We start from the raw sequence: 54,649 nt of genomic DNA on the forward strand, positions 1-54,649 counted from the left end.
CCTGCTCACCGACAGCCCGACCAGCCACGCCGCCTGAGCTTTTTTGACGAAGCCGAGCGGCGGGCCGGTCGAACCATCAGTGCAGGCCGGTCAGTGTGTGCTGCCGCTCAGTGTACGCTCACCGGCATCAGGTCGTTCTGCACGGCGGCGGCAAAGGCAAGATCGCGCTGCGGTGCGAATCCGAGCTGGGTACCGTTGGCGGCATAGATACCCCAGGCCAGACCTTCCGGCGTCTGCACCGGCCGAATATAGGCCAGGTCAGGTGCGCCGAGATTGGCAAAGGTTTCTTCCGTCATGGGCGGCTGCGGCCGCAGGCCGGCATTGCCGTCGGGATTGCGGTCGTGATTGCTGGGGATAGCCATTTTTACTCCTTCCGGCCCTGTCAGCGGCCGTTACCGGACTTGCCGCCGACACCCAGGGTGTCGCTGCGGCCGCCGTCCGTACTGTTAATAGCAATATTGCGAACCTGAGGTTCCGGTTTCGGCCGGTGCAAATCGATATGCAGCAGGCCGTGGCCGAGTTCGGCGCGGATGACCTCTATGCCGTCTGCCAGAACGAAGCTGCGCTGGAACTGTCGCGCGGCAATGCCGCGATGCAGATACACGCGCTCTTTTTCATCGGTCTGTTTGCCGCGGATGACAAGCTGGTTGTCTTCGACGGTGATGCCGAGATTATCCGGCCCAAATCCGGCCACAGCCAGGGTAATGCGCAGATCGTTCTCGCCGGTCTGTTCGATATTGTAAGGGGGGTAGCCTTCCGAGCCTGTCTTGGTGGCACGTTCGATCATCCGCTCGACATGGTCGAAACCGAGCAGAAGCGGGCTGGAAAAAATCGAGACGCGGTTCATCGAGCACTCCTTATAAAAAGCGAGTTGCGCCCGGACCCTCAGAGGCATCCGGACACCGAAGATGTGGGGTGCGATGGCTTGCGGATCAAGGCCTGTCTGGGCAGGATGTTGCCGCGAAAACCGGAGGTTTATTGTGGCGGAAACTGGGCAAAAAATTGAAACCGTCGGCGTGATCGGCGCAGGCGCCATGGGGCGGGGCATCGCCCAGGTCGGTATGACCGGCGGCATGACCGTCCTGCTGTTCGACGCCATGGCCGGCGCCGCGGCCAAAGCCCGCGATGCCATCTTCGCCCAGCTCGACCAGATGGTTGCCAAGAACCGTCTCGAAAGCGCCGCTGCCGAGGCCGCCAAGGCCCGGCTCAGCGTGGCGGAGTCTCTCGACGCTTTCAAAGCGGCCGATCTGGTGGTCGAAGCCATCGTCGAAAACCTGGCAATCAAACAGGATGTGTTCCGTCAGCTTGAAGCCATCGTGCGGCCGGATTGCCTGCTGGCCTCCAATACGTCGTCGTTGCGGATCGCCAGTATTGCCGCCGCCTGCAGGCAGCGCGACCGGATCGCCGGACTGCATTTCTTCAATCCGGTGCCGCTGATGAAACTGGTGGAAGTGATCCGGGCACCGGGCACCAGCGATGCCACGATCGCCACCCTGGTCACGGTGGGCGAGCGGATGGGGCGGCTGCCGGTGGTGGTACAGGACAGTCCGGGCTTCCTGGTCAACCTGGGCGGCCGGGCCTATACGCAGGAAGCCCTGCGCATCGTGTCGGAAGGCGTGGCCACTCCGGCGCAGGTGGATGCGGTGATGCGCGATAACTGGGGCTTCAAGATGGGCCCCTTCGAACTGATGGACCTGACCGGCATCGACGTCAATTTCCCGGTCAGCCAGATCATCCACGAAGGCTATTTCTACGACCGCCGTCTCGCCACCGCGCCACTGCACCAGCTGCTGAAGGAAAGCGGACAGTTCGGTCGCAAGACCAGGCAGGGCTTTTTTGCCTATGACGAGGCCGGCAAGGGTGTCGTGCCGCCGGCCGATGCGACGACCGCGGCGGCTCCGGCCGGGCGCGTCGTGCTGGCCGATGCCGACGACGAGGCGCTGGGCGAGTTGCTGCGCAGCCTCGGCCTGGAGGTCAGCGGTTTCGACGACGGCGACAGCGCCATCCTCTGCGCGCCCCTGGGCGAGGATTGTTCGACTTATGCGGCACGGCTGAAGCTGGATCACCGGCGGCTGTTCGCCCTCGATATCGCCGGCAAGCTGGACAAGCGCCTGACCCTGATGCGCGCGCCGGGTGCCCGCCGCGACCTGTTCGATGCCGTGGTGGCCCGCCTGCATGCCGCCGGCCGTGCCGTGGTGACAATCCATGACAGCCCGGGTTTCATCGGCCAGCGTATCGCCGCCATGGTGGCCAATCTGGGTTGCGAGATGGCGCAGATCCGTGTGGCCAGCCCGGCCGATATCGACAAGGCGATGACGCTCGGCCTGAATTATCCGTTCGGGCCGCTGGCCCTGGCCGATGCGATGGGCCTGGAAACCGTGCACACGGTGCTGACCCAGCTGCAGGACATTACCGGCGATGACCGCTACCGGCCCAGCCTGTGGCTGCGCCGCCGTGCCCTGCTGGGCCTTTCGGCTCTGACGGAAGATTAGCCGTCAGCTGCGCGCGGTGAGCCGGACAAACGACACCGGCCGGTCAAAGCCCTTCAGCACGGCGCTTTCCCGGCTGAGTGTGCGATCCTGCAACAGCTCGGCCACCGCCGGATCGGCGGCCAGCTGTTCGGACAGGATGACCTCGCCGCGATGGCTGAGCCCCTGCAGGCGGGCAGCCATGTTCACGGTGCTGCCGAAATAGTCGAGCCGCTCGTTCAGCGTGACGGCGATGCAGCGGCCGCCATGCAGTCCCATTTTCAGGCCGATGGCCGCATCGGCAATCCGGCCGTCTGCGGCGGCTTCCTGGCGATAGTCGGCATTGAAGGCGGCAATACGGTCGTGAATGCGCAGCGCCGCCCGCACCGCCTGCTCGGGTGTGGCGAAGGCCGCCATCACCGCATCGCCGATGGTTTTGATCAGGGCACCGTCATGCTCGCGAATGATTTCGGCCAGGACGCCGAAATGCCGTCGCACCAGGCGATAGGCTGCGGCATCGCCAAGCTGCTCGTAGAGCGCGGTCGAGCCTTCCAGATCGGTGAACATCAGGGTGATGCTGTCGATGCCGACATCCTCGCCGGCGCGCAGTACCTGATCCGGCAGCAGGTCGCGGAAGGCCTGCAGGGTCGTAACCTCATGTGCGGTCAGTGCCTCGCTGCGCCAGGCCCGTGACTCGATCACGAAGGTCAGCAGACGGCTGCTGTGGTTGCGGAGCACGATGCCGCCGATGGTATCGCCCGCTTCCGCCCGGATCGTGAAGTCCGGCGCGACGGCATCCTCAGCGATCATCGTCGGAAAGGCGCCGCCGTCACAGGTAGTAACGCATTCGCCGCCGGGCTCCAGTGTCCGCAGGCGGTATTCGCCGGCTGGCAATGTTGCGGTCACCCGCCGTTGCTCGCCAGGTGCCAGGATTTGCTGCACCAGGATGTGGCGCGAAACATGCGGCCCGCCCATGCAGAATTCACCGTCGCCGATGGCGCGGATCGCGGCGGCCGGCCGGAAGCTGATTTCGATATTGCGGGTGAAGCTGCCGTCATAGGCGATATTGCAGGACGGGCAATGCGCCTGCTTGGGCAAATCCTCCAGCGTCGTTGCCGTGGCCTTGGCGCCGCCGCAGCGCGGGCAGAGCAGGTTCCAGGACAGGCTGAGCAGGCCGAGCCGGGTGGCTTCGAGGCAGAGTTCGGCCACATGCCGTACCGGCACCTGCCAGTCGCGGGCCAGCTTGCGCGGCCGCATGCGGATCAGGTCGACCTCCTGCGCAGCCGCGATATGACCGGCCAGCCGGTCGGCGAGATCGTGATGATAGGCGCCGCCAGCGATTTGTCTGGTCAGGCCGGCCAGGCGTGCCTCCTGTTCCGGGGTCAGGTCCGGCGGCGTATAGGCAAACGGCATCGCGGCTTCGCCGGCAGCAAAGCTGGCGGCCTGGCGCACCATGCCCTCAAGGCCCTGGCCGATCTTGTCCAGCAGGCCGGTTGCGAAAAGCAGATGCCCGACAAGGCCGCGCGGCGTGCCGTTCAGCCGATAGGTGACCCGGCTGCCGCCTTCCGGCCTGGCTTCCAGCCTGAGCATCGGCCCCAGGCTTGCCAGCGGGCCGCGGCGGAATATCCGCAACTGACGGAATTCGCGCTCGACCACCCACTCGAATGGCGGGTCATCCCATTCGACCGCAACGCCCTTGTAACTGGCGGTGGCGCGGCGCTGCACCGAACCATCCGGCTGGGTGATCTCCTCGACAGCGTAGCGCGGCGTCCCGGCGGCTTCATTGAAGCGGGCGGTGTCGGACAGATAGGGCCAGAGCGCCGCCGGCGATGCCGGCAGGTCCCAGGTCCAGACACGTTCGTGCTGCTTCTGCATGCGGCAGAAGCTAGCACGATAGGGTTTTTGACAAGAGGCTCCGGCGGGGCGCCGGTCACATGGGCCGGGTGGCCGGATCCGGTTCAGGTTCGGTCATGCTGCTGCTGGCCGGCGATGGGCCATCGGCAGGGGCTGTCATAGTGGCCGGTTCGCTATAGCCCGAATTGTAACTGTCATAAGGCGCGGTGGCGATTTGCGGCACCGGGCGGCGGCCCGGCGGCGTCATCGGCATGCGCGGATCGGCCAGCGTGCGCGGCGGACCGGGCAGCTGGCGGCCTTCCAGCGAGTAGGGATCGGGTTCGGCGTAGCAGTCCACACTGCCGAGCGTCTTGAAGCAGAACACTTCCTGACGGTCGGTCGGCTTGTAGTTGCTGACGCAATAGGCACCCTCGGTAACGATGTTCTCGAGGTTGCAGGTCATTTCCAGCCGGCGTTCGACACGCGCCTTGAACACCTCATAGCCGACGCCGACCATGGTGCTCTGGGTAAACGGCGTCAGGTCGCCGCGCTGGTCCGAGCAGGCCGATAGCAGGCCGGCCAGCAGGGCCGGCAGCAGCAAGATGCGGATCGTCTGACGCATGGGCTTCTCTCCTGCGTGTGGCATCCATACGGATGCCTGTCTGCCATTCTGGCAACGCCATTATCGCGCCCAGTCCATTGAATATCCAGTTAAGCGATATGGTTAAAACGCGTTAGCCATACCGGATAACCGCAGCTTAACGGACCGGCTGGGGCAGGCGGAGGCGGAAGGTGGTACCCAGTGGCCCGGTGCGGACCAGTTCCAGGTCACCGCCATGGGCGCGGATCAGCTCCCGGGCGATGGCAAGTCCAAGGCCGGTGCCGCCGCTGCGTCCGCCGCGGAAGGGCTCGAACAGATGCGCCCGTGCCGCCTCACTCAGGCCGGTGCCGCTGTCAGCCACCTCGATGACGATGTCGTTTGCATCCATGGCCGCGGCGATGCGCAGATCGCCGCCCTCCGGCATGGCCTGGGCCGCATTGCGCATCAGGTTGTTGAGCACACGGTAAAGATGCTCGGCATCGGCAAACAGCGGCAGGTCTTCCGGCACGGCATTATGCCAGCGGATGCCGGTGCCGTCGGGCAGTCCGAGCGCGGCGGCCACATCGTCCACGAAATCGTGCAGGGCGATCTGGCACGGCTCGGGGGCGCGCTCCTCCGCCTTGCCGTAACGCAGCGTCTGCGCGCAGAGCGCGATGGCACGATCGATCGAGCCGACCAGCCGCGGCGCCACCTGGCGCACGGTGGGATCGTCGGATGCGGCCAGGCGGTCCGAGACCAACTGGGCCGAGGCCAGCATGTTGCGCAGGTCATGGCTGATCTTGCTGACGGCGATGCCGAGCTGTGCCAGCCGCATGCGCTGCGTCAGGGCCTGGCGCAGGTCCTGCTGCATCATCTGCAATTCGCGCTCGGCCAGGCCGAGTTCATCGCGGCGCTGCGTCGGGCGGATGATCTGGCGCGCATCCTCCGGCGCGGCATGGAAACCGACGATACTGCCGATCAGGCGACGGATCGGCCGCACCAGCAGCCATTGCAGGCTCAGATAGACCAGGCTGCCGGTGAAGACGGAAATCAGCATCGCCACCCAGAAGACCCGCCAGGAGAAATCGCGCAGGGCATCGGTCATCGGCGCGGTCGGCAGCACCACTTCGATGCGGGTATGCGGATCGCGCGGCGAGGGGCCGAGCACGCGGACATACTCGCTGGCCGGCTTGGTCAGCACCATCACGGCATTGACGATGCCTTCCCACCATTGCTGAGTGGCAAGGTCGACCGGCTTGCCCAGCATCGGCAGTTCCTGACGGTCGCTGAGGATCAGAGCATTCGATTCCTTGCGCCGCATCGCCACCAGCTTGCCGCCGACATTGCGCAGCAGCTCGTCTTCCAGTTCGGCGCTGACCATACCGTTCGGCGCCGCCAGCAACGCCAGTGCCGCCTGGTCGGCAAGTTCGATGCGCGCTTCCAGATAACTGATGCGGAAGCGGCTCATCGCCGGCAGGTAGATCAGCACGGCCGACAGCATGGTGAAGCCGACGGTAAGGACCAGCAGACGGCCGGACAGGCTGGCGACCGCGGGCGGGCGAGGCAGCCGTGACTGGTTGGTCGAGGGGACAGGGTCGGCAGTCATGACGCAGTATTATAGCGTCTCAGTCGAAACGGGCGAGGAACTGCACGATTCGCCGGCTCAGCGGACTAAACAGTTTCGGACGGTAGAAATCGGTGGCGGCCTGCGCCGCGGTGCTGCCGCGCGCCGGGAAGGGGGCAATCATCGTCTGCATGGCGCCGATCCCGAGTCCCTTGCCGATCGCCAGGGCCCAGGGCTGCAGGATCTCGGCAGCCTGCGGACCAACGGCGGCGGCCCCCAGAACGCGGCCGAACGGGGTGGTGATCACCTTCAGCAGACCCTCGCTGCGGCCTTCGGCCACCGCCCGCTCGTTCAGCGCAAACGGACGGCGCAGGATGCGAATGCTGCCGTGGTGGCGCCGGGCTTCGGATTCGCTCAGGCCCGCACAGGCGAGCTCGGGATCGCAGGCCACGAGGCTGGCGGCGGTATCGCGCCCGGCCCGCACCGGCAGGCGCAGCAGGATATTTTTCAGCGCCACGCCGGCATGATGCAGCGCGATGGCGGTGGTGGCCTGCGGATCGATGGCGGCACCAAGGGCGAAAACGCGTCGGTTGGTGGTGCGCAGCCGGCGATCGACGTCGATACCACGTGGGCCGGAGGCGATGCCGGCAGCCGTGAGGTTGAGAGCTGCCGAATCGGGTTCCCAGCCGGTGGCGAGCAGCAGATGCGAGCCGGCGATCCGCGTGCTGCTGCCATCGGTATGGCGCAGGGTGAGTACGATGCCGGGTACCGAATTCTCGGCCTGCGCAATCTCGGTCTGCTCATGCAGGGTGACGCCATCGGCGCGCAATGCATCGATCACCAGATCGCTCAGTTCCGGATCGTGACGGGACAGGCAACGCTGGCGCTCGATCAGCGTGACCTTGACGCCCATGCGGCGAAAGGCCTGGGCAAAGGCAACGCCGGTTCCGCCGCCGCCGACAATCAGCAGATGCAGTGGCCGTTCGGTCAGGTCGAAGGTGGATTGCGGCGTCAGGCAGGAAATATCATCCAGCCCGGGGATAGCCGGCATGGCGGGCCGCGCACCGCTGGCGATGACGATCCGCCGGGCGACGACAATCGTGTTTCCGACGGCAAGCGTATCGGGTGCAGTGAAGCGGGCCTCGCCCTGCAAGACTGTCATGCCGAAAGCGGCCAGCCGCTCGAACGAGTCATTCGGCGCCTGGGCGGCTATCATGGACTTGGTACGCCGCATGACCGCGGCAAAGTCGATATCCGGTTCTTCATACCGGATGCCGAACGCGGCGGCATCCCGCCAGTTCGTGGCATGGGCGGCGGCGGCGGCCAGGGCCTGCAACGGCAGATCTGCATGCAGCCGCTGTCCGCCCGGGCGACCACGTTCGATCAACACGGTTTTCGCACCCAGCAGGGCGCTGCCGGTTGCAACGGTGATGCCACCGGCACCGGCGCCGATTACGGCGATATCGCAGTCGATCCGCTCATTCATGAATGCAGCAAAGACAGTGATGTGCCCGGAGTCAAGCAATCGACTCGGGGCAGGTCCGATGCCGGCCGCCCCGTTTTTGCCGCAATGGCGCGGCAAAGAGAGCAATTAACGCCTGTTTAGGCTATAGGTTGGGCGACATGCTGCGCATCCGGGGTGCAAGCCTGTTGCTCTGCCTTTCATCTTCTGGCCATGCCCACCATGACGATACGACCGATTGCACTTCTGTTTCGCCTTGCCGTGCTGCTGTGTTTGACATTTGCAGCGATTCCGTCAGCGCCGGCGCAACCTGCAGGTCCTGCCCAGGCCGGCGCTCTCACACCCACAGACTGGAACGCGGCGCTGCTGGCGATTACCCGGCAGCTGCGCGATCCGCGCATGGATGATGATGGTTTTGCCTCGCTGCGTGCCGATCTCGACCGGCTGCGCGTGAATGCCAGTGCCGAGCGCGACCAGTTCAAGCAGGCGGTGGCGACGACGCAAACGCAGCTCGATGCTTTAGGTCCGGCCCCGGCATCCGGGCAGCCGCGTGAAGCACCGGCAGTGACGGAGTCGCGGCGCCAGCTTGCCGTGCGTCTGCAGTCGGTGCAGGACAGCGTGAAGCAGGCCGAGTTGGCGCTGACGCGCATCGTCGCCCTGCAGGATGAAGTGGCCGACGAAGCGCGGCGTCAGTTTACCCGACAGCTGCTTTATCGCGGCACCTCGCCGTTCAATCCGGATTTCTGGCGCAATGGCATCGAGGATATCAAGGCAGTCTCCGCCCCGGTAATGGCCGCGCCGGCACAATGGTGGCAGGCGGATGACGGTCGCCGATCAGGCAGCACGACGCTGCTGCAGATCATCATGGTTGCGGTTCTGTCGGCCGCGCTGCTGATCCCGATGCAGCGTTGGCTGCGGCAGCATTACGGCATACGCCCCGAGAGCGGGGAGCCTTCGGCTGTGCGGCGCACGATTGCGGCCTTCACCGTGCTGATCGGCCATACGGCGATGCCGCTGGTTGTGCTCTGGGCCACTTATGCCGTGCTGGTCGGCAACGACTGGGCCACCGGCCTGGTCGGCCGCATGATGTACATGCTGATGCAGGCGGTCAGCATAGCCCTGCTGGCGCATGGTCTGGCGCAGGCGACATTGGCTCCGCATCATGCGGCCTGGTCGCTGATCCCGCTGCCCGAGCCGCAGCGCAGCAAGCTGCAGCGCCGCGTCACGGCCTTTTCGATCGGCATGGTGCTGATTGCGATACTTGTGGGGCCGTCGCGCGTTCCCGATTTCGGCACCGCCGGCCGCGACATGGTCATCGCTGCCGTGGCGCTGTTTCTCGTGGCTTCCAATCTGGCCTTTTCAGATCCGCGGCTGTGGCGGCCGCTGAGCGAAGACATGCGGCCGTTGCGCCTGTTCGCCGGCCTGATCTTCGGGCTCAGTGTGATCGCGCTCGGCGCGGTGCTGCTCGGGTATTACGGCTTTGCCGCTTTTCTGGCCTATGGCCTGCTCGGCAGCGCCCTGGCCCTGGGCGCCTATGCCCTGGTGCGCAGTGCAGTGCGCGACGGACTGGCCCATCTGGCAGACAATCCGGAAAGCCGCTTCCGCAGCTGGCGCCAGACGCTGGGCCTCAGCGGCCCGATGAGCACGACCAGCCAGCTGCTGCTCGGGCTGCTGGCCGACATTGTGCTGTTCGCGTTGCTGCTGATCGGTCTCGCCCTTGCCTGGGGTGTCAGCCGGGCGACGCTGATCGGCTATATGCTCGAACTCTTCTATGGTGTCACCATTGGTCCGGTCACGATCTCGCTGGGCAATATCCTGGCGGCCCTGGTGGTTCTGGTGATCGGCATCGGCCTGACCCGCTTCCTGAGCGGCGGCCTGAACAACCGGCTGGAACAGCAAAGCGGGATTGATCCCGGCGTGCGCAATTCCATGGTCACCGGGCTGACTTATGTCGGCTACCTGATCGCGCTGGTGACCGGTGTTGGCGTGATTGGCCTTGATCTGTCCAATCTGGCGATCATCGCGGGTGCGCTGTCGGTCGGCATCGGTTTCGGCCTGCAGAATATCGTCAATAATTTCGTCTCGGGCCTGATCCTGCTGATCGAACGGCCGGTGAAGGTTGGCGACTGGGTGGTGATCGGCGACCGCGAAGGTTACGTACGGCGTATCAATGTGCGCTCGACCGAAATCGAAACCTTTCCGCGCGCCTCGGTGATCATTCCGAATTCTGAGCTGATCTCCAGCCCAGTGATGAACTGGACGCATCGCAACCGGCTGGGCCGTGTCGATGTCGCGGTCAGCCTGTCCTATGCGGCCGATCTGGAGAAAGCGCGCGATGTGCTGCTGGATTGCCTGAAAGGCCATCCGGATATCCTCAGCATGCCGGAGCCGCAGGTGATCTTCCGCGATTTCGGCGCCGGCACGCTGCTATTCGCGCTGCGCGGCCATATCGCGGATGTGGAAAAACGGCACATGATCGAGAGTGATCTGCGTTTTGCCATCCATAAATGCCTGAAGGAAAGTGGTGTCGGCCTGCCTTATGGTGCGCCGGCCATGCTGCACCTGGCCGATATCGATCGGCTGGAAAAAGCTTTGGGCGGCCTGCACTCTTCAGAGCCGGGCCGCCCAAAGTCTCCGCAGACGGAAGTCTAGTTAGTTCGGGCGTCCGGTCGGACGCGGCAGATCGAACAGCAGAATTTCGGCGCCATCGACGGCGGTGATCTCGATCTTGCCGTCACCCACCAGCGCTGCGCCGGCGCGGGTGGCGACCTGCTGGCCATCCACCGTCACCGAACCATCGGCCACCACCAGATAGCCCATGCGGTCGGGCTTCTGTTCATAGGTGGCGCTCTGGCCCTTTTCGATCAGGGCGCCGAACAGCGTGGCATCCTGATGGATCAGCAGCGTGCCGGGGTTGGCCGATAGCACCGGCTCCTCGCCCGAAGCCAGCGGCACCAGCTTGTTGGCGCGATCGGCCTTGGGGAATTGCGCCTGGTCCCAGCGCGGCTTCAGCTTGGCCTGGCGCGGCTGGATCCAGATCTGGAACAGATGCGTCAGCTCGTCTTCGGCATTGTATTCCGAATGCATGATGCCGGTGCCGGCAGACATCACCTGCACATCGCCGGCCGGGGTCCGGCCCTTGTTGCCCAGGCTGTCTTCGTGGCTGATGGCGCCCCTGGTGACATAGGTGATGATTTCCATGTCGCGGTGGCCATGCATCGGGAAGCCCGAATGCGGCGCGATTTCGTCATCGTTCCACACCCGCAGCGGCCCGAAGCCGTAGCCCATCGGAGCCTCGACACCGGAGAAGTTGAAATGGAACCGGCTGTTCAGCCAGTCGACATTCATGCGACCGAGATCATCAAAAGGAACAACATGAATCATGGAAACCTCCATCGGCGACGGCTGATATTATCCCAGCCGTCGCCGCAGTGCGTAAGGTTAAGCCTTCAGCTTGGCGGCGATGCCCGCCACATGCTTGCCCTGGAAGCGGGCGGTCTTGAGTTCCACCTCGGTCGGCGAACGGCTGCCGTCCGGGCCGGCGATGGTACCGGCGCCGAGCGGCGAGCCGCCCTTCACCGCGCTGACGTCCATGGTTTCCGGGATGGCATAGGGCAGGCCGACGATCACCAGGCCATGATGCAGCAGAGTGGTGTGGAAGCTGCTCGCGGTGGTTTCGTTGCCGCCACCGGTGCCGGTGGAGACGAACACGCTGCCGACCTTGCCGACCAGCGCGCCCTTGACCCACAGGCCGCCGGTCTGGTCGAGGAAGCTGCGCATCTGCCCGGTCATGTTGCCGAAACGGGTGCCGGTGCCGAAGATGATGGCGTCATAATCGGCCAGCTCGGCCGGGTCGGCGATCGGAGCGGCCTGATCCCACTTGCCGCCGGCCTTCTTGAAGGCCTCTTCCGGCATGGTCTCGGGCACGCGCTTGATCGTCACCTGGGTGCCGGGAACCTCCCGGGCGCCGGCGGCGACCGCCTCGGCCATTTTCTCAACATGGCCGTACATTGAATGATACAGCACGAGAATCTTGGTCATTGTCGTTTCTCCAGTTGGGGCGGGTTGGTGTTGAGGCGAAAGTAAGCTTTTCCTGAATTGAAACAATGTCGTATTTGGAATATGATTGTTTCCTGTGAGAAACAATATGGATCATCTTGCCGATCTCGCCATCTTCGCCCGGGTGGTGGAACTGGAAAGTTTCAGCGGAGCGGCCGAGGTTCTGGGCCTGTCGAAATCCGCCGTCTCCAAGCAGGTGTCGCGGCTGGAACAGCGGCTTGGCGCCCAACTGCTGCAGCGGACGACTCGAAAACTGTCGCTGACCGAGACCGGCCGCATCGTGCTGGACCATGCCCAGCGCGTGCTGCTGGAAGCCGAAGCGGCCGAAGCCGCCGTACAGAATCTGCAGGCGCTGCCGCGCGGCCTGCTGCGCGTGAACCTGCCGATGAGTTTCGGCCTGAACTACGTGGCGCCGTTGCTGCCCGAGCTGCTGGCACTCTGCCCGGAACTGAAGGTCGATCTCACCTTCAACGATCGCACCATCGACCTGCTGGAAGAGGAGGTCGATGTCGCCATCCGCATCGGTGCCAATCTGGCTGATTCCACGCTGACGGCGCGGCGTCTGGCGCCGGTGCGGCCGATCACCTGCGCCTCCGAATCCTACCTGCGCAAGGCCGGCGTGCCACTGAAACCCGATGACCTGCGTCAGCATGAATGCCTGCTCTACAAATACCTGCCCGAACCCGATACCTGGCATTACGAGGGGCCGGGCGGACCCTATGCGGTGAAGGTCTCGGGCCGTCTGCTGGCCAATAACGGCGATGCGCTGCGCGATGCCGCGGTTGCCGGTCATGGCATCGTGCGCTCGCCCAGCTTCATCGCCGGGCCCGATATCGCCGCCGGGCGACTCGTGCCGCTGCTCGAATCCTTTGAGCCGGCGCCGCTGGGGATTTACGCGGTCTATCCGGCGCAGCGCTACCTGACCCCGAAGGTACGGGCTTTCATCGACTTCTATGCCAACCGTTTCGGCCCGGAACCGCCCTGGGAGTGTGTTCTGGCAGACACAGCCCGGCGGGCAGATATGAAATCCTCGTGAAACCGGGTTTACGCTCCGAAGCGGCTATGCTAATCGATTTCCGCGACCAAACAGGACTTTGTGTCATGACCCGCCAGTGGCGACATCGACGAGCCCGTATGAGCGCACCGCAAACGCAAATGATGCGAAAGCGGTGCGTAACGGCCGTTTGTGCGCGCTGAAGCTGGGTCATTGTCGCCATCTGATCCCCGACTGACATCTGCTTCCGACATGAGCACGAACCGGCCAACCGGACGGAAGGCTAAGGCCACCCGTCCGCCTCTGGTGTCCGAAATCGTTGCTGGAAGCAAAGTCATGTACCCCATTCTGCCCGAGCGGCCGGCTGACGCCGCCCAGATCGATACCCTGCTGGATCTCACCTTCGGGTCGGACCGCACGCGCAAGACCGTCTACCGGCTGCGCGAAGGCGTGGCGCATCTTAAGCCGTTGGCCTTCGTGGTGCGCGACGAGGATGGCGGGGTACTCGGCTCGATCCGCTACTGGCCGGTCGCCATCGGCGACGCCGGTACGCCGGCGATCATGCTGGGCCCGGTGGCGGTGCATCCCGACTACCAGGGCCAGGGCCTCGGCCGCGCGCTGATCCGGCACAGCCTGTATACGGCGACGCGGCTCGGCCACGGCCTGTGCATCCTGGTCGGCGACAGGCCCTATTACGAACCCTTCGGCTTCGTCGGCGCTGCCGATCGCGGGCTGGAGATGCCGGGCTGGGTCGAGCGCGAACGGTTCCAGGTGATGGAGCTGGCCGCCAACGCGCTGCAGGGCGTGGCCGGCATGGTCGGCAAGCCGCCGAAGGGCCGCAAGAAGGCGGCGGCCTGAGATGGCACGCACCGTCTTGCCCAATGGCAATGGCGGTCGCGTTCTTCTGCTCGACAGTATCGCTGAAATTCTCCCCGAAGATGCCGGCTGGCTGGTGGTATCGGGCAGCCATGGCGGCATCAGCGCGGCGCAGTTCGCCATAGCCGTGCCGTTGTGCGGCTGTTTCTTCAATGACGCCGGACTCGGCAAGGATAATGCCGGCATAGCCGGCCTCGTGCTGCTGTCCTATCCGGCGGCGACCTACAGTCATGCTTCAGCGCGTATCGGCGATGCGGCCGATGCCTGGGCGGCGGGCATGCTCACCCATATTAACACGGCTGGGCGGCTGGCGGGTTTGCGGGAAGGGGTATCGGTTCAGGAAGCCGTTGCGATATTGCGCTAGCGGCTTTCGCGCCGCCACATCAGCAGCATGGCCAGCAGCAGCGCGGTCAGCACCGCCAGCGGCAGCACCAGCGGCGTTAGCGTCAGCCCGGTCACCACATAATCATTCTGGCGATACAGGCCGATCCAGTTGCGGCCGGCCTGCTCGCGGACGGCGCTGCGGGTCGGCTTTTCGACCATGCGGATATCGGGCACGCCGTCGCGCAGCCAGTGGGTGCTGCCGCGGCTGGCATCGGCCAGCGGTTTGAGGATCGCCGGGGTGGCGCGCGGATCGGCGAATTCGCGCGGGTTGACCGCGCCCATGGTAGCCACCGTCTCGCGCTCGCCGTCGCGCACGCGGTAGATGCCTGGCATCTCGACCGGCAGCCGCCCGCCGGCCACGCCGTTGCCGCGCTCTTCCAGCGTCAGTTTGGTTTCGCTGCCATCGGGGCGGATCACCGTCACCGGCTCGCGGCTTTCCGTCAGGCTGCGGCGTTCCACTTCCAGTCTGCCGCCCTTGGCGTCGGCGCGCAGGGCCTCTTCTTCGAGATCGGGTTCCTTCATCAGCCAGTGCGCCAGTCGGCGCAACACCTCGGCCTGCGGACCGCCATTTTCGAAACCGCGCGACCAGAGCCAGATATGGTCGGAATAGAACTGCGCCACCCGACCCTTCTCGACGCGATCGAGCACCAGCAGCGGTTCGCGGTTCGGGCTTTCCATCACTGTGTTACCGCGCGTGACATCCACATTGATGACGCGGAACCAGCGGCTCCAATTCGGCTGGCCGTTCTCCCCCACCGAACCCGGCAGCCCGGCCGTCACCGGATGGCGTTTGCCGACCGCGCTGAGCTGTGGGGTGAAAGGCTCGGTCCGCACCGTGCCGGTCGGCCGTGCCGGGAAAATGTCTGACAGCGGCGTGCGATACAGGCTGAGCGGCGTGGCATAGGCCGGGCCCGACACTTCCAGGAAGGCGCCGCCGCGCGCCACGTAGTTGGCGATATTCTCGAAATACGAAGTTGGCAGGATGCCGCGCCGCCGGTAGCGGTCGAAGATGATCAGGTCGAACTCGTTCAGCTTGAGTTCGAACAGTTCGCGGATCGGGAAAGCGATCAGCGACAGTTCGCGGATCGGTGTGCCGTCCTGCTTGTCCGGCGGCCGGAGAATGGTGAAGTGAACCAGATCGACATTGGGGTCGGCTTTGAGAAGGTTGCGCCAGACGCGCTCGCCGGCATGGGCCTCGCCGGTGACCAGCAGCACGCGCAGGCGGTCGCGCACACCATTGACCGACAGCGCCACGCGATTGTTCAGCGGCGTCAGTTCGTCGAGGATCGGTGCCACCTCGAATTCCAGCAGGCTGCGTCCGGCACGCGGCAATCTGAACGGCACCGTGACGTCGCGGCCGATCGGCACCGACAGGGTCTGCTCGCCGCGATCCTGCTGGCGGAACCGCAGCTGCGCCATCTCATTGGGCGCCGCGCCGGTATCGTCGATCCGCAAGGTGACGTTGAGATCCTGGTTGATCATGCCGAAGGTCGGCGCATTGCGCACCACCAGGCGGCGGTCGCGTTCGTCGGGCCGTCCGGTCAGCAGCACATGCACCGGCGCACCGGTGACATCCTGCGCGGCGGCGATCTCAGCCGGCATGTCATGCACCTGGCCGTCGGTGACCAGGATGCTGCCGGCCAGGCGATGGCGCGGCAGGTCACTGAGTGCCAGCGTCAGGGCTGAGAACAGCCGGGTGCCTTCGTCGCGGTCGGCGGTCTCGGCCGCCGGCTTGCCGGCGCGCACGACACGAACCTCAAGATTTTCGGTGGCGCCCAGCTTTTCGCGCAGTGTGGCCTCAGCCTGTTCGACCTGGCGCTGGCGGTCGGCAATGCCCTGGCTCGGGCTTTCATCCAGCACCACCACGGCGATATCGGGCAGCGTGCTGCGCTCTTCCTTGCGGGCAACCGGATTGGCCAGTGTGCCGAGAGCCAGAATCGCCACCAGTGCCCGCAGCAGCGTGCCGCGCGCATGGCGCCACAGGCCCAGGATAGTGAGTGCCAGCGCAACCGCGCCGCAGGCCAGCAGCAGCGGCCAGGGGACCAGCGGAGCGAAATCGAGGGTGAGGGCGCTGTTCATGCCGGGCTGTTTTTCAGTTGCCCAGACGCTCGAGCAGCGCGGGGATATGCACCTGATCGGCCTTGTAGTTGCCGGTCAGCGTGTACATCAGCAGGTTGACACCGAAGCGATAGGCATATTCACGCTGGCGCGGCAGGTTGGGCACAGTCACGGCCAGCGGCCGGCCATTGGCATCGATGGCCCAGGCGGCGGCGAAATCGTGGCTGCCGATGACGATGGAGGTGACGCCATCCTTGTCGCCGCCCGGGCTGCGCTCCACCCACAGCGTGCCGCCGCTGTAGCGGCCGGGAAAATCCTGCACCAGGTAAAACGCCTTGGTCAGGACATGATCGTCGGAGACCGGCATCAGCGGCGGAATGTCGAGCCGGGCCAGCAGCTGGCGCAGCTTGTCGGTATTCGGACTCGCCGCCGTGCCGCTCAGTCCCATGGCCTGGTCGCGGGTATCGAACAGGATCATGCCGCCGGTTTTCATGAACTGGTCGATGCGGCGCAGCGCGGCATCGGAAAGCTGCGGCTGCAGCGGCGTGATCGGCCAGTAGAGAAACGGCACCAGCGAAATGTCGTCGGCTTCCAGATTGACGCCGAGCGGTTCGGCGGCTTCGATCGAGGTGCGGCGGAACAGCACCTCGGTCAGGCCGTACAGCCCGGCGCGACTCATCTGGTCGATATCGGCCTGGCCGGTGACGACATAGGCCAGCCGCAGATCGAGCGACGCCTTCAGGGCGAACTCATCGCTGGCCGACAGGGTATTGGTGTTGCGGCGCGTCTGCGCTTCCACAATGCCGGATAGCAGCAGCACGGCGATGGCAAGGATTGCCGCGGCCGGCCGCCGCCAGAACGACATCCGGCCCGGTAGCAGGCCGCGCAGACCCAGTCCGATCAGCCAGTCGGCCAGGAACAGCAGCAGGGCGGCACCGAGCAGCCATGGCAGCAGATGCAGCTCGCGCGCCTCTCCATCGAGGCGGGCCTGGGTTACGTCGGCCGGCCAGTTTGTCACCGGGACAAGCCTGGTGTCGGCATTGGCGGTATTGAGCGCCTGCCGGCTGTCGAGGCGGCCATACCAGCCCGGTGGATGGCGCGGATTGGGTTTGGTCGTGGCAATGGCGCGCGGCGGCAGCGGCTGCACGGCGGGGCCGGGCTCGACCGAGCGGCCGAAACCATCCAGCACATTCAACGGCGGCAGTGGTGTGTCGGCTGCTTCACCGGTGGCGGTAATACCCTGCGAGAGATCGATCACCTTGCGCAGCATGTCTACATAGAACCCGCTCAGTGCAAGATCGGACCATAGCGTGTTGGCGGTGGTATGCACGAGAATCAGCCAGCCCTTGCCGCGCTGGGTGGCAGTCACCAGCGGCGTGCCGTCTTCCAGGCGCAGCCAGGTCTTGTCGCCGAGCTGCGCTTCCGGCTCGGCCAGAACCTGTCGATTGACGGTAATCTCATCGGCGCCGCCGAGGCCATAGAAGGGGCTGGTTTCCGGGGTGGCGCCGAGCCGCTGCGGCTGCGCCCAGGACAGTGCGCCACCGAGCTGGCGCGAGCCCTGACGCAGCTTCACGGGCAGCAGGCCGTCGGTGGCTTCCGCCATGCGCGGGCCGGCAAAGCGCAGCAGCACGCCGCCCTGATCGATCCATTGTTCGAGCTGGCGCGTCTCGCTTGCCACCACCTGGGCCACATCGGCCAGGACAATCACGGCGATTTCACGTTGCAGCAACTCGCCCACCGGCGCAGAGCGCAGTTCGGCATAGGGCGCCAGCGCACGCTCGAGATAGAACAGATCGCCGAGCAGCGGCTGGCGGGTTTCCACGGCGCCGCCGGTGACCATGCCGACCGGGCGGCGGCGCCAGCGTTCGTCCAGCAGTTGCACGCTGCCGGCACTCGGCTGCTCCTCGATTTCAAGGCGTGAAAGCTGGTTGCGCAGTTCGCTTGGCAGATCGAGCTTCAGCGTGGCGGTTTCCGACCGGGCGGCGAAACGCAGGCTGTCGCGCGCCAGCACGCGGCCCTGGTCGGTCACCGCGCGCAGGGTGATGCTCTGCTCGGCGGCGACATTGCCGCTGCGGCGTGCGGTGACGTTGTCGCCCTGAGCCGTGGTGGCCGGCGGCAGCAGGGCCAGGGTGGCCTCGTCCGGTGCGGAGATGACGGTAAGCGGTCCGAGCCGCAGCAGCCATTCGGCCAGCGTGTAGGCGGCTTCGCCGGTTTCATCGTCGCGCAATCCGTCGCTGAGCCAGATCACGTCGGCACTTTCGGGCAGGCGGGCCTGCAGCAGGGCCTGCACCAGCGCGGCACGGTCGCTGGCCCATGCCTTGGGCTGCAGGGCCGCGACCAGCGGCCGCAGATCGGCGGCGGGCATCAGCTGGCTCGGCTGCATTGCCTCGCCGCTGGCCGGTGCGGCCGTGGTGACCAGCAGGGCCGGGCGGCCATCGCGTTCGGCGCCTTCCAGGATGGCGTCGGCGCGGACGATCTTCTCGCGCCAGCGCGGCGCCGCGGTCCAGCCATCGTCGATCACCAGCACCAGCGCCTGGCTGTCGCGCTGCACCGCCTGCGGATTGAGGATCGGTTCCGCCAGCGCCAGGATCGCCAGCGCGGCAATCAGCAGACGCAGCAGCAGCAGCCAGAGCGGCGTATGGGCCGGGGTTTCTTCCTTCTGCCGCAGCAGAAGCAGCAGGCGCAGCGGCGGGAAGGTGACCAGCCTGGGCTGCGGCGGGGTGATGCGCAGCAGCCACCACAGCACCGGCAGGCCGACCAGCGCGGCAAGCGCCCAGGGCGTGGCAAAAGCGAGTGCGCCGAGTGACAGCATGCTCAACGCCCTATCGGCAGGGCGCGCTCGCCCTGCAGCGCCTGGTACAACGCCAGCAGTGCAGTTTGCGGCGGCCGGTCGGTGCGATGCTTGATATGGCGCCAGCCGAGCCGGCGGCAGACCTCGGCCAGCTCATGCTGGTGGGCGGCAAAGCTGGCGCGCCAGTCCTCGGCCATGGTTTCTGCACGCGGGGCCAGCAGGGGGCTTTCGCCTTCCAGCCCGAGGAAGCGGGTGCGGCCCTTGTAGGGGAAATCCTCCTCGGCGGGATCGACCAGACGCAGCACCGTGCCCTTCACGCCCATATCAGCGTACTGGCGCAGGCGGCTGGCGATCTCGGGCACCGGGTAGAGGAAATCGCCCAGCAGCACGACATGGGCATAGCGCGGCAGCACCTGCATCGGCGGCAGGCTGGCTTCCGCCGTGTCGAAACGGGACCGGATCAGCCGTTCGGCAATGCGCTCGATGACCAGGCGGCCTGAACTCGGACGCTGCGGATGGCCGAGCAGGCCGACGCGTTCGCCGCCGCGCAGCAGCAGGCTGGCGAGTGCGAGCAGCAGCAGATCGCCGCGCTCGTCCTTCTGCTCCATGCCGAGATTGGATTTCCAGCGCATCGATGGCGAAGGGTCGCGCCACAGCCAAACGCTTTCGGCGGCTTCCCATTCGTTTTCGCGGATGAAGGCGGTTTGGCGCTTGGCGGTCTGGCGCCAGTCGATGCGGGTCAGCGCATCGCCCGGGCTGTAGCGGCGGAACTGCCAGAAGGCATCGCCCGGGCCGACGCGGCGGCGGCCATGCACGCCCTGCTCAACGGTGGCGGCGACCCGTTCCGCGGCCACCAGAAGCGGCGGCAGGAATGCGGCGAAGTGTTCGGCGCGCTGGCGCCGGGCGTTAGCGGTTGTTCCAGCCGCCGCAGCCGCTGTCATCGCAAGGGCGCGGTCAACTTTGCGATGACGTCGGAAACGGTGACGCCTTCGGCGCGGGCAGCGAAGGTCAACGCCATACGGTGGCGCAGGATCGGTCCGGCCAGAGCCAGTACGTCCTCAATCGAAGGGGCGAGACGCCCCTGGAGCAGCGCGCGGGCGCGCACGCCCAGCATGAGGGCCTGGCTGGCGCGCGGGCCGGGGCCCCAGGCCACCAGATCGGCGAGACCCGGCACATCGCTTTCCTCGGGCCGGCCGGCGCGGACGAGGTTGAGAATGGCTTCCACCACGCTCTCGCCGACCGGAATCCGGCGAACCAGGCGCTGGGCGGCCATGAGATCGGCGGCGCTCAGAACCGTCGGGATCGTTTCTTCCGCCGCGCCGGTGGTGGCGAACAGCATGCGGCGTTCAGCCTCGCGGTCGGGGTAGCGCACGTCGATCTGCAACAGGAAACGGTCGAGCTGGGCTTCGGGCAGCGGATAAGTGCCCTCCTGCTCCAGGGGGTTCTGCGTGGCCAGCACATGGAACGGCGCCGGCAGGTCGTGACGCTGGCCGGCGACCGAAACCTGACGCTCCTGCATCGCCTGCAGCAATGCCGATTGCGTGCGCGGGCTGGCGCGGTTGATTTCGTCGGCCATCAGCAACTGGCAGAAGACCGGTCCGGGAATGAAGCGGAAGGAGCGCCGTCCGGTATCGCTTTCCTCCAGCACCTCGGAGCCAACGATGTCGGCCGGCATGAGGTCGGGGGTGAACTGGACGCGACGGGCATCGAGACCCAGAACCCTGGCCAGGGTTTCGACCAGTTTGGTCTTGGCGAGGCCCGGCACGCCGACCAGCAGGGCATGCCCGCCCGCCAGCAGGGTGATGAGGGTTTCCTCAACCACCTCGGTCTGACCGAAGATCACCCGGCCGACCGCATCGCGGGCGGTAACGAGACGGCCGCCGACCCGTTCGATCTCAGGCAAGATATGTTCGGCGGTATCGCTCAAATTGTGCATGGGAATGAGTATATAGTAGAAGCGAAACGAAAGCCCAGATGCCTTATATGTCCGCCACCGTCTCCAAAGGCCCCAGTCTCAAGGATGTGATCGCCCGGTTCGGCGGCGAGGACGGTTTGCGCAAAAAACCGCCGGTCCACCTCTGGAACCCGCCGTTTTGCGGGCAGATCGACATGCGGATCGCCCGAAACGGGAGCTGGCACTATTTGGGGTCGCCGATTCCGCGACCTGCCATGGTCAAGCTGTTTGCCAGTATCCTGCGCCGCGAGCCCGATGACAGTTACGTTCTGGTGACGCCGGTGGAGAAATGCGCCATCCGAGTCGACGATGCACCTTTCCTGGCGGTGGAAGCCACGGCTGCAGGCGAGGGCGATGAGCGCCAGATCGTTTTTCGCACCAATGTCGATGATGCCGTACCGCTGGATGCCGAGCATCCGCTGCGGGTCGCCATCAACCCTGGCACCGGCGAGCCGTCGCCTTATGTGCTGGTGCGCGACCGGCTGGAAGCGCTGATCGCCCGGCCGGTCTATTACCAGCTGGTGGAGATGGCGGAAGAACGCATGGTCGATGGCAGGGCGATGCTGGGCGTGCAGAGCGCCGGCCAGTTCTTTGCATTGGGGGAAGTGCCGTGAACGCCGCTGCGCCATTGATCGTCGACAGTACGCCGGCGGTGGAGCGGCTGCGCACGCATCTGCAGCCGGTACCGACCTTCGATGCCATTCCACGCGACTTCAAGCTGGCCGCCAAGGGCGACTTCCAGCTCAATCCGGGTTTCGCGCCGCTGCGCAACGGTCCACTCAACCCGGCCGCCGTGCTGGTGCCGGTGGTCGCCTACGAGGGCGGCGAACGCGTGATCCTCACCAAGCGCACGGCGCATCTGTCGAATCACGCCGGGCAGATCAGTTTCCCCGGCGGTCGCGTCGATGCCGAGGATCCGGATGTGATCGCCACGGCCTTGCGCGAAACCGAAGAAGAGATCGGGCTGGACCGCAGCCATATCAGCGTGCTGGGTGCGCTGGATGCCTATGTCACGGGCACCGGCTTTTCTGTGGTGCCGGTGGTCGGCCTGGTGCGGCCGGGTTTTTCGCTCAGTCTGGCGCAGCATGAGGTGGCCGAGGTCTTTGAGGTCCCGTTCGGGTTCCTGATGGATTCGCGCAATCACCAGCGGCACAAAGGCGTATTCAACGGGGTGGAGCGCCAGTGGTGGGCCATGCCCTATCAGGATTATTACATCTGGGGGGCCACCGCCGGGATGCTGCGCAACCTGCACGACCTGCTGCATGGCCAGACGGCCGGCGCGGCCGTCGCTGCGGATATCAAGGCGGAGCGCGCATGAGTCGCCTGATTGTTCATCTGCTGCCGCTGCTTCTGCCATTCGCGCTCTATGGTCTGTACATCTGGCATGTGAAGCGCAGCGGCAAGGACGGGCCGGAGGTTACGCCCTGGTTCTGGCTGGCGGCCATCGGCCTGGTGCTGATGATCCTCAGTTTCTTGGTCTACGGGGTCTTTTTCGAACCCCCTCCGGGCGATTATGCACCGGCGCGGTTCGAGGATGGCCGGATCGTGCCGGGCCGGATCGGCCAGTGAGCTGCCACGATGACCCTGCCCGATAGGATACCGCCAGTCGACTGGATGACGGCGGCGCCGACCCGCAGCCTGCTGGCCGCGCTCGGTGCCGGCGGTGCGCCGGTACGGTTTGTCGGTGGCTGTGTACGCGATGCCATCCTCGGCCTGCGGCCGGCGGATATCGATATTGCCACTCCGGAGACACCTGAGACGGTAATCCGGCGGCTGGAAAAGGCAAAGCTGAAGGTGGTGCCGACCGGGATCGAGCATGGCACCGTTACCGCCGTGGTGCCCCCGGCCACCTTCCAGGTCACGACGCTGCGCCGCGATGTCGCCACCGACGGTCGCCGTGCCACGGTCGCTTTCGGCACCGACTGGGCCGAAGATGCCGCCCGGCGCGACTTCACCATCAATGCGCTATATGCCGATGCGGACGGGCGGCTCTACGATTACACCGATGGTCGCGCGGACCTGGCGGCTGGCCGGGTGCGGTTTATCGGCGATCCGGCCACCCGCGTGGTCGAGGATTACCTGCGGGTGCTGCGGTTTTTCCGCTTTCATGCCCGCTTTGGCAAAGGCGCGCCCGATGCGGCTGCGCTGGCGGCCTGCGCAGCCGCGGCGGATCGGCTCGATCGTCTGTCGGGCGAGCGTATCCGCGACGAGGTCCTGAAAATTCTGGCCCTGCCCAATGCAGCGGATGCGCTGGTGCTGATGCAGCAGAGTGGCGTGCTGGCCGCCGTCTTGCCGGCGGCTCGGTTCGATGCCGGCGCCTTTGCCCGGCTGGTGACACTGCAGGAAGCGGTCGCCGCCGGTGGCGGCAGCGATCCGGATGTCTGGCCGCGCCTCACCCTGCTGCTGGATCAGGCCGGCATCCCGGCGGAGGTGATTGCCGAGCGTCTGCGGCTGTCCAATGCCCAGCGCCTGCGCCTGGAAGGGCTGCTCGCGTTGCCGGTGATCGATTCCGGAATACTGCAGGACGAATCGGCCTTCCGTCTGGCGCTCTATCGCCTGAGTGCCGAGCGTTTCCGCAACGGAATCCTGATCGCGGCGAGCCGGCAGGCGGTCGATCACGACCTTGCGGTGGCCCGCGCCATCGCGACGGCGACCTGGCAGCGGCCGGTCTTTCCGCTGCGCGGCGCCGATGTCATTGCGGCCGGCTTCTCGCCGGGGCCGACTGTGAGCGCACTGCTCGGCGAACTGGAATCCTGGTGGGTGGAAGCGGGTTTCGCGCCTGATCGGGAGGCTTGCCTGCAGCGCTTGCGCGACCGGGTACAGCTGACCCCCGACGATTAGGGGTTAATTCTTAAATTATTGAAATTTTTTGGATTTTTCCGCTGCGCCTGCCCGAGCGGCAGGATGGGACTGTAGTCAGCGCGGAATTACTACAGGCCCAGAAAGAGCTCGAGCTCCACGTCGGCGCCGTAAACCCGGTCGCCGATGTGGAGCTCGAGACCACATACTAAAACTCGTACTTTACTTCTTCTTGGCGGCCTTCTTCTTGGCAGCCTTCTTCTTGGCCTTCGGGGCCTTCTTAGCCTTCACAGCCTTCTTCGCCACCTTCTTCTTAGCGGCCTTTTTCTTCGCAGCCATGAGTTTCTCCTCCATGGATTAGAGTGCGGTTTTCACCGCAACGAAGTTTTCGGGAAATGTTTCCCGAACACGTATATCTGTAGCACAACGCAACAGTATTAACCACTAAATCTTGCGCGCGCTTAAAAAATGGTTAAGCGCATATCCAACTCGACATCGGAATCAGGCACGACGCACGAACGAAAAAGCATCGCTCAAGTAAAACGCGCGCGATGACTTGCGAGAATTACGACATGCAAAAAAGCCGCATGGAATCTGGCATTTTTTAATCATGGCCATTTCACGCTCGGCGGCATCGACATCAAAATCGCTTCGGTGTTGCCGCCGGTTTTCAGACCGAATGTGGTGCCGCGATCATAGAGCAAATTGAACTCCACATAGCGTCCGCGCCGCACCAGTTGATGCTCTCGATCGGCCTCCGACCATGGCTCATTGAGGTGTTTGCGGGCGATTTTTGGGTATGATTCGAGGAACGATTCGCCGACCGCTTTTGTGAATCCGAAATCGTGTTCCCAATCGCCGCTGTCCAACTGGTCGTAGAAGATGCCGCCGACGCCCCGTGCCTCGTTGCGATGCGCAAGGTGGAAATACTCGTCGCACCATTTCTTGAATCGCGGGTAGTAGGTCGGGTCGAAACGGTCGCAGGTATCCTTGAGGCCGGCATGGAAGGCGGCAGTGTCGGCTTCGTCAGGCCGCATCGGCGTCAGGTCGGCACCGCCGCCGAACCAGGCCTTGCTGGTCACCAGGAAGCGGGTGTTCATATGCACCGCCGGCACCTTGGGTGACTGCAGATGAGCCACCAGCGAGATGCCCGAGGCCCAGAAGCGGCCGTCCGTCGCCGCCCCCGGAATCTGTTTGCGAAACTCCTCGCTGAATTCGCCATGGACGGTCGAAATATTCACCCCGACCTTTTCGAAGACGCGGCCTCGCATCACGCTCATCACGCCGCCGCCGCCGCCGGGCCGCTCCCAGGGCGTGCGCTCAAAGCGACCGGCCGGCTGATCGCTCAACTGGCCGGTCAGGTCGTCTTCGAGCTGTTCGAAGGCGGCGCAGATCCGGTCGCGCAAAGTCTCGAACCAGACCCGGGCCCGTTGCTGACGGTCTGCGATCAGGGTGTCGGTCATTCTTCGTTACTCCATGTTGCCGGCGGCGGAACGCGGAAAGGCATCGCATTGTCGCAGGGCTTCGCCAAGTACGATGGCGGCGGCGGTGGCGACATTGATTGAACGCAGGCCGGGCCGGATCGGGATCAGCAGCCCGGCATCGGCGGCGGCATGGACGTAATCCGGCACGCCCTTCGTTTCGCGGCCGAACAGAAGGATGTCGTCAGCCGCGAAACGGAACTCCGTATAGGGAATGGCCGCCCTCGTGGTCATCAGCACCAGACGCCCGGCCAAATGTCCTGTCCGGCGGTCCTCCTGGAAATGCTGCCAGCTGGCATGCCGGTGAATCTCAGCATGCTCAAGATAGTCCATGGCGCTGCGCTTCACGGCCTGCACGGAAAATGGAAAGCCGCAGGGCTCGATCACATGCACGGGGGTGTCCAGGCAGGCGCCGAGACGCAAAATCGTGCCCAGGTTCGGCGGGATGTCGGGTTCGAAAAGGGCGAGCCGCATGATGTTGCAAAGGGGGTTCTGAATCGGGTCCGGAGACAAGGATGGGAGGGGGTGGATTTTTCGCGGTTTCCCGTGGCGATTCCAACGGCAAGACCCCTGCGGCAACCTGTCGCATGCGTCCGGCTAAGTGCTGGACTTCGCCAACATATAGTGAGAAATATCGCGTCACGTTTCCAAGTCTTATTATCTTCGAGGGATCTATGGCAGGGACAGCGACCCAACCGGCCGGTACGACCGAGCCGACCCGGCGCGACTTTATCGTCGTCGCCGCCGGTGCCTTCGCCGCCGTGGGAGCGGCAGCGGCGGTTTGGCCGTTCATTCATCAGATGAACCCGTCGGCCGACGTGCTGGCGCTGTCGAGCACCGAAGTCGATCTGAGCCAGATCGCGGCGGGCCAGAGCGTCACCATCCTGTGGCGCGGCAAGCCGGTCTTCGTGCGCCATCGCACCGCTGCCGAGATCGCGCAGGCCGAGAAGGACGACACGGCGGCGCTGCCGGATCCGGCCAAGGACGCCGATCGCGTGAAGAAGCCGGAATGGCTGGTCATGATGGGCGTGTGTACCCATCTGGGCTGCGTGCCGCTCGGCCAGCAGGGTGACTTCGGCGGCTGGTTCTGCCCCTGCCACGGTTCGCACTACGATACCTCGGGCCGCATCCGCAAAGGCCCCGCGCCGGCGAATCTTCCGATTCCGGAATACGCCTTCCTCAACGATACCCGCATCCGCATCGGCTAAGGACCCCAACCGATGGCTAACAATAGCTCTGGCTTCATGGCCAATCCGCTCGTCAAGTGGATCGAGTACCGCCTGCCGGTTTTCTCGACGCTCGACCATATGGTCGGCTCGCAGTATCCGACGCCGAAGAATCTGAACTACTGGTGGAATTTCGGCTCCCTCGCCGGCCTCTGCCTGGTGATCCAGATCATCACCGGCATCGTACTGGTCATGCATTACACGCCGCATACGACGATGGCGTTCGACTCGGTCGAGCACATCATGCGCGACGTCAACTACGGCTGGCTGCTGCGCTACATGCACGCCAACGGCGCCTCGATGTTCTTCATCGTGGTTTACATCCATATCTTCCGCGGCCTGTATTTCGGTTCCTACAAGGCGCCGCGCGAAATCCTGTGGTTCCTCGGCCTGATCATCTTCCTACTGATGATGGCAACGGCGTTCATGGGCTATGTGCTTCCCTGGGGCCAGATGAGCTTCTGGGGCGCCACCGTGATCACCAACCTGTTCTCGGCCATTCCGGTGGTCGGCGAGCCGATCGTGACCTGGCTGTGGGGTGGTTTCGCCGTCGATAACCCGACGCTGAATCGCTTTTTCTCGTTGCACTATCTGCTGCCCTTCGTGATCGTCGGCATCGTGATTCTGCATATCCTGGCGCTGCACCAGCATGGGTCCAACAACCCGCTGGGCATCGACACCAAGGGTCCGCAGGATCGCATCCCGTTCCATCCGTATTACACGATCAAGGATGCAGTGGGCGTCGGTGCCTTCCTGATCCTGTTCTCCTTCTTCCTGTTCTACGCGCCGAATTTCCTGGGCCATCCGGATAACTATATTCCGGCCAATCCGCTGGTGACTCCGGCGCATATCGTGCCCGAATGGTACTTCCTGCCGTTCTACGCGATCCTGCGCTCGGTGCCCGACAAGCTGGGCGGCGTGTTGCTGATGTTCGGCGCCATCCTGATTCTGTTCCTGCTGCCCTGGCTGGACACCAGCAAGGTGCGCTCGGCCAAGTTCCGGCCGATCTACAAGCAGCTGTTCTGGGTCTTCGCGCTGGCCTGCGTCGGCCTGACCTATGCCGGCGGCTTGCCGCCGGAGGGCATGGCGCTGGTGATCGGTCGCGTCTGCACTGTGTATTACTTCGCGCACTTCCTCATCCTGATGCCGCTGGTCGGCTGGTTCGAGAAGCCGCTGAAGCTGCCTGCCTCGATCAGCGAGGCTGTGCTCAAGACCGAGCCCGGCGCTGCCGGCAGCAAGGCGTAAGGGGGATCGGACCAATGAAGACGACGATGATGCGTACGATCCTTGCCGCAATGGCGATTGGCTTTGCCGCTCCGGCCTTGGCCGCGGGCGACACGGCGACGCCGCCGGCGCAGAAGTGGAGCTTCAACGGCCCCTTCGGCACCTACGACCGCGCCGAACTGCAGCGTGGCTATCAGGTGTACAAGGAAGTCTGTGCCGCCTGCCACGCCATGAAGTATGTGGCCTTCCGCAACCTGCGGGATGTCGGTTTTTCCGAAGCAGAAGTGAAGGCTCTGGCGGCCACTTTTGAGGTGAACGACGGTCCGAACGATCAGGGCGAGATGTTCAAGCGTCCCGGCCTGCCTTCGGACAAGTTCCCGTCGCCCTTCCCGAACGAGAAGGCGGCACGGGCGTCCAATGGCGGTGCCTATCCGCTCGATCTGTCGCTGATCGCCAAGGCCCGCGCGCATGGTCCGGATTACATCAGGGCACTGCTGACCGGTTACAAGGATGCCCCCGCCGGTTTCACCCTCGGGGAAGGCCTGAACTACAACGAGTATTTCGCGGGGCATCAGATTGCGATGCCGCAGCCGCTGAATGCCGACCAGGTGACCTATGCGGATGGCACCAAGGCCAGCGTCGAGCAGATGGCGCATGATGTTTCCTCCTTCCTGATGTGGGCCGCCGAGCCCAAGCTGGAAGACCGCAAGCGCATGGGCTTCAAGGTGATGATTTTCCTGGTCGTGCTGACCGGGCTGTTCTTTGCCGCCAAGAAGCGCATCTGGGCCAAGCTGCACTAGGCCGCGGTCGAACGATCACGGAAAGGCCGCCGTTTTCCGGCGGCCTTTTTTGTTGCGCCCCGACAGGGGGTTTGCTTAAGTCGCGCGCGGCATCCGGCCCGCATCCTGAGGAATTCCGTCCATGGCAAAAGCGAAGAAAAAAGCCGCGAAAAAGCCTGTGAAGGCCCCGGTAAAGCCGACCGTGAAACAGGCGGCCAGGCCAGCCGCCAAGGCATCCAAGGGCAAGGCGACCAAAGGCAAAGTGCGCCGGATTGTCGAGCATGAAGGTGCGAGTGCCGCCGCAATGGGTGTGGCGCGGGCCGCCGCCCGCTCGGTGCGCGGCGTGGCAAAGGCCGCTGGTATCCCGAAGCCGCATATTGCCAGGGCCGGCGACCCGGTGCGCATCGGCGTGCTGGGCGGCAGCGGCATTTACGGCATGGCCGGACTGAAGAATACCAAATGGCGCAAAGTCTCGACCCCTTGGGGTGATCCCTCCGACGAGCTGCTGTTCGGCAGTCTGGACGGCGCCGAACTGGTTTTCCTGCCGCGTCATGGCCGCGGCCATGTGCATTCGCCGTCGGAAGTGAACTATCGCGCCAATATCGATGCGCTCAAGCGTGTCGGTTGCCATGACGTCATCTCGGTTTCGGCCTGCGGCTCGTTCAAGGAGCATCTGGCACCGGGAACCTTCGTGATCGTCGACCAGTTCATCGATCGCACCTTCATGCGACAGAAGAGTTTTTTCGGCACCGGCCTGGTCGCCCATGTCTCGGCTGCGCATCCGGTCTGCCATCGTCTCGGCGACGCGCTCGAAGCCGCCGCAAAAGATGCCGGTATCACCGTGCAGCGTGGCGGCACCTACCTGTGCATGGAAGGCCCGCAGTTCTCGACCCAGGCCGAAAGCTTCCTCTACAAGAGCTGGGGCTGCGATGTGATCGGCATGACCAATGCGCCCGAAGCCAAGCTCGCCCGCGAAGCCGAGCTCTGCTACGCCTCGGTCGCCATGGTCACCGACTATGACTGCTGGCACCCCGATCACGATCATGTCGATGTCGCGGCGGTGATCCGCGTGCTGCTCGACAATGCCGAGAAGGGCCAGACTCTGGTGGCCAGGGCCGTACCGCATCTGCGGCATCGGCCGGCGCATTGCCCGCAGGGTTGCGACCGTGTGCTGGATTCGGCACTGATCACGGCGCCGGAAAAACGCGACCCGGCGGTTATCAGGAAACTCGATGCGGTCGCTGGCCGCGTCTTCAAGGCTTAAAGAAGGACGCCATGCAGGGCATCAAGGAAAAGATCCGCGCCATTCCCGACTATCCGAAGCCGGGAATCATGTTCCGCGACATCACCACGCTGCTGCAGGATGCGCGCGGCTTCCGCAAAACGGTCGACGAGATGGTGCAGCCGCTGGCCGGCACCCGCATCGACAAGGTGGTCGGCATCGAGGCGCGTGGCTTCATTCTTGGCGGCGCCATCGCGCATCAGCTTTCCATCGGCTTCGTGCCGGTGCGCAAGCGCGGCAAGCTGCCCTGGAAAACCATGTCGCAGGAATACCAGCTCGAATACGGCACCGATGCGATGGAAATCCATGTCGATGCCATCCAGCCGAACGAAAACGTGCTGATCGTCGACGATCTGATCGCCACTGGCGGTACAGCGGAAGCCGCGATCAAGCTGATCCGCGCCCATAAGGGCAATGTGGTCGGCTGCTCCTTTATTGTCGACCTGCCTGAACTGGGCGGCCGCAAGCGGCTCGAAACGCTTGGCGTGCAGGTGCTGTCGCTCTGCGAGTTTGACGGGCACTGAGCCGGGGGGCAGGCCGTGGCACATCGGATTACCGGTCTCGATCACACCGTTCTGGCCGTCACCGATCTGGAGGCGGCGCGGATCAACTGGCAGAAGCTCGGTTTCACGCTGACGCCGCGCGGCCGGCATATCGGCTGGGCGACCGGCAATTACTGCATCATGTTTTCATGCACCTATCATGAGCTGCTCGGGGTTGCCGAGCCGGGCGGCTATACCGCCGGGCTGGAAGAGGCGCTGCAGGTCAGGGGCGAGGGCGTGCACAAGGTGGCGCTCGGCATCGACGATGCCGCCGCGGCGGTCGCCGAGCTCAGGGCCTCGGGCCTGAATCCGTCGGCACCGCAGGATCTGAAGCGCGAGCTGCAACTGCCCGAAGGCACAGTGTTGCCGGCTTTCAGCCTGGTGCATCTTCCGCCAGAGGCGACACCGCAGCTCTCCATGTTCCTGTGTCAGCATCTGACGCCTGAACTGCTGCGCCGGCCGGGCTGGCTGGTGCACCCCAACGGCGCCGAGCAGATCAGCAGTGTGATCGTCGTGACCGACAACCCGCCTGTTCTGGAGCTGCCTTACGAAACTCTGGTCGGCGCCGGCAATGCCGTGCGCACTGATCGCATGGTGGCCGTGCGCACTGGCAGCGAGACGATTCTGTTCGTCACGCCCGATGACCTTGATACGCTGTTCCCCGATATCGATCATCCGGCGCGGCCGACACCCTATGTCGCCGGCCTGCGTTTCCGCGTGCATAACACCGAGGCTGCCGCCGCTTATTTCAAGGCCGCCGGTATCGAACATGCGCGCAGCCTGGACGGCACCGTGCTGGTGCCAGCCTCGGCCGCCAATGGCTGCTTCCTGGAATTCAGCAGCCGGGCTTAAACCGCGGGGTCAGAGCAGGGCTTCGAAGAAGGCCAGGGTGCGGCGCCGTGCTGTCACGGCGGCGGCGGCATTGTATGTCGCGCGCTGGTCGCAGTTGAAACCGTGATCGGCATCGTAGACATGCGTGGTGATGCTCGGGTGCAGCGCTTTCATCTCGTCGGCGAGCGCGGTCGGGATCATCTTGTCCAGTGCGCCGAAATGCAGCAGGCAGGGCGCCTTCGGCGCCTCGTCCTTCAACTCGCCCCAGGGTCCGCCGTAATAGCCCACCGAGGCCGCGAGGCCGGGCAGGGAAGTGGCCATCTTCCAGGTTACCCCGCCGCCGTAGCAATAGCCCACGGTGCCGACGCGGCCGGCCCCGGAGGCGAGGGCGAAGGCGACAGTGACGTCCTTCATCACCGTGTCCCAGGCCATCCTGCCGCGGATATCGCGGCCGGCGGCCACATCTTCGGCGCTGTAGCCGAGGTCGACATTGGCCTGGACGCGATCGAACAGCGCCGGCGCAACGGCGTAATAGCCATCGGCGGCATAGCCGTCGGTTACCGCCCTGATATGGCCGTTGACGCCGAAAATCTCCTGGATCACCACCACGCCGCCTTTCGGCGTGCCTTTCGGCTCGGCGGTGTAGGCAGCGAGGCGATGTCCGTCGGCGGCGGTCAGGCTGGTCATGGCACCCATGGCAGGCTCCTTACGGGCTCGGTGGCTTGCGGAAACGCATGATGCCGATGCTGGTGTAGCGCATCACGAGTTCGTCTTTCTGGTTGAAGGCCTCGATCAGGAAGCGGCCCGAGCCGATGCCCGGCCGGCTGCGCGACGGCGTCTTGTCGATGCAGGTCATGCGGCCGTGAAGGGTGTCGCCGGGCCGTACCGGCTTCAGCCAGGCGAGGTCGTCGAAACCCGGCGAGCCAAGGCTGGCATCGAGTTCCACGGCGGAATCGACGATCATGCGCATCACCGTGGAGGCCGTATGCCAGCCGGAGGCAATCAGGCCGCCGAAAGCGGATTTCTTCGCCGCTTCCGGATCGATATGGAACGGCTGCGGATCGAACTGGCGGGCGAAAGCAATAATCGCCTGTTCGGTGAAGGTGTGGCTGCCGATGTCCCGGGCGGCGCCGATCTCGATATCCTCGAAATACTGCATCGTCGCTTCCTCAGGCCGTGGCCTGAACCGGTCGGCGGGCATACATGCCCTTGGCCTGCATGGTCAGCACGGTTTCGCCCTTCTGGTTCTTCATCTCATAGCGTGAAGTGATCACGCCGCGGTCGGGCTTGGATTGCGACGGCTTCACGTCGATCACTTCGCCCTTCAGATGCAGGGTATCGCCAGGGAAGACCGGCTTGACCCAGCGCAGCTGGTCGACGCCGGGCGAGCCCATGCTGGCATATTTGCCGATCATGTTGTCGACCAGCATGCGCATCATCAGGCCGGCGGTGTGCCAGCCGGATGCGCAAAGACCGCCAAACAGCGACTGCCTGGCGGCCTCCTTGTCGAGATGGAAAGGCTGCGGATCATAATCTCGCGCAAAGGCGATGATTTCGTCTTCGCTTACCGTGCGGGGCGGGAAGTCCATCACCTGCCCGACGGCGAAATCCTCCAGATATTTCATCGCAGCCCCAGATTTGATTCTGGTCTATGTATTGAACCGGAAATGCATCACATCGCCATCCTGCACGATGTAATCCTTGCCTTCCAGTCGCAATTTTCCGGCATCGCGGGCACCGGCTTCGCCTTTTCCGGCGACATAATCATTGTATGCGATGGTTTCGGCCCGGATGAAGCCCTTCTCGAAATCGGTATGGATCACGCCGGCGGCTTCCGGGGCCCTGGCGCCCTTGCGCACGGTCCAGGCACGGGCTTCCTTCGGCCCGACCGTGAAGAAGGTGAGCAGGCCGAGCAGGCCGTAGCCGGCGCGGATCACGCGGGTGAGGCCGGTTTCCTTCAGGCCGAGATCGGCCAGGAAGGCGGTCTTCTCCTCGTCGCTGTCCAGCTGCGCCACTTCGGATTCGATCGCTGCGGATATTACCACCATGGCGGCACCCTCGGCGGCGGCCTTGGCCTTCACCCGCTCGGAGAAGGCATTGCCTTCCGCAGCGGAAGCTTCCTCGACATTGCAGACATAGAGGACCGGCTTCGAGGTAATCAGCATCAGCTCGGCATAGAGTTTTTTCTCGTCGTCGGTCGGCACCACGGTCCGTGCCGGCCTGCCCTCGCGTAGCGCCGCCAGCACCTTTTCCATCACGGCAAGGCGGGCTTTCTCTTCCTCGTTGCCCTGCTTGGCGCGCTTGGCAGTCTGGTCCACCCGGCGCTCCAGGCTTTCGAGGTCCGACAGCATCAGTTCGGTCTCGACCGTCTCGGCATCGGCAATCGGATCGACCTTGCCCTCGACATGGGTGATGTCGCCATCTTCGAAACAGCGCAGCACATGGCAGATCGCATCCACTTCGCGGATATGGGCGAGGAACTGATTGCCCAGTCCCTCGCCCTTGGAGGCGCCGCGCACCAGGCCCGCGATATCGACGAAGGTGAGCTGCGTCGGGATGATCTTCTGCGAACCGGCGATTCCGGCCAGCACATCCAGCCGCTCATCCGGTACGCCGACCAGGCCGGTATTCGGCTCGATGGTGCAGAAGGGATAATTGGCTGCCTGCGCGGCGGCGGTCTGCGTCAGCGCATTGAACAGCGTCGACTTGCCGACATTGGGCAGGCCGACAATGCCGCATTTGAAACCCATGTTACGCGTCCTTTGAGTCTGTCTTGTTGGTCTTTACCGGAGCGGGCTTGTCCGGCCTGGGCTTCTCAACCTTGGGAGGCTGCAGCAGCAGCGCCACCTTGGTCATGAAGCCGGCGTCGTCATTACGGGCCAGATAGCCGGCCTCGCGGGCCATGGCATCCAGCAGCGGATCGAGCCACAGATGCTCGTCCATATGGAAATTCTGCAGCACATAGCCCAGCACGCGATCCTTGCCGGGATGACCGATGCCGATGCGCAGCCGCCGATAGTCCGGGCCGATGCTGGCATCGATCGAGCGCAGGCCGTTATGGCCGGCATGGCCACCGCCGGTCTTGATGCGAATCTTGCCAGCCGCCAAATCCAGCTCGTCATGCATCACCACCACCTGGGCCGGCGGCAGCTTGTAGAAATGCGCCGCCTCGCCGACCGACTTGCCCGACAGGTTCATGTAGGTGAGCGGCTTGAGCAGCAGAGTCTTGATGCCGTCCAGTACGCCCTCGGCGACCTCGCCGTGGAAGCGCTTCTTGAACGGCTGGAAATTATGGCGGTCGGCGATGGCATCGGCAGCCATGAAGCCGACATTGTGGCGCTGCCGCTTGTGTTCGCTGCCCGGGTTGCCCAGTCCGACGAGAAGCAGCATGACGGTTCAGCGTCCGGCAGAGGAAGAGAGAAGCAGCTGACGGCGCACCAGCGATGCGCCGTCAGCCGGGTAAGCGTTACTTCTTCGCCGCCGGCTTGGCAGCCGGCTTGGCCGCCGCAGCAGCCGGAGCCGCCTTGGCACCCGCGGCCGGAGCCGCAGCGCCCGCCGCCGGAGCGGCAGCAGCCTCGGCCTTCGGCGCGGTTTCATCTTCCTTGGTCGGCGCCGCGATGGTCGCCACCGTGAAGTCGCGATCCTGGATCACCGCCTTGATGCCATTGGGCAGATCGAAGGCAGAAATATGGATCGAGTGGCCGATATCCATGCCGGCCAGGCTGATCGAGATGCTTTCCGGAATGGTGTCCGGCTGCACGAAGAACTCGACCTCGTGGCGCACGATATTCAGCACGCCGCCCTTCTTCAGGCCCGGGCACTGATCCTGCTCGAGGAAATGCACGGGGATGAAGATGCGGACCTTCGAGTCCTTGCCGATGCGCTGGAAGTCGACGTGGATCGGCCGGTCGGTGACCGGGTCGAGCTGCACGTCGCGCGCCAGGACGCGCTCGGTCTTGCTGCCGACGGCAATGGTGAACAGGCGCGAGAAGAAGCTGCCCTTGTGCATCTCCTTCAGCAGCTCGCGGCTTTCAACCGAAATCAGTTCCGGGGTCTGCTTTTCGCCATAGATGACCCCCGGCACGCGACCCTTCAGTCGCGTTGCACGGGCGGTCCCCTTGCCGGCCCTCGACCTCGCCTCGGCGGCGATGGTGGTTACGTCACGCATGATGCGCTCCTTGCTTAGATACGGCCCCGACACCATGTCAGGTCCGTTTCCGGCGCCGGCCTCCAGGGGTGCCGCGCGCCGAAACTCTGAAACTTAATCGAACAGGCTGGAGACCGAAGTCTCCTCGCTGATGCGCCGCATCGCCTCGCCGATCAGCGGGGCGATCGACACCTGGCGGATATTGCGCGCCAGGCGAACCGCTTCGGTCGCCAGGATCGAGTCGGTGATGACCAGGCCTTCGAGCTGGCTGGCGGTGACGCGCGCAACCGCCCCGCCCGACAGCACGCCATGGGTCACATAGGCATAAACGGATTTGGCGCCGTGCTTTTTCAGCGCCTCGGCGGCGTTGCATAGCGTGCCGGCCGAATCGACGATGTCGTCGACCAGGATGCAACGGCGGCCTTCGACGTCGCCGATGATGTTCATCACCTCCGACACGCCGGCCTTTTCACGGCGCTTGTCGACGATGGCGAGGTCGGCATCCAGGCGCTTGGCGATGTTGCGCGCGCGCACCACGCCGCCGACGTCGGGCGACACCACCATCAGGTCATCGCCCTGCAGCTGCTGCTTGATATCGGCAGTCAGCACCGGGCCGCCCATCAGATTGTCGGTCGGGATGTCGAAGAAGCCCTGGATCTGGCCGGCATGCAGGTCCAGCGTCAGCACGCGGTTGGCACCGGCGGCGGTGATCAGGTTGGCGACCAGTTTGGCCGAGATCGGCGTGCGCGGACCGGGTTTGCGATCCTGGCGGGCATAACCGAAATAGGGCAGCACGGCGGTGATGCGGCGGGCCGACGAGCGCTTGAGCGCATCGATGCAGACCAGCAGCTCCATCAGATGGTCGTTGGCCGGATAGGAAGTCGACTGGATCACGAACACATCTTCGCCGCGGACGTTTTCGTGAATTTCGACGAAAACCTCCATATCGGAGAAGCGACGCACGCTGGCCTTGGCAAGCGGGACCGACAGGTAGGCCGCAATGGCTTCCGCCAGCGGACGATTGGAGTTACCCGCCAAAACCTTCATGGACTGAGCTCTGTGGATGCGCCGGAAAGGGGAGAAAAACCGCGCGGACTATAGCCGCCGGGCCGCCCCCTGTAAACCGCGAAAAATCTAATAATTTCAGGATTTTGCGGGTGGAACCAGCGGTCTGGAGCGCCGTCGGGTCTCGATGATCTCGCTCAGGCCCTGCCAGCCGCCCTGGGCAATGATATGGGCGGTGTTGCCCCAGGCTTGGGAAAGCTGCCCGCGCGGGATGCGATTTGCCTGTTTGACCTCGCCCAGACGGCCACCATCGGCACCCAGGAGGACCCACTCGATGGTGACCCGCTCGGAATCCGGGCTGTCCTGCCAGACCTTTACGGCGCAGCCGATCACGTAATCGGCGCCGGAGGGGTCGGGCAGCGGCGTTTTGCCGTTCAGAATGAGCAATTCGCGCATGGCCTGGCGCAGGGAGCGGTTGCCGTCGCCGGGGGCGCCTTCGCATTCCTTGACCGCCAGCGTGGCCGGTTTAGCCGAAATCTGTGCCGCCTCGATGGCGGAGGCGCTCAACCGCTGGGCGATGGCTTCGGCCATGGTTGTCGCGGCCTGCTTCAGGGCTGTGGCATCGCCAGCCGCCAGTCGCGCGGGCGGAATGCCAAGCATCCGGCTTTCGCCTGCCTGCACCGTCCCATCCGGCAGGCGTTCGTCCCAGCGCCAGGCGGCGTCGTTGCCGCGCGATTCCAGTGTCACGGCCAGCACGGCGGTCAGCCGGTTGCGGCCGGTGGCGCTGGCCGGCACGTCCTTGTCGTTCAGCGCCTTGGCCAGCGCTTCGGCCAGGGCGGCATCCGGTCCGGCCGGCAGACCGCCGACCGGCGGGACGAGCAGGCTGGCCTCGCCGATCGGGCGGATCAGCGCATCGGTGGCCTTGGCGCGGCTGTCGGCCTGGAAGGGCTGCGGCAGCGGCTGGCAGGCGGCCACGATGGCTGCTGCCACGACCAGAAGGGAAAGACGCTTAACCGAAAACACAGCTCACCATCAGGCAAAGAATTGCAAAGACCAGAAGCAGAAACAGATGCGGCATCAATCTAAAGCGGCAGGGCGATGGCCGAGACCTGGCGTCCGTAATCGGCCTCTCCGGCCAGCGTCATGCGGCGATAGCTGAAAAACCGGTCCGGGTCGCCACAAGTGTCGAGGTCGAGATTCTGAGCCGCGATGCCGGCGCGCTGCAAGCGCTGTATCAGATAGCCCGGCAAATCGAATTGCCAATGGCCGTCGCGTTTGCCGGGGACGAAAAAGCCGGCATTGCCGGCATCGGCAGCCAGGAATTCATCGCGGAACGGCGCGCTGACCTCGTAGGAAACCTGCCCGATGCAGGGACCGATGGCGGCAACGATGCGACTGCGATCGGCGCCCAGCGCCTGCATCGCCTCTATCGTCGCATCGGTGACGCCGGCCAGGGCGCCGCGCCAGCCGGCATGGCAGGCACCGATCACGCCGGCATCGGCATCGGCAAACAGCACCGGGGCGCAGTCGGCCGAGAGAATGCCCAATGCGAGGCCGTGCCGGCGCGTCACCAGCCCGTCGGCTTTGGGGCGCTGGGCAATATCGTAGTCATCGCCAACAGTCACGACATCGCGGCCATGCACCTGATACAGCGAGACCAGGCCATGCGGAGCACCAAGCGCATCCGCCACGCGGCGCCGGTTTTCCTGCACCGCCTGCGGATCGTCCGACGAACCAGGGCCACAATTGAGCTGCGCATACAGCCCGGTCGAGACGCCACCGCGACGGGTAAAGAAACCATGCGGCAGGCCGGCAAGGCCGGAAGCTGTAACAGGCGCGATCGAATGGGCGACTAGAACGGTCATGCAAAGCCTGCAGGTTGCGGCGACTCCGGCGGCGTCAGTGCCAGAACCTTGAACAGGGTGCCCATGGCTTCCGGAGCGGTCAACCGCCGCAGGGCCTGATCGACATCGCCGGCCTGTGCGCCATTGCCCTGCTGAAGCTTGGCGGCGCGTGCCTTGATGCCGAGCGCATTGAGGAAGGCACCCTGGCCGACCGGGCCCGATATGGTGACGCCGGCACGTTTCGCGGCCAATGCAAATGAGCCGAAATCGACATGGGCGGTGAGATCGGCGAGGCCGGGATTCTCCAGCGGATCGGCGTAGGTGTGGCGATAGACGGCCTGTAAGGTTTCGCCCACCCCGGCACTCGCATAGCCGTAATCGATGAACAGCGCGGCGCCGCCCTGGTGTTTCAGCCGGGCGGCGACCTCGACAGCGACAGCGCGCACCGGCGGGCTCGATTCCACGATGGAGCCCGGCGGCGAGTCGCGTAGCACCGGCGGCAGCAGATCGTCGAAGGGCAGGGCGCGCGGATCGAGCAGGAAGCGCAGGCCGTTCGTTGCCTCATCGAGTCCGACACAGCGTTCGTGCCAGGCGCCATCGTCGCCGCGCTGGAACTGGCGCACCGGCAGGGCGTCGAGGAATTCGTTGGCCAGCAACAGCAGCGGCGCATCCTTCGGGATCGCCGCGATCTGCTCATGCCAGATCGCACCTTCGCCCTCCAGCGCCGCAGCCTGCAGTCCGCGCAGCCGCGCCGAGGCTTCGACCAGCACCGGCGTCAGCGCGGCGCGGAAGGCGGGCAGGGCGCGGGCGGCGCGCAGTGCATCGCGCATCAGTGTGCCGCGGCCGGGGCCAAGCTCGACCAGGTAGCATTGGGCCGGCGCGCCCATACGCTGCCAGTAATCCGCCGCCCACAGGCCGAGCAGCTCACCGAACATCTGGCTGATTTCCGGCGCGGTGATGAAGTCGCCATGCAGGCCGATGGCTTCCTGGCTGCGGTAATAACCATGTTCGGGATGCAGCAGGCAGTCGGCCATATAGGCCGTGACGGTGATCGGGCCTTCCGCCGCGATGCGCCGGCGCAGGATATCCAGCAGCGGTGCGGCCTTTACGCCGCCGGTTGCCGCCGCGACCACCACACCACTCCAATGCCGAAGAGCACCATCGGCAGCGACAGCCACTGCCCCATCGTGGTGCCGCCGATCAGATAGCCGATCTGCGCATCCGGCTCGCGGAACAGCTCACCCACGATGCGGGCTATGCCGTAGCCGATCAGAAACACGCCCGAGATTGTGCCCGGCTTATCCATGACCCGGCTGTTCCAGCGCAGCAGGTTGAGCAGCAGGAACAGCAGCAAGCCCTCCATCGCCGCCTGATAGAGCTGGCTGGGATGGCGCGGAACCGGCCCGCCGGTCGGGAAGGCCATGGCCCAGGCGACATCGGGCGCGACACGGCCCCACAATTCGCCATTGATGAAATTTGCGATGCGGCCGAAGAATAGCCCGATCGGCGTGACGCAGGCGATCACATCGGTGAAGGCGAGGAAGCGGATACCGCTGAGCCGGCAATAGGCCAGCATGGCCAGGATTACGCCGAGCATGCCGCCATGGAAGGACATGCCGCCCTGCCAGACAGCCAGGATATCCACCGGATGCTGCAGGTAAGAATCGAGATTGTAGAACAGCACATAGCCGAGGCGGCCGCCGAGCACGACGCCCAGCGTGGCCCAGAGCAGGAAGCCGTCGACCTGTGTGGAGGTCACCAGGCTGTCCGGGCGGACGGCAATCCGCATCGCCATGCGCCAGCCGGCGACGAGGCCGACGATATAGGCCAGGGCATACCAGCGTATGGCAAATGGCCCGACGGCAAAGATCACCGGATCGATGATCGGGAAAGCCAGCGCCGGCAGCGTGGTGAACAGCATCATACTTCCGCCGCGTCGTCGGCTACGCCCTCAGCACCCTGGTCTTCAGAGCGGGGGCGCAGGGTGGGGAAGGCGATCACTTCGCGGATGGTCGGCGAATTGGTCAGCAGCATCGCCAGGCGGTCGATGCCAATGCCGAGGCCGCCCATCGGCATCATGCCGGCAGACTGGGCTTTCAGGAAATCTTCGTCGATGCGATGCGCCTCATCGTCGCCGCCGTCGCGCTGGCTTTGCTGATCCTCGAAACGGGCCCGCTGTTCCTGCGGATCGGCCAGCTCGGAAAACGCATTGGCGATTTCCCAGGTGTTGCAGAAGGTTTCAAAGCGTTCGGCAATCGCCGGATTGGCATGGTTGGCCTTGGCCAGCGGCGAGATCGCCTTGGGCAGAGCTACCACATGGGTCGGCTGGATCAGGTTGGGCTCGACGAAATGCTCGAAGCAGGCTTCCACCACCTTGCCCCAGCTGGCGCCGGGGGCGATGGCGACGCCAACCTGCTTCGCGGCATCGCGGGCCTGCGCATCGTCCAGGCCCTCCAGCTTCACCTTGCCGTGTTCCTCGATCAGGCCGAGCATGGTGGCGCGGCGGAACGGTGGCGTGAAATCGATCTCGTGCTCGCCGAACTTCACCCTGGTGCCGCCGGTGGCGGTGATCGCCGCCTGGGCAATGGTGCGTTCGGCGATATCCATCATGTCCTCATAATCGGCATAGGCCTGATAGAGTTCCATGGTGGTGAATTCAGGATTGTGGCGCGGCGAGATGCCTTCGTTGCGGAAACAGCGGTTGATCTCGAACACCTTCTCGCTCAGGCCGCCGATTACCAGCCGCTTGAGATGCAGTTCGGGCGCGATGCGCATGTAGAGCGGGATATCCAGCGCATTGTGGTGCGTGATGAAGGGGCGGGCGATGGCGCCGCCGGGAATGCTGTGCAGCATCGGCGTCTCGACCTCGAGGAAGCCTTCGCCGCTGAGGAAGTTGCGCACCGACTGGATCACGCGGAAGCGCGTGCGCAGGGTCTGGCGACTCTCATCATTGCCGATCAGGTCGTATTCGCGATGGCGGTAGCGCTGCTCCACATTCTTTAGGCCGTGCCACTTTTCCGGCGGCGGCTCCAGTGCCTTGGCCAGCACGACGATCTCGGTGGTATCCACCGTGATCTCGCCGCGCTTGGTGCGGCGGACGGTGCCGCGCACGCCGATGATGTCGCCCAGATCGAGCGCTTTCATCACCGTGGCGAAACGGCCCTGCACGTCTTCCTTGCCGGTATAAATCTGCAGCTTCACGGTGTCATCGACCAGATCGATGAACATGCCGCTGTTGCGGATCGCCATCACGCGGCCGGCGACAGCCACAGTCAGCTCGGTGCGCTCGTCGGGCTGCAGATGCGCGAAAGCCTCATGCACCGCCGTATTCTTGTGCGATTTGGGAAATTTCGGCGCCAGATAAGGATCGAGCCCGAGCTGGCGCAGGTGCTGCAGCTTGGCTTCGCGGTTGGCGCGTTCGCCGGAGGCATCCGGCGCAGCTTGGACAGGGGGCTGATTGGTCACGGCACTTCGCTTGGCAGAACGGAAATATGGGGCCGGACCCTAGCACCCGACCCCCGGCTTTCCAACCGCTCGGGCACAATCCGCACGGGGACCGCACTAACCTGTGGACAGGCCGGAGTCGCGGCGGAATAGCTGTGGAAAAGGCTGTTCCGGCCTGTCTGCAGCGCTTGCGGGCAGCCTGTGGCACGGCCATATCGGATAAGGATTTCCCGCTTGGAGTCGCGCCATGCAGACCGATAACCGCCTGCTCGACGATCTCAGCCGCATCGCCACCGGTGCCCTCGGTGCCCTGCAGGGTGTGAAGGGCGAGGTGGAACAGGCCTTCCGCCAGCGGCTGGAACGGGCGCTGACCGATATGGAACTGGTCAGCCGCGAGGAATTCGAGGCCGTCAAAGCGATGGCCGAAGCGGCGCGGGAAGAGAATATCCGGCTTGCCGAACGGCTCGCCGCGCTCGAATCCAAGCAGAACGCCGGATTCGCCGATCCGGCCTAACCCAAGCCCGGATCAGGCGAATTTCATGAATTTTTCCTAAATCTGTTCTTGCACCCCACATGCCCCCCGCATACTCTAAATCTATGGTGCGTCCTGTTTCGCGACACCTATATATATGGTCAGCCGAGGCGTTGGGGGCATTCTCGGCCAAGGCCGATGCTGTCGCCTCATGGGGCCAAATTCCCAGCCAGATGAGCCATTCCAGGTTACCCAGCCGAGAACCGGCCTGCCGCAAGGGGGAGCGTTAACGCATGCGGACTCTGATCGAAAGCGAGACCACTGGGCGTCTCAACCCGCTCGACCTTGTGGAACAGATTGTCGGTGAGCATGAATGGCCGTTCGACCGCCAGGGTCAGGACGAACTCACCGTTGGCGTTTCCGGTCGTTACTGCGAACATCAGATGTGGTTTTCCTGGCGCGAGGAGCTGGGCGCGTTGAGCTTCACCTGCGCCTTCGACATGAAGGTGCCGTCCAATCGCCGCCGTGACCTGCATTCCCTGCTGGCCTATGTGAACGAGAAGGCGCTGATCGGCCATTTCGACTACTGGATCGAGGAGGGCATGGTGGTGTTCCGCCAGGCCCTGCTGCTGCGCGGCGGCCTGGGCGCCACCACCGAGCAGATCGAGGATCTGATGGAAATCGGCCTGTCGGAATGCGAACGCTTCTATCCGGCCTTCCAGTTCCTGGTCTGGGGCGGGCGCACGCCGGAAGATGCGGTGGCGGCCGCAATGTTCGAATGCATGGGCGAAGCCTGAACGGCATTGCCTGATCCGGCCGGCTTGCCGTCGGCCGAATGATCTGCCCGAAGGCGGGGAAGCGTTAAGACGCTTCCCCGCCTTCGTCGTTTCTGCCAGAAAAAGCCATCATTCCCTGCATGTTCGGATCGGAGGCATCGCATGAACGGCATTCTGTTGGTTGGCTGCGGCAAAATGGGTGGTGCGATGCTCGTCGGCTGGCTGCAACGCGGTGTGGCGGCGGCAGATGTCGTGGTGGTCGAACCCAATCCGGTGCCCGGTCTGCCTGCCGGCGTGCGGCAGGTGACCGATGCGACGGCTGTGCCCGCTGATTTCAAGCCCGCGCTCGTGCTGCTGGCGGTGAAGCCGCAGGTGATGGACACGGTGGCGCCGGCTTACGCGGCCTATGCCGGATCGGGTGCGTGTTTCCTGTCGGTGGCGGCGGGCAAGACGATCGCCACTCTGAACGGTTCGCTCGGCGGCTCCGCAGCGGTGGTGCGCAGCATTCCCAACACGCCGGCAGCGGTGGGTGAGGGGATCACCATTGCCTGCGCCAATCCGGCGGTCAGCGCCACGCAGCGCAAGTTCTGCGAAAGCCTGCTCTCGGCTGTCGGTGAGGTCGGCTGGGTCGAGGATGAAGGCCTGATCGATGCGGTGACGGCAGTTTCCGGCTCGGGTCCGGCCTATGTCTTCTGGCTGACCGAATGCATGGCCGCAGCCGGTGCGGCGGCCGGGCTGCCCGCCGATCTGGCGGCGCGACTGGCGCGGGCCACGGTGATCGGGTCGGGTGCCCTGATGAAGCAGAGTGTCGATAGTCCGGAGCAGTTGCGCAAGAATGTCACCAGTCCCAATGGCACCACGCAGGCCGCCCTCGATGTGCTGATGGCCGGCGACGGCCTCGGTCCGCTGATGCAGCGCGCCATTGCGGCAGCGACCAAACGTTCGCGCGAGCTGGCCGGCTGATCCTTCGGCCTTGCCATGGCCTGATCGCGCTCCCAGATTAGGGAATACCGATCGAGGAGGCTGCGATGGCCCAGGATGACAAACAGGGCAAGAAGCGGACGACCAGGCCGAAGGCGGCCCGCAAGCCTGCGGCCGGGGGCCCGGCCGCTGCCGATCCCGTGGATGCCATGCTGACCCTGGTTGCAGAGCAGGGCTGGCGCGCCACCACCTTGGGCCGGATCGCCGAGGCCAGCGGTCTGCCGCTGAGCGAGCTTTACGGCCGGTATCGCTCAAAAACCGACCTGCTGGCGGCCTACGCGCATCACATCGATGCTGCCATGCTGGCGGCTCTGGGGCGGCCGGTTGCCGCGCCGGGGGATGCCGCCGGGATCAAGGACCGGCTGTTCGAGGCCGTCATGGCCCGTTTCGATGCCCTGGCGCCGCACAAGGCCGCCATTCGGGTTCTGCTGCGCGAATTGCCCGCCGATCCCCTGGCCCTGGCCTGTTTTCTTCAGCGTGGTCTGGCACCGGGCCTGGACTGGATGCTGGCGACCGCTGAGCTGGATGCAGGCGGGTTCCCGGGGATGATGCGGCGGAAGCTGCTCGGCGGAATATATCTCGACACCCTGCGCGTTTGGCTCAAGGATGACAGCGCCGACCTGGCCGCGACGATGGCCCATCTCGACAAGCGGCTGGAGCAGGGCCTGCGCTGGCTGACTGCCCGCGGACCGATCTCGCATATGCGAGAAAGAGCTGCAAATCGCTCGTAAGTGATTGTTAAATATTATTGTGCACTGCACAAAATTTCATTGACGCCGCGGTCCGACCCCGATACCTTGCCCGGCGTCATTACCCCCTACCAAATCAGACGCCCGGGAGCCAAAAATGAGCAAGACCACCGAGAATCCGTTTGCCAGTTTCGACCTCAGCAAGATGTTCGCCGACCTGAAGCTGCCCGGCATCGATCCGGCCTCGCTGGCGGCGACCCAGCAGAAGAATATCGAGGCGCTGACCGCGGCCAATAAGCGCGCCTATGAAGGCTACCAGGCGCTGGCCAAGCGTCAGGGCGAGATCTTCAAGGAGAATATGGAAGAGTTCGCCAGCATGCTGAAAGGCGTGACCCCGAGCAGCGCCAGCGACATCAACCCGGCCAAGCAGGCAGAACTGATGCGTCAGGCGGCCGAGAAGGCGCTCGCCAATCTGCGCGAGCTGTCCGAAATGATGACCCAGACCAATACCGAGGCCTTCGCGGTGATCAATCAGCGCCTGAAGGAAAACATGGAAGAGCTGAAGAAGCACATTCCGACCGCGAAGTAAGACTGCGGATGCGGTAACGGCAACTGGCAGACGATTTGCCAGATGGCAGACGGGCGGAGTAAAAACTCCGCCCGTTTCTTTTTGTCCGCCTGACTACAGCCAGGTACTCGTCGATGAGGAGGCCCCAATGGCCGAGATTGCATTCGATGATTTTCACAAGGTCGATATTCGCGTCGGTACGGTGATCCGCGCCGAGCCGTTTCCCGAAGCGCGCAAGCCGGCGATCAAACTCTGGGTCGATTTCGGCTCGCCCCTGGGGGTGAAGAAATCCTCAGCGCAGATCACCCGCCACTACACGCCCGAAGCTCTGATCGGCCGGCAGGTTATCGCCGTGGTCAATTTTCCGCCGCGGCAGATCGGGTCGTTCATGTCGGAAATTCTTGTACTCGGCCTGCCTGATTCGGATGGCCAGGTCGTATTGCTCGGTCCGGACCTGGTGGTTCCCAATGGCGGCCGAATGTATTGACCGAACCTTGGCCTCAGCCGACAATCCGGCCAGGAACCAGCCCAATGATAAAAAAAATGCGTTTCATATTTTTCATGCCCCTCATTCTGACTGTTGCAGTCGCTGCCGGCAGCGGCAGCGCGGCAGCGCAGGACCATGATTGCGTCGTGCGGCAATTCGTGCTGACCGGTCTGGTCAGCAATCTTGAGCCGCAGGGTGTGGTCGAAGGCAATTATCCGGTCGGGACCGAGCGGGCCTATGGCTTCGCCCGGCTCGATTGCACGCAGGTGCGTGCCGGCGAAACCTTCTGGTTTCACTGGGTGCGTAACGATCAGGAGGTCGGCCGTTCCAAGGCGCGCGTCGATGTCAGTCGCAACTGGCGCATTTGGTCGCAGTCACGCATCTTTCCGGGCGAGTGGGTGTTGCAGCTGAAGGACAGCGATGGTCGCCTGCAGGCCGAGCGCCGCTTCAGCGTCGCCGAGCCACCGCCGAAGCCGACCCAGAACTGACGCCGGTCGCCCGATCGGCAAACTGCTCCCTGATCGTCAGATCGGCAATCTGATCGTGACCATCAGGCCGCCCATCGGGGATTCACCCAGGGCGATCTCGCCGCCATGGGCCAATACGGCATCGCGGGCGATGGTCAGGCCGAGGCCGACATTGCCGCTGCCATGCCGGGCCTGGTCGAGGCGGTAGAAGGGCCGGAAAACCTTGTGGCGTTCCTTTTCAGGCAGCCCGGGGCCATCGTCTTCAATGCGGATTTCCACGCGATTGGCATGCCGGATCACGCTAAGGCGGACATGCCGCCCGAACCGCAGGGCATTCTCGATCAAATTCGCCATGGCGCGCTTGAAGCTCAGGCGGCGCAGCGGCAGCGTGAAACTGGAGCCGATCTCGATCTGCAACTCGCGCCCGCGCCGTCGCACATCATCGGCCAGTTCGTTCAGCAGATTGGCAAGGTCGGTCGGCTCGGCCGGCTGCTCGCTCTGGCCGCGGGCGAAGGCCAGATAGGCGCCGACCATTTTCTCCATTTCGTCGATGTCGCGTTTCAGTTCATCCAGTTCCGGATCCTGCGGCATCAGCGACAGTTGCAGCTTCATGCGGGTGAGCGGTGTGCGCAGATCGTGGCTGACGCCGGCCAGCATGTCGGTGCGTTCGCGGATATGGCGCCGGATGCGGTCGCGCATGGCCAGGAAGGCGCGCGCCGCAGCGCGCACTTCCTCGGCGCCGGTGGGGCGGAAATCGGCAATCTCGCGGCCCTTGCCGAAGGCATCCGCGGCCTCGGCGAGCCTGCGGATCGGCTTGATCTGGTTGCGCAGGAACAGCACGGCAATGCCCATCAGCACGATCGAGGCTGCCCCCATCCAGGCCATGAAGGCGTAGGTGCTGGTGGAGAAGATGCGATTCTCCGGCGCCACCACCGTCATCAGCGCATCGGGCAGCTTTACATAGATCACGACCGTGCGGTCATTACGCTGGGTGTCGATCATATAGGGTTGCCACACGCGCTCGCTCAGCGCCTGAATCAGCATGCGGTCGAGGATCGAATAGCGCCGCGGCGTCGGGATATTGGCTGGAAAATCGGCGCTGGGTTCGAAACTGATATCAATCTCCAGCGACTGGCCCATTCGGTGCACCAATTCGGCCAATACGGATGGATCGCGGTTATCTTCCCGGGTCGAGATCACCACGGCGATTTCGCCTGCCAGACCGAGGCCGAGGCGGCGCGTCACCGCATCCCAGTGGCGCTCATAAAAGACGTAAGTCAGCAGCGCCTGCAGCACCACCACGGGAGCGACAAGCAGCAGCAGCCAGCGGCCAAACAGGCTACGCGGCAGCAGGCGCTTGATCATCATCATGACGCTGCCGCTGTCATGGCCGGTTATTCGGTCCAGAGCACATAGCCTTCGCCCCACACGGTCTGCAGGAAGCGCGGATTGCGCGGATCGGTCTCGATCTTGCGGCGCAGGCGGGTGATCTGCACATCGACGGCGCGGCTTTCGCCGGCGCTGGCCGGATCGGCAAGCGCGGCGCGTGGAACAGTCTGGCCCGGGCTGCGCGCCAACACGCGCAGCAATTGCGCCTCGCCGGTGGTCAGCGGCACCATCTCTTCGCCGCGCTTCAGTTCGCCACGTACGGCATCGAAGCTGAAATCGCCGAAACGCGTGGTGACGGTCGGTGCCACGGGCGCAGGGCGTGCGGCGCGCCTGAGGATGGCATTGATGCGCAGCGTCAGTTCGCGCGGTTCGAAGGGCTTCGGCAGATAGTCATCGGCGCCAGTCTCCAGGCCCTGGATGCGGTCTTCGGCTTCGCCGCGTGCGGTCAGCAGGATCACCGGCACGGCATTGCCGCGTTTGCGCAACTCCTGCACAAAGTCGAAACCGTTCTGTCCCGGCATCATCACGTCCACGATCAACAGGTCGAAGCTGACCGATGCGAGCTTGGCGCCAGCATCGGCGGCGTCCTCGGCGCCGGTGACGCGAAAACCCTGACCCGCCAGATAACGCGCGAGCAGCGTGCGAATCCGTTCGTCGTCGTCGACGACCAGGATGTGAACTTCGGCGAGGTCCATGATCCGTGTTGCCCTCAGCGACGCTGGATGGCGCGCAGAATCGCCGGCCGTTCCTGCTCATCGATCAGACCGGCCAGCACCTTGCGATATCCGGCCACCGCCTCGGCGCCCGCCTCGCGATAGGCCTCGGCCACTTTGGCCTGCTGCACGGTGGCGATCTGGCGCTCCAGATGTTTGCCCTGGTCGGTGAGGAACAGCTGGCGCTGGCGGCGATCGCGGGTGCCCTGCTGCTGGCGCACGAAGCCGCCCTCGATCAAGGCCGAGAGCACACGCGACAGGCTTTGTTTGGTGATGCGCAGGATGGCCAGCAGTTCGGCCACCGTGATGCCGGGATTGCCACCGATGAAATGCAGTGCCCGGTGATGCGCCCGGCCGAAGCCGTAACGTTCCAGGATTTCGTCGGGGCCGCGGGTAAAATCGCGATAGGCGTAAAACAGCAATTCGATGGCCTGGCGAAGCTCGTCTTCGCGGAGGAACAATGGGTTGGCCAACGATTTCAGGTCAGTCATGATCTTCTATATGGCCCAAAGGGATAGCCGGCTTCAAGGTAGCCGGCAGTATATCATCGGAATGGCTGGTGCGAAAAATATGGCAGTAGTATTGACATATTTTGCTTAGATTGTTACCTATACGCCCATTCATTGGTAATAATAATACTTAACGATCCGTTCGCCAAAGGAGCAATCCCGATGTCCCTGATTCCGTATGATGACCGCGATGGCCTGATCTGGCTCGATGGCAAGCTGGTCCCGTTCCGCGACGCCAAGCTGCATGTCCTGAGTCACGGCCTGCATTACGCCTCCTGCGTTTTTGAGGGCGAGCGTGCCTATGGCGGCGAGGTCTTCCATCTGACCGAACACAGCCAGCGCCTGATCGACTCGGCCAAGCTGATGGACTTCACGCTGCCCTATTCGGTCGAGGAAATCGACCGCGCCACCCGCGAGACCATCGCCGCCAACAAGATGCCGGACTGCTATGTGCGGCCGGTGGCCTGGCGCGGATCCGAGATGATGGGCGTCGCGGCCCAGCAGAACAAGATTCACGTCGCCATCGCGGTGTGGGAATGGCCGAGTTATTTCTCGCCGGAAGCCAAGATGAAGGGCCTGCGCCTGCAGATCAGCGACTGGCGCCGCCCGGCGCCGAACATGGCACCGACCAAGGCGAAAGCAGCCGGCCTGTACATGATCTGCACACTGTCGAAGCACAAGGCGGAGCGCGACGGCTATCAGGACGCCCTGATGCTGGACTGGCGTGGTCAGGTCGCCGAAGCCACCGGCGCGAATATCTTCTTTGCCAAAGACGGCAAACTGCACACGCCGACACCGGACTGCTTCCTCGACGGTATTACCCGCCGCGCCGTGATCGCCATGGCCAAGGGCCGCGGCATCGAGGTGATCGAGCGTGCCATCCAGCCCGAGGAAATGGCCGGTTTTGACGAATGCTTCCTCACCGGCACGGCGGCCGAAGTGACACCGGTTTCGGAAATCGGCCCGTATAAATTCACGCCGGGCAAGATTTGCCAGACACTACTGGGTGAATTCGATCTGGCGACGCGCCCCAAAAAAGCGGCATGAAAAAGGCGGCTGAGCCGCCTGCAGGTTCGGGCTTTGTGAACGGCCGCGCAGTTATCGCGCGGCCGTTTGCATGACCGGGCAGTAGAAATCGTACTGGAAGCCGCAGATCTGCTCGTCGCGCTGGATGCGCTCGCCGACCAGGCCACCGAGCAGCATGTCGATCGCAGTCCCGTCGCTAGACAGTGGCAGCAGCAGTGTCTCGAAGCCCAGCATGCGACCGCTGGGCGCCACCGTATATTTGCCGGCCGCATAGGCCGGGCCGCGGGTGTCGAGCGGAATGCTGAAAAAGCTCTCCACCACCACGGCATTGGCGCCGAACAGGTTTTCATCGACCTGGCGATTGGTGGTTTCGCGTCCCATCGACCCCACAATGCCAGTGCCGACCAGGCGGAACTGAAAGCGCGGCGTGCCGGGTTGCACGTTGATCAGGGCAACGAAGGGAAGAAAGGGCACCATTTCGTCGGGCTGCAAATCCGCGCGCGCCGGCAGGCGGCCCAGATAGCTTTCCTTCGCCTCCCAATAGCCCAGCAGGTTGCGCAGCGATTTGCTGCGAATCCGATCCGGTATGACCGAGGAAATCACCTCGGTTTGGGGGACATTCGGATCTGACGAAGACATGCGGGGATGATGAACTCGTGAGCGGTGAAGCGGCAACCGTTAAGGCAACTATACGCTGGCGCGGTCATTCTGTGAGGCAGTTTCGACAGTGCCTGAAACTAGGACATGCCACACGCGCAGGCCTCAGTAAACCGCTAAGTAAATGATGCCTAGGTAGTACGACTGTATGTCAGCGGCGCCAGCGGGCCGCCGCCTCGTCATCGCTGGCCTTGGCCTCGACCCAACGGCGCTCGCTGTCGTTTTCTTCCAGTTTCCAGAAGGGGGCCCGGGTCTTCAGCCAGTCGACCAGAAAGGCACTGGCTTCGAAGGCCGCCTGACGATGCGCGGAAGTTGTGATCACCAGGACGATCCGGTCTCCTGGCGCGAGTTCGCCATACCGATGGATCACCAGGCAGCCATCCAACGGCCAGCGCTGCTGCGCCTCGACGACGATGGCCTCCAGTTGCCGCTGCGTCATGCCAGGATAATGCTCCAGCGTCATGCGACGGACGCCGGCAGAGCCGGCGAAATCGCGCACCAGGCCGGTGAAGGTGACGGCTGCACCGACCTGGGTGTTGCCGGCTGTCAGCCGATCCAGTTCGGCAGCAGTATCAAAATCCTCGCGCTGTACGCGCACGGTCATGGCTAGCCCCCGGTCACGGGCGGGAAGAAGGCAACTTCGTCACCAGGCTGCACGGCATCGCCGGGCTGGGCATAATCCTGGTTAACGGCAACGCGCACCATGGTCGGATCGGCCAGGGCTGCCTCATGCTGCGGACTGCGGCTGCGCAGCCATGCGATCAGATCGGCGACCGTGCGTACATTTTCCGGCAGCGCCACGGTTTCTTCGGCCATGCCGACACGCTCGCGCAGCAGGGCGAAATACAACACGCGCATCAGTCGGTACCCTTGGACGGGGCAGACCGGCTGTCAGCAGCCATATGGCGCAGACCGGTTTGCAGATAATCCAAGCCGGTATAGAGCGTCAGCACCGCCGCGATCCACAACCCGACCTCGCCGAGCAGGCGGATAGGCAGGAAGGCCGGGCCGTAATCGCCGACAATGAGAATGCCAAGCGCAATCAATTGCACAGTGGTTTTCCACTTCGCCAGACGGGAAACCGGTACCTTCACACGCAGCTCGGCCAGAAATTCACGCAGGCCCGTCACCGTGATTTCGCGGCACATGATCACCACGGCGGCGAGGCAGGTGATGCGGTCGATCCGCTCGAAGGCGATCAGCATCAGGATGACGGCAGCGACCAGCAGCTTGTCCGCCACGGGATCGAGGAAGCGGCCGAGGTCGGACATCTGGCCCCATTTGCGGGCCAGATAGCCGTCGAACCAGTCGGTGATGCCGGCCAGGGCAAAGAGCGCCAGCGGCACCCAGGCGCTCCAGGCGCCGGGTAGGAAGAACGTCGCGCAAATGGCCGGAATTGCCAGGATGCGCGATACGGTCAGGATGTTGGGCAGGCTGTTCAGCATGATGTTGAATTATCGCATGCGGGACAAAACAGGGCCAGAGCCGGGCCCCCATTCTGCATTGGAAGGGCGCTCAACCGCCATGAAAGTGATCGTAGATGCGCTTTGCGACGGCCTTACTGATGCCGGGCACCGCCTCCAGATCGGACAGGCCGGCGCGCGACACCGCCTTGGCCGATCCGAAATGTAGCAGCAGGGCTTTCTTCCGTGCCCCGCCGATGCCGGCGATTTCGTCCAGCGGCGAGCGGATCTGGTCCTTGGCGCGTTTGCTGCGATGCGTGCCGATGGCGAAGCGGTGCGCTTCGTCACGCAGACGCTGCAGGAAAAACAGCACCGGGTGACGCGGCTCCAGCATGAAGGGTTCGCGGCCGGGCAGGAAGAATTGTTCTCGCCCGGCATTGCGGTCCGGACCCTTGGCGATGCCAACCACCGGGACATCCTCGACGCCGAGCTCCTGCATCACCTGCATGACGGCTGTCAGCTGCCCCTTGCCGCCATCGATCAGCAAAAGGTCTGGCCAGTCGGCCGCATTCTCGTCCTCGCTCTCCTCTTTCAGCAGGCGCTGGAAACGGCGCGTCAGTACCTCGCGCATCATGCCGTAATCGTCACCCGGTTCGATATCCTCGCCGCGGATGTTGAACTTGCGGTAGGCGTTCTTGCGCAGGCCTTCCGGTCCGGCGACGATCATGCCGCCCACCGCATGGCGCCCCATGATGTGGCTGTTGTCGTAGACTTCGATCCGCTGCGGCGTGGTTTCGAGACCGAACAGATCTGCCACACCCTGCAGCAACTGCTGCTGTGAAGCGGCCTCGGCCAGCCGGCGGCGCAGGGCATCGCGCGCATTGCTGGTGGCATATTCGACCAGGTCGCGCTTGGTGCCGCGTTGCGGGACATGCAGCTCCACCTTGTGGCCACTATGGCTGCTAAGGGCTTCCTCGATCAGGTCGCCATTTTCCACGGGGTCACTCAGCAGGATCAGACGCGGGGCCTCGCGCTGGGCGTAAAACTGCCCGATGAAGGCATCCAGCACTTCGCTGATCTCGACATCGCGGGTATGGGCCGGGAAATACGAGCGGTTGCCGAAATTCTGCCCGGCGCGAAAGAAGAAAATCTGCACGCAGACCAGACCGCCCTCGGCATGCACGGCAATGACATCGGCATTCTCGATGTCACTGAGATTGATATCCTGTTTCTGCGTGATATGTGCCAGCGCGCGGATGCGATCGCGCAACTCGGCGGCGGTTTCGTAATCGCGCTGTTCGGCGGCCATCTGCATGCGACCCTGCCAGATATCCAGCACCTGGCGGTTGCGGCCCGACAGGAAATCACAGGCCTCGTCCACCACTTTCAGGTAATCCGCATGGCTGATCCGCTCCACGCAGGGAGCTGTGCAGCGCTTGATCTGGTATTGCAGGCAGGGCCGTGTGCGGGCGGCGAATTCGCTGTCGCTGCAACTGCGCAGCGGAAAGGCGCGCGACATCGCATTCAGGGTCACATGCACCGAGCCGGTGGAGGCGAAGGGGCCGAAATAGTCGCCGGGAATGTCACGGGACCCACGGTGCTTGGTGATGGCCGGGTAGGGGTGATCGCGCGCCACCAGGATATAGGGAAAGGATTTGTCATCCTTCAGCAGCACGTTGAAGGGCGGCTGCACCTGCTTGACCAGGTTTGCCTCGAGCAGCAGCGCCTCGGCTTCGGTATGGGTGGTGGTGACATCGACGGCCGCGACCTGCCGCACCATGCGCTGGATACGGATCGTCAGGCCCTGCAGCTTGGTGTAGGACGTCACGCGCTTGCGCAGCGATCGCGCCTTGCCGATGTAGAGCACGTCGCCCTTCGCATCGAGCATGCGATACACGCCAGGTCCGAGCGGCAGGGTCGGCAAATGACGCTGGATCACCGCGGCGCCGATCTCCGCGGGCAGCGGCCCGGCCAAGGGTTCCCCCGGCAGGGGTTCGGCGGCGGGATCGTCACTCATACGCATCACCATACTGATAAAAACCTAATGATTACACGGCGTTGACAAAAGCGTCCCAAGGCTGTTGATAACTTTGTGGGGAAACATTGATACGCATGCAGCGTTGTGTCGCCTCGAAAATCAATACCCGCACACGTAGTGCGCCGCTGGTTTTGTAATACACTGATTTATAAAGAATAATTTTGGTTATCCACAAGCGGGTGAGCTGAAAACCGCAATTTTTCTGCCCCGGCGACTCGGCAATCAACCCTGTGCACAACCTTGGCGGCAACAGGAAACCCTGTGCAAAGTCAAGCGCTAATCATCTCACGGTAACATTGTCGCCGCTCATGCCCGCCGGCGTTCGATCTCGACACCCACGCCGGCAGCCTCGGTGATCGCCTCGGGCTTTTCCACCCGCACCCGGGCGCGCAGCACGCGGGAATCGTCCAGGCACAGGCTGGCTAGCCGCTCGGCCAGGGTTTCCACCAGATCGACATGGCCTTCCGCCAGCAGGGCCTTGGACCGCTTCACCAGATTCTCGTAGCACACCACCTCGGCATAGCTGCGCGGTGGCTGGCCAGGCGTCTCGGCTACCCAGAGGTCGAGATTGATCAGGATTTTCTGCGGCTTGGTACGTTCTTCCGGGTAAATCCCGATCAGGGCGTCCAGCAGCAGGTCGCGCACGAAAACCCGTCGGGCCGGCTGGCTCGCCTCGGCGATCACCGGAACCGGAATTTCGGCCCAGGCGGCGCGGGCGCGATCATGGATCGTCATGTCAGTCCTCCAGCGCGATCTGGGCCGTGGAGAGTGGCCCGCCGCCCTGCTGCCAGGGCAGATGCTGGCCACCGTCCAAGGCGATCATCTGGCCCGTCACGGCCGGGGCGTC

The 54,649-nt window shown here is 64.4% G+C and carries 60 protein-coding genes (2 of these 60 cut by a window edge); 24 read left to right on the forward strand and 36 right to left on the reverse strand.

Annotation, left to right across the window (positions count from 1 at the left end; all coding sequences use genetic code 11):
* On the forward strand, positions 1–37 hold the 3' end of the coding sequence (gene ptsN / locus OJJ21_RS23555) for a PTS IIA-like nitrogen regulatory protein PtsN (RefSeq protein WP_297690397.1). 428 nt of this gene lie to the left of the window's left edge; only the last 37 of its 465 coding nucleotides appear in the window; its start codon lies off the left edge, out of view; its stop codon occupies positions 35–37.
* Between the two features lie 70 nt (positions 38–107).
* Here the strand turns inward: ptsN and OJJ21_RS23560 are convergent, their stop codons facing one another.
* The gene (locus OJJ21_RS23560; RefSeq protein WP_297690398.1) at positions 108–362 is read right to left on the reverse strand and encodes a DUF1150 family protein; all 255 of its coding nucleotides are present in this window, start codon (positions 360–362) and stop codon (positions 108–110) included.
* 20 nt (positions 363–382) lie between these two features.
* Entirely contained in the window at positions 383–847 is a 465-nt protein-coding gene (locus OJJ21_RS23565) for an Hsp20 family protein (RefSeq protein WP_297690456.1), read from the reverse strand.
* 169 nt (positions 848–1,016) lie between these two features.
* Here OJJ21_RS23565 and OJJ21_RS23570 point away from each other — a divergent pair, with 169 nt between their 5' ends.
* Complete coding sequence (locus tag OJJ21_RS23570) at positions 1,017–2,492, forward strand: 3-hydroxyacyl-CoA dehydrogenase (RefSeq protein ID WP_297690399.1); 1,476 nt, start codon at positions 1,017–1,019, stop codon at positions 2,490–2,492.
* Between the two features lie 3 nt (positions 2,493–2,495).
* Here the strand turns inward: OJJ21_RS23570 and OJJ21_RS23575 are convergent, their stop codons facing one another.
* The 4 genes from OJJ21_RS23575 to OJJ21_RS23590 all read right to left on the reverse strand — a co-directional run bounded on the left by OJJ21_RS23575 (position 2,496) and on the right by OJJ21_RS23590 (position 7,931).
* The gene (locus OJJ21_RS23575; protein WP_297690400.1) at positions 2,496–4,343 is read right to left on the reverse strand and encodes an adenylate/guanylate cyclase domain-containing protein; all 1,848 of its coding nucleotides are present in this window, start codon (positions 4,341–4,343) and stop codon (positions 2,496–2,498) included.
* 55 nt (positions 4,344–4,398) lie between these two features.
* A complete protein-coding gene (locus tag OJJ21_RS23580; RefSeq protein ID WP_297690401.1) occupies positions 4,399–4,923 on the reverse strand; it encodes a hypothetical protein in 525 nt (174 codons plus the stop codon).
* Between the two features lie 136 nt (positions 4,924–5,059).
* The gene (locus OJJ21_RS23585; RefSeq protein ID WP_297690402.1) at positions 5,060–6,487 is read right to left on the reverse strand and encodes a HAMP domain-containing sensor histidine kinase; all 1,428 of its coding nucleotides are present in this window, start codon (positions 6,485–6,487) and stop codon (positions 5,060–5,062) included.
* Between the two features lie 19 nt (positions 6,488–6,506).
* On the reverse strand, positions 6,507–7,931 hold the full coding sequence (locus tag OJJ21_RS23590) for an FAD-dependent oxidoreductase (RefSeq protein ID WP_297690403.1): 1,425 nt from the start codon (positions 7,929–7,931) through the stop codon (positions 6,507–6,509).
* A gap of 198 nt (positions 7,932–8,129) precedes the next feature.
* On the opposite strand from OJJ21_RS23590, the gene OJJ21_RS23595 reads away from it, so the two are divergent.
* Positions 8,130–10,559 (forward strand): DUF3772 domain-containing protein, encoded by a 2,430-nt coding sequence (locus OJJ21_RS23595; RefSeq protein ID WP_297690404.1) that lies wholly within the window; start codon positions 8,130–8,132, stop codon positions 10,557–10,559.
* Here the strand turns inward: OJJ21_RS23595 and OJJ21_RS23600 are convergent, their stop codons facing one another.
* Together OJJ21_RS23600 and wrbA are read right to left on the reverse strand one after the other, a co-directional pair.
* On the reverse strand, positions 10,560–11,291 hold the full coding sequence (locus OJJ21_RS23600) for a pirin family protein (protein WP_297690405.1): 732 nt from the start codon (positions 11,289–11,291) through the stop codon (positions 10,560–10,562).
* A 57-nt stretch (positions 11,292–11,348) separates the two neighbouring features.
* Positions 11,349–11,948 (reverse strand): NAD(P)H:quinone oxidoreductase, encoded by a 600-nt coding sequence (gene wrbA, locus OJJ21_RS23605; RefSeq protein WP_297690406.1) that lies wholly within the window; start codon positions 11,946–11,948, stop codon positions 11,349–11,351.
* Between the two features lie 106 nt (positions 11,949–12,054).
* Here wrbA and OJJ21_RS23610 point away from each other — a divergent pair, with 106 nt between their 5' ends.
* The 3 genes from OJJ21_RS23610 to OJJ21_RS23620 all read left to right on the forward strand — a co-directional run bounded on the left by OJJ21_RS23610 (position 12,055) and on the right by OJJ21_RS23620 (position 14,200).
* Positions 12,055–13,002: a LysR family transcriptional regulator gene (locus OJJ21_RS23610; RefSeq protein ID WP_297690407.1), complete on the forward strand. Its 948-nt coding sequence runs from the start codon at positions 12,055–12,057 to the stop codon at positions 13,000–13,002.
* Between the two features lie 294 nt (positions 13,003–13,296).
* Complete coding sequence (locus tag OJJ21_RS23615) at positions 13,297–13,818, forward strand: N-acetyltransferase (RefSeq protein WP_297690408.1); 522 nt, start codon at positions 13,297–13,299, stop codon at positions 13,816–13,818.
* Between the two features lies 1 nt (position 13,819).
* Positions 13,820–14,200, forward strand: coding sequence for a hypothetical protein (locus tag OJJ21_RS23620; RefSeq protein WP_297690409.1), 381 nt, complete (start codon positions 13,820–13,822; stop codon positions 14,198–14,200).
* Here the strand turns inward: OJJ21_RS23620 and OJJ21_RS23625 are convergent.
* From OJJ21_RS23625 to OJJ21_RS23640, 4 genes are read right to left on the reverse strand one after another with little or no spacing between them, the layout of a single operon-like run.
* Positions 14,197–16,299, reverse strand: coding sequence for a hypothetical protein (locus OJJ21_RS23625; protein ID WP_297690410.1), 2,103 nt, complete (start codon positions 16,297–16,299; stop codon positions 14,197–14,199). The genes OJJ21_RS23620 and OJJ21_RS23625 overlap by 4 nt on opposite strands.
* A gap of 13 nt (positions 16,300–16,312) precedes the next feature.
* Positions 16,313–19,090, reverse strand: coding sequence for a DUF4159 domain-containing protein (locus tag OJJ21_RS23630; protein WP_297690411.1), 2,778 nt, complete (start codon positions 19,088–19,090; stop codon positions 16,313–16,315).
* A 2-nt stretch (positions 19,091–19,092) separates the two neighbouring features.
* Entirely contained in the window at positions 19,093–20,010 is a 918-nt protein-coding gene (locus OJJ21_RS23635; RefSeq protein WP_297690412.1) for a DUF58 domain-containing protein, read from the reverse strand.
* Positions 20,007–21,005: a MoxR family ATPase gene (locus tag OJJ21_RS23640; RefSeq protein ID WP_297690413.1), complete on the reverse strand. Its 999-nt coding sequence runs from the start codon at positions 21,003–21,005 to the stop codon at positions 20,007–20,009. Before OJJ21_RS23640 ends, OJJ21_RS23635 begins: the two co-directional genes overlap by 4 nt.
* 47 nt (positions 21,006–21,052) lie before the next feature.
* Between OJJ21_RS23640 and OJJ21_RS23645 the strand changes: the two genes are divergently transcribed.
* From OJJ21_RS23645 to OJJ21_RS23660, 4 genes are read left to right on the forward strand one after another with little or no spacing between them, the layout of a single operon-like run.
* A complete protein-coding gene (locus OJJ21_RS23645; RefSeq protein WP_297690414.1) occupies positions 21,053–21,637 on the forward strand; it encodes a DUF1285 domain-containing protein in 585 nt (194 codons plus the stop codon).
* Positions 21,634–22,341 carry a CoA pyrophosphatase gene (locus OJJ21_RS23650; protein WP_297690415.1) on the forward strand — a complete coding sequence of 236 codons (708 nt, stop codon included), beginning with the start codon at positions 21,634–21,636 and terminating at the stop codon, positions 22,339–22,341. The genes OJJ21_RS23645 and OJJ21_RS23650 overlap by 4 nt, the downstream gene beginning before the upstream one ends.
* Positions 22,338–22,592 carry a DUF6111 family protein gene (locus OJJ21_RS23655; RefSeq protein ID WP_297690416.1) on the forward strand — a complete coding sequence of 85 codons (255 nt, stop codon included), beginning with the start codon at positions 22,338–22,340 and terminating at the stop codon, positions 22,590–22,592. Before OJJ21_RS23650 ends, OJJ21_RS23655 begins: the two co-directional genes overlap by 4 nt.
* A gap of 9 nt (positions 22,593–22,601) precedes the next feature.
* Complete coding sequence (locus OJJ21_RS23660) at positions 22,602–23,864, forward strand: CCA tRNA nucleotidyltransferase (protein ID WP_297690417.1); 1,263 nt, start codon at positions 22,602–22,604, stop codon at positions 23,862–23,864.
* 566 nt (positions 23,865–24,430) lie between these two features.
* Here the strand turns inward: OJJ21_RS23660 and hemF are convergent.
* Both hemF and OJJ21_RS23670 read right to left on the reverse strand, forming a co-directional pair.
* Positions 24,431–25,285, reverse strand: a complete 855-nt coding sequence (gene hemF, locus OJJ21_RS23665; RefSeq protein ID WP_297690418.1) for an oxygen-dependent coproporphyrinogen oxidase — start codon at positions 25,283–25,285, stop codon at positions 24,431–24,433.
* Positions 25,286–25,291: 6 nt separating this feature from the next.
* Entirely contained in the window at positions 25,292–25,777 is a 486-nt protein-coding gene (locus OJJ21_RS23670; RefSeq protein ID WP_297690419.1) for a tRNA (cytidine(34)-2'-O)-methyltransferase, read from the reverse strand.
* A 200-nt stretch (positions 25,778–25,977) separates the two neighbouring features.
* On the opposite strand from OJJ21_RS23670, the gene petA reads away from it, so the two are divergent.
* The 6 genes from petA to OJJ21_RS23700 all read left to right on the forward strand — a co-directional run bounded on the left by petA (position 25,978) and on the right by OJJ21_RS23700 (position 31,208).
* Positions 25,978–26,511 (forward strand): ubiquinol-cytochrome c reductase iron-sulfur subunit, encoded by a 534-nt coding sequence (gene petA / locus OJJ21_RS23675; RefSeq protein WP_297690420.1) that lies wholly within the window; start codon positions 25,978–25,980, stop codon positions 26,509–26,511.
* A gap of 12 nt (positions 26,512–26,523) precedes the next feature.
* Positions 26,524–27,774: a cytochrome b N-terminal domain-containing protein gene (locus OJJ21_RS23680; protein ID WP_297690421.1), complete on the forward strand. Its 1,251-nt coding sequence runs from the start codon at positions 26,524–26,526 to the stop codon at positions 27,772–27,774.
* Between the two features lie 26 nt (positions 27,775–27,800).
* Positions 27,801–28,553: a cytochrome c1 gene (locus OJJ21_RS23685; protein WP_297690422.1), complete on the forward strand. Its 753-nt coding sequence runs from the start codon at positions 27,801–27,803 to the stop codon at positions 28,551–28,553.
* 355 nt (positions 28,554–28,908) lie between these two features.
* A complete protein-coding gene (locus tag OJJ21_RS23690; RefSeq protein ID WP_297690457.1) occupies positions 28,909–29,796 on the forward strand; it encodes an S-methyl-5'-thioadenosine phosphorylase in 888 nt (295 codons plus the stop codon).
* 11 nt (positions 29,797–29,807) lie between these two features.
* Complete coding sequence (locus OJJ21_RS23695; protein ID WP_297690423.1) at positions 29,808–30,338, forward strand: adenine phosphoribosyltransferase; 531 nt, start codon at positions 29,808–29,810, stop codon at positions 30,336–30,338.
* A gap of 15 nt (positions 30,339–30,353) precedes the next feature.
* Positions 30,354–31,208 carry a VOC family protein gene (locus OJJ21_RS23700; RefSeq protein WP_297690424.1) on the forward strand — a complete coding sequence of 285 codons (855 nt, stop codon included), beginning with the start codon at positions 30,354–30,356 and terminating at the stop codon, positions 31,206–31,208.
* A gap of 9 nt (positions 31,209–31,217) precedes the next feature.
* On the opposite strand, the gene OJJ21_RS23705 is transcribed toward OJJ21_RS23700, so the two are convergent.
* The 12 genes from OJJ21_RS23705 to lysS form a co-directional block, all read right to left on the reverse strand.
* Positions 31,218–31,883, reverse strand: a complete 666-nt coding sequence (locus tag OJJ21_RS23705; RefSeq protein WP_297690425.1) for a dienelactone hydrolase family protein — start codon at positions 31,881–31,883, stop codon at positions 31,218–31,220.
* A gap of 10 nt (positions 31,884–31,893) precedes the next feature.
* Entirely contained in the window at positions 31,894–32,346 is a 453-nt protein-coding gene (locus OJJ21_RS23710) for a MaoC family dehydratase (RefSeq protein WP_297690426.1), read from the reverse strand.
* 10 nt (positions 32,347–32,356) lie between these two features.
* Positions 32,357–32,812 (reverse strand): MaoC family dehydratase, encoded by a 456-nt coding sequence (locus OJJ21_RS23715; protein WP_297690427.1) that lies wholly within the window; start codon positions 32,810–32,812, stop codon positions 32,357–32,359.
* Between the two features lie 24 nt (positions 32,813–32,836).
* Complete coding sequence (ychF, locus tag OJJ21_RS23720; RefSeq protein WP_297690428.1) at positions 32,837–33,937, reverse strand: redox-regulated ATPase YchF; 1,101 nt, start codon at positions 33,935–33,937, stop codon at positions 32,837–32,839.
* A gap of 1 nt (position 33,938) precedes the next feature.
* Positions 33,939–34,577 (reverse strand): aminoacyl-tRNA hydrolase, encoded by a 639-nt coding sequence (gene pth, locus OJJ21_RS23725; protein WP_297690429.1) that lies wholly within the window; start codon positions 34,575–34,577, stop codon positions 33,939–33,941.
* Between the two features lie 76 nt (positions 34,578–34,653).
* Positions 34,654–35,355: a 50S ribosomal protein L25/general stress protein Ctc gene (locus OJJ21_RS23730; protein ID WP_297690430.1), complete on the reverse strand. Its 702-nt coding sequence runs from the start codon at positions 35,353–35,355 to the stop codon at positions 34,654–34,656.
* Between the two features lie 93 nt (positions 35,356–35,448).
* Positions 35,449–36,381: a ribose-phosphate pyrophosphokinase gene (locus OJJ21_RS23735; RefSeq protein WP_297690431.1), complete on the reverse strand. Its 933-nt coding sequence runs from the start codon at positions 36,379–36,381 to the stop codon at positions 35,449–35,451.
* 96 nt (positions 36,382–36,477) lie between these two features.
* Positions 36,478–37,314, reverse strand: a complete 837-nt coding sequence (locus tag OJJ21_RS23740; RefSeq protein ID WP_297690432.1) for a hypothetical protein — start codon at positions 37,312–37,314, stop codon at positions 36,478–36,480.
* Between the two features lie 107 nt (positions 37,315–37,421).
* A complete protein-coding gene (gene pgeF / locus OJJ21_RS23745; protein ID WP_297690433.1) occupies positions 37,422–38,204 on the reverse strand; it encodes a peptidoglycan editing factor PgeF in 783 nt (260 codons plus the stop codon).
* Entirely contained in the window at positions 38,201–39,316 is a 1,116-nt protein-coding gene (locus tag OJJ21_RS23750) for an SAM-dependent methyltransferase (protein WP_297690434.1), read from the reverse strand. Before OJJ21_RS23750 ends, pgeF begins: the two co-directional genes overlap by 4 nt.
* On the reverse strand, positions 39,289–40,104 hold the full coding sequence (gene lgt, locus OJJ21_RS23755) for a prolipoprotein diacylglyceryl transferase (protein WP_297690458.1): 816 nt from the start codon (positions 40,102–40,104) through the stop codon (positions 39,289–39,291). Before lgt ends, OJJ21_RS23750 begins: the two co-directional genes overlap by 28 nt.
* Entirely contained in the window at positions 40,104–41,648 is a 1,545-nt protein-coding gene (lysS, locus tag OJJ21_RS23760) for a lysine--tRNA ligase (RefSeq protein ID WP_297690435.1), read from the reverse strand. The genes lgt and lysS overlap by 1 nt, the downstream gene beginning before the upstream one ends.
* Positions 41,649–41,874: 226 nt before the next feature.
* Between lysS and OJJ21_RS23765 the strand changes: the two genes are divergently transcribed.
* The 7 genes from OJJ21_RS23765 to OJJ21_RS23795 all read left to right on the forward strand — a co-directional run bounded on the left by OJJ21_RS23765 (position 41,875) and on the right by OJJ21_RS23795 (position 46,088).
* Positions 41,875–42,141 (forward strand): accessory factor UbiK family protein, encoded by a 267-nt coding sequence (locus OJJ21_RS23765; RefSeq protein WP_297690436.1) that lies wholly within the window; start codon positions 41,875–41,877, stop codon positions 42,139–42,141.
* A gap of 251 nt (positions 42,142–42,392) precedes the next feature.
* Positions 42,393–42,896, forward strand: coding sequence for a YbjN domain-containing protein (locus OJJ21_RS23770; RefSeq protein WP_297690437.1), 504 nt, complete (start codon positions 42,393–42,395; stop codon positions 42,894–42,896).
* 141 nt (positions 42,897–43,037) lie between these two features.
* On the forward strand, positions 43,038–43,838 hold the full coding sequence (proC, locus tag OJJ21_RS23775; RefSeq protein WP_297690438.1) for a pyrroline-5-carboxylate reductase: 801 nt from the start codon (positions 43,038–43,040) through the stop codon (positions 43,836–43,838).
* A 65-nt stretch (positions 43,839–43,903) separates the two neighbouring features.
* Positions 43,904–44,587: a TetR family transcriptional regulator gene (locus OJJ21_RS23780; RefSeq protein WP_297690439.1), complete on the forward strand. Its 684-nt coding sequence runs from the start codon at positions 43,904–43,906 to the stop codon at positions 44,585–44,587.
* Between the two features lie 115 nt (positions 44,588–44,702).
* Positions 44,703–45,134, forward strand: coding sequence for a TIGR01841 family phasin (gene phaP / locus OJJ21_RS23785; RefSeq protein ID WP_297690440.1), 432 nt, complete (start codon positions 44,703–44,705; stop codon positions 45,132–45,134).
* Positions 45,135–45,261: 127 nt separating this feature from the next.
* Complete coding sequence (locus OJJ21_RS23790) at positions 45,262–45,600, forward strand: tRNA-binding protein (protein WP_297690441.1); 339 nt, start codon at positions 45,262–45,264, stop codon at positions 45,598–45,600.
* Positions 45,601–45,674: 74 nt separating this feature from the next.
* The gene (locus OJJ21_RS23795) at positions 45,675–46,088 is read left to right on the forward strand and encodes a DUF2914 domain-containing protein (RefSeq protein ID WP_297690442.1); all 414 of its coding nucleotides are present in this window, start codon (positions 45,675–45,677) and stop codon (positions 46,086–46,088) included.
* A 36-nt stretch (positions 46,089–46,124) separates the two neighbouring features.
* Here the strand turns inward: OJJ21_RS23795 and OJJ21_RS23800 are convergent, their stop codons facing one another.
* Genes OJJ21_RS23800 through OJJ21_RS23810 form a run of 3 tightly spaced genes read right to left on the reverse strand, consistent with a single transcriptional unit; the run spans position 46,125 to position 48,660 of the window.
* Complete coding sequence (locus OJJ21_RS23800; RefSeq protein ID WP_297690443.1) at positions 46,125–47,438, reverse strand: ATP-binding protein; 1,314 nt, start codon at positions 47,436–47,438, stop codon at positions 46,125–46,127.
* 23 nt (positions 47,439–47,461) lie between these two features.
* A complete protein-coding gene (locus tag OJJ21_RS23805) occupies positions 47,462–48,151 on the reverse strand; it encodes a response regulator (protein WP_297690444.1) in 690 nt (229 codons plus the stop codon).
* A gap of 14 nt (positions 48,152–48,165) precedes the next feature.
* Positions 48,166–48,660 (reverse strand): MarR family transcriptional regulator, encoded by a 495-nt coding sequence (locus OJJ21_RS23810; RefSeq protein WP_297690445.1) that lies wholly within the window; start codon positions 48,658–48,660, stop codon positions 48,166–48,168.
* Positions 48,661–48,840: 180 nt separating this feature from the next.
* Here OJJ21_RS23810 and OJJ21_RS23815 point away from each other — a divergent pair, with 180 nt between their 5' ends.
* Positions 48,841–49,725, forward strand: coding sequence for a branched-chain amino acid aminotransferase (locus tag OJJ21_RS23815; RefSeq protein ID WP_297690446.1), 885 nt, complete (start codon positions 48,841–48,843; stop codon positions 49,723–49,725).
* 51 nt (positions 49,726–49,776) lie between these two features.
* On the opposite strand, the gene OJJ21_RS23820 is transcribed toward OJJ21_RS23815, so the two are convergent.
* The 7 genes from OJJ21_RS23820 to OJJ21_RS23850 form a co-directional block, all read right to left on the reverse strand.
* Entirely contained in the window at positions 49,777–50,343 is a 567-nt protein-coding gene (locus OJJ21_RS23820; protein ID WP_297690447.1) for a PAS domain-containing protein, read from the reverse strand.
* Between the two features lie 169 nt (positions 50,344–50,512).
* Positions 50,513–50,965, reverse strand: a complete 453-nt coding sequence (locus tag OJJ21_RS23825; protein WP_297690448.1) for a molybdenum cofactor biosynthesis protein MoaE — start codon at positions 50,963–50,965, stop codon at positions 50,513–50,515.
* A gap of 2 nt (positions 50,966–50,967) precedes the next feature.
* A complete protein-coding gene (gene moaD, locus OJJ21_RS23830; protein ID WP_297690449.1) occupies positions 50,968–51,219 on the reverse strand; it encodes a molybdopterin converting factor subunit 1 in 252 nt (83 codons plus the stop codon).
* Entirely contained in the window at positions 51,219–51,806 is a 588-nt protein-coding gene (pgsA, locus tag OJJ21_RS23835) for a CDP-diacylglycerol--glycerol-3-phosphate 3-phosphatidyltransferase (protein WP_297690450.1), read from the reverse strand. Before pgsA ends, moaD begins: the two co-directional genes overlap by 1 nt.
* Before the next feature lie 70 nt (positions 51,807–51,876).
* Positions 51,877–53,781, reverse strand: a complete 1,905-nt coding sequence (uvrC, locus tag OJJ21_RS23840) for an excinuclease ABC subunit UvrC (RefSeq protein ID WP_297690451.1) — start codon at positions 53,779–53,781, stop codon at positions 51,877–51,879.
* Positions 53,782–54,108: 327 nt separating this feature from the next.
* Positions 54,109–54,537: a dihydroneopterin aldolase gene (gene folB / locus OJJ21_RS23845; protein WP_297690452.1), complete on the reverse strand. Its 429-nt coding sequence runs from the start codon at positions 54,535–54,537 to the stop codon at positions 54,109–54,111.
* 1 nt (position 54,538) lies between these two features.
* A protein-coding gene (locus OJJ21_RS23850) for an SDR family oxidoreductase (protein WP_297690453.1) crosses the window boundary here: on the reverse strand, positions 54,539–54,649 show its 3' end. The gene runs 678 nt beyond the window's last position; the window shows 111 of its 789 coding nt (coding positions 679–789); the start codon falls outside the window, past its right edge; the stop codon is at positions 54,539–54,541.

The organism is Ferrovibrio sp., from assembly GCF_025869515.1.
Classification (GTDB): Bacteria; Pseudomonadota; Alphaproteobacteria; order Ferrovibrionales; family Ferrovibrionaceae; genus Ferrovibrio.

Coding starts and splice junctions, on each gene's coding strand:
- OJJ21_RS23560 (WP_297690398.1), bottom strand. CDS start 362: ATGGCTATCCCCAGCAATCACGACCGCAATCCCGACGGCAATGCCGGC.
- OJJ21_RS23565 (WP_297690456.1), bottom strand. CDS start 847: ATGAACCGCGTCTCGATTTTTTCCAGCCCGCTTCTGCTCGGTTTCGAC.
- OJJ21_RS23575 (WP_297690400.1), bottom strand. CDS start 4,343: ATGCAGAAGCAGCACGAACGTGTCTGGACCTGGGACCTGCCGGCATCG.
- OJJ21_RS23580 (WP_297690401.1), bottom strand. CDS start 4,923: ATGCGTCAGACGATCCGCATCTTGCTGCTGCCGGCCCTGCTGGCCGGC.
- OJJ21_RS23585 (WP_297690402.1), bottom strand. CDS start 6,487: ATGACTGCCGACCCTGTCCCCTCGACCAACCAGTCACGGCTGCCTCGC.
- OJJ21_RS23590 (WP_297690403.1), bottom strand. CDS start 7,931: ATGAATGAGCGGATCGACTGCGATATCGCCGTAATCGGCGCCGGTGCC.
- OJJ21_RS23595 (WP_297690404.1), top strand. CDS start 8,130: ATGACGATACGACCGATTGCACTTCTGTTTCGCCTTGCCGTGCTGCTG.
- OJJ21_RS23600 (WP_297690405.1), bottom strand. CDS start 11,291: ATGATTCATGTTGTTCCTTTTGATGATCTCGGTCGCATGAATGTCGAC.
- wrbA (WP_297690406.1), bottom strand. CDS start 11,948: ATGACCAAGATTCTCGTGCTGTATCATTCAATGTACGGCCATGTTGAG.
- OJJ21_RS23610 (WP_297690407.1), top strand. CDS start 12,055: ATGGATCATCTTGCCGATCTCGCCATCTTCGCCCGGGTGGTGGAACTG.
- OJJ21_RS23615 (WP_297690408.1), top strand. CDS start 13,297: ATGTACCCCATTCTGCCCGAGCGGCCGGCTGACGCCGCCCAGATCGAT.
- OJJ21_RS23620 (WP_297690409.1), top strand. CDS start 13,820: ATGGCACGCACCGTCTTGCCCAATGGCAATGGCGGTCGCGTTCTTCTG.
- OJJ21_RS23625 (WP_297690410.1), bottom strand. CDS start 16,299: ATGAACAGCGCCCTCACCCTCGATTTCGCTCCGCTGGTCCCCTGGCCG.
- OJJ21_RS23630 (WP_297690411.1), bottom strand. CDS start 19,090: ATGCTGTCACTCGGCGCACTCGCTTTTGCCACGCCCTGGGCGCTTGCC.
- OJJ21_RS23635 (WP_297690412.1), bottom strand. CDS start 20,010: ATGACAGCGGCTGCGGCGGCTGGAACAACCGCTAACGCCCGGCGCCAG.
- OJJ21_RS23640 (WP_297690413.1), bottom strand. CDS start 21,005: ATGCACAATTTGAGCGATACCGCCGAACATATCTTGCCTGAGATCGAA.
- OJJ21_RS23645 (WP_297690414.1), top strand. CDS start 21,053: ATGTCCGCCACCGTCTCCAAAGGCCCCAGTCTCAAGGATGTGATCGCC.
- OJJ21_RS23655 (WP_297690416.1), top strand. CDS start 22,338: ATGAGTCGCCTGATTGTTCATCTGCTGCCGCTGCTTCTGCCATTCGCG.
- OJJ21_RS23660 (WP_297690417.1), top strand. CDS start 22,602: ATGACCCTGCCCGATAGGATACCGCCAGTCGACTGGATGACGGCGGCG.
- hemF (WP_297690418.1), bottom strand. CDS start 25,285: ATGACCGACACCCTGATCGCAGACCGTCAGCAACGGGCCCGGGTCTGG.
- OJJ21_RS23670 (WP_297690419.1), bottom strand. CDS start 25,777: ATGCGGCTCGCCCTTTTCGAACCCGACATCCCGCCGAACCTGGGCACG.
- petA (WP_297690420.1), top strand. CDS start 25,978: ATGGCAGGGACAGCGACCCAACCGGCCGGTACGACCGAGCCGACCCGG.
- OJJ21_RS23680 (WP_297690421.1), top strand. CDS start 26,524: ATGGCTAACAATAGCTCTGGCTTCATGGCCAATCCGCTCGTCAAGTGG.
- OJJ21_RS23685 (WP_297690422.1), top strand. CDS start 27,801: ATGATGCGTACGATCCTTGCCGCAATGGCGATTGGCTTTGCCGCTCCG.
- OJJ21_RS23695 (WP_297690423.1), top strand. CDS start 29,808: ATGCAGGGCATCAAGGAAAAGATCCGCGCCATTCCCGACTATCCGAAG.
- OJJ21_RS23705 (WP_297690425.1), bottom strand. CDS start 31,883: ATGGGTGCCATGACCAGCCTGACCGCCGCCGACGGACATCGCCTCGCT.
- OJJ21_RS23710 (WP_297690426.1), bottom strand. CDS start 32,346: ATGCAGTATTTCGAGGATATCGAGATCGGCGCCGCCCGGGACATCGGC.
- OJJ21_RS23715 (WP_297690427.1), bottom strand. CDS start 32,812: ATGAAATATCTGGAGGATTTCGCCGTCGGGCAGGTGATGGACTTCCCG.
- ychF (WP_297690428.1), bottom strand. CDS start 33,937: ATGGGTTTCAAATGCGGCATTGTCGGCCTGCCCAATGTCGGCAAGTCG.
- pth (WP_297690429.1), bottom strand. CDS start 34,577: ATGCTGCTTCTCGTCGGACTGGGCAACCCGGGCAGCGAACACAAGCGG.
- OJJ21_RS23730 (WP_297690430.1), bottom strand. CDS start 35,355: ATGCGTGACGTAACCACCATCGCCGCCGAGGCGAGGTCGAGGGCCGGC.
- OJJ21_RS23735 (WP_297690431.1), bottom strand. CDS start 36,381: ATGAAGGTTTTGGCGGGTAACTCCAATCGTCCGCTGGCGGAAGCCATT.
- pgeF (WP_297690433.1), bottom strand. CDS start 38,204: ATGACCGTTCTAGTCGCCCATTCGATCGCGCCTGTTACAGCTTCCGGC.
- lgt (WP_297690458.1), bottom strand. CDS start 40,104: ATGCTGTTCACCACGCTGCCGGCGCTGGCTTTCCCGATCATCGATCCG.
- OJJ21_RS23765 (WP_297690436.1), top strand. CDS start 41,875: ATGCAGACCGATAACCGCCTGCTCGACGATCTCAGCCGCATCGCCACC.
- OJJ21_RS23770 (WP_297690437.1), top strand. CDS start 42,393: ATGCGGACTCTGATCGAAAGCGAGACCACTGGGCGTCTCAACCCGCTC.
- proC (WP_297690438.1), top strand. CDS start 43,038: ATGAACGGCATTCTGTTGGTTGGCTGCGGCAAAATGGGTGGTGCGATG.
- OJJ21_RS23780 (WP_297690439.1), top strand. CDS start 43,904: ATGGCCCAGGATGACAAACAGGGCAAGAAGCGGACGACCAGGCCGAAG.
- phaP (WP_297690440.1), top strand. CDS start 44,703: ATGAGCAAGACCACCGAGAATCCGTTTGCCAGTTTCGACCTCAGCAAG.
- OJJ21_RS23790 (WP_297690441.1), top strand. CDS start 45,262: ATGGCCGAGATTGCATTCGATGATTTTCACAAGGTCGATATTCGCGTC.
- OJJ21_RS23795 (WP_297690442.1), top strand. CDS start 45,675: ATGCCCCTCATTCTGACTGTTGCAGTCGCTGCCGGCAGCGGCAGCGCG.
- OJJ21_RS23800 (WP_297690443.1), bottom strand. CDS start 47,438: ATGATGATGATCAAGCGCCTGCTGCCGCGTAGCCTGTTTGGCCGCTGG.
- OJJ21_RS23805 (WP_297690444.1), bottom strand. CDS start 48,151: ATGGACCTCGCCGAAGTTCACATCCTGGTCGTCGACGACGACGAACGG.
- OJJ21_RS23810 (WP_297690445.1), bottom strand. CDS start 48,660: ATGACTGACCTGAAATCGTTGGCCAACCCATTGTTCCTCCGCGAAGAC.
- OJJ21_RS23815 (WP_297690446.1), top strand. CDS start 48,841: ATGTCCCTGATTCCGTATGATGACCGCGATGGCCTGATCTGGCTCGAT.
- OJJ21_RS23820 (WP_297690447.1), bottom strand. CDS start 50,343: ATGTCTTCGTCAGATCCGAATGTCCCCCAAACCGAGGTGATTTCCTCG.
- OJJ21_RS23825 (WP_297690448.1), bottom strand. CDS start 50,965: ATGACCGTGCGCGTACAGCGCGAGGATTTTGATACTGCTGCCGAACTG.
- moaD (WP_297690449.1), bottom strand. CDS start 51,219: ATGCGCGTGTTGTATTTCGCCCTGCTGCGCGAGCGTGTCGGCATGGCC.
- pgsA (WP_297690450.1), bottom strand. CDS start 51,806: ATGCTGAACAGCCTGCCCAACATCCTGACCGTATCGCGCATCCTGGCA.
- uvrC (WP_297690451.1), bottom strand. CDS start 53,781: ATGAGTGACGATCCCGCCGCCGAACCCCTGCCGGGGGAACCCTTGGCC.
- folB (WP_297690452.1), bottom strand. CDS start 54,537: ATGACGATCCATGATCGCGCCCGCGCCGCCTGGGCCGAAATTCCGGTT.